Annotated in this window: 56 protein-coding genes (1 of these 56 running past the window's edge); 35 read left to right on the forward strand and 21 right to left on the reverse strand. The window is 67.5% G+C overall.

All coding sequences use genetic code 11. The annotated features are described in order from the left end of the window. Positions 1-113: 113 nt before the first annotated feature. Complete coding sequence (locus ABZ098_RS18615) at positions 114-503, forward strand: nucleic acid-binding protein (protein ID WP_356592358.1); 390 nt, start codon at positions 114-116, stop codon at positions 501-503. Between the two features lie 16 nt (positions 504-519). Here the strand turns inward: ABZ098_RS18615 and ABZ098_RS18620 are convergent, their stop codons facing one another. Both ABZ098_RS18620 and ABZ098_RS18625 read right to left on the reverse strand, forming a co-directional pair. Continuing rightward, positions 520-1119 (reverse strand): DUF6292 family protein, encoded by a 600-nt coding sequence (locus ABZ098_RS18620; protein ID WP_356592360.1) that lies wholly within the window; start codon positions 1117-1119, stop codon positions 520-522. Between the two features lie 36 nt (positions 1120-1155). Then, on the reverse strand, positions 1156-2163 hold the full coding sequence (locus tag ABZ098_RS18625) for a hypothetical protein (RefSeq protein ID WP_356592362.1): 1008 nt from the start codon (positions 2161-2163) through the stop codon (positions 1156-1158). 151 nt (positions 2164-2314) lie between these two features. Between ABZ098_RS18625 and ABZ098_RS18630 the strand changes: the two genes are divergently transcribed. Beyond that, a complete protein-coding gene (locus tag ABZ098_RS18630; RefSeq protein WP_356592364.1) occupies positions 2315-2593 on the forward strand; it encodes a DUF6233 domain-containing protein in 279 nt (92 codons plus the stop codon). 525 nt (positions 2594-3118) lie between these two features. Beyond that, positions 3119-3268, forward strand: a complete 150-nt coding sequence (locus tag ABZ098_RS18635; protein WP_356592366.1) for a hypothetical protein — start codon at positions 3119-3121, stop codon at positions 3266-3268. A gap of 97 nt (positions 3269-3365) precedes the next feature. On the opposite strand, the gene ABZ098_RS18640 is transcribed toward ABZ098_RS18635, so the two are convergent. From ABZ098_RS18640 to ABZ098_RS18650, 3 genes are all read right to left on the reverse strand, one after another. Then, on the reverse strand, positions 3366-3926 hold the full coding sequence (locus ABZ098_RS18640; protein ID WP_356592368.1) for a hypothetical protein: 561 nt from the start codon (positions 3924-3926) through the stop codon (positions 3366-3368). A gap of 2 nt (positions 3927-3928) precedes the next feature. Next, positions 3929-4069 carry a hypothetical protein gene (locus tag ABZ098_RS18645; protein ID WP_356592370.1) on the reverse strand — a complete coding sequence of 47 codons (141 nt, stop codon included), beginning with the start codon at positions 4067-4069 and terminating at the stop codon, positions 3929-3931. A gap of 173 nt (positions 4070-4242) precedes the next feature. Further along, positions 4243-4452: a hypothetical protein gene (locus ABZ098_RS18650; RefSeq protein ID WP_356592372.1), complete on the reverse strand. Its 210-nt coding sequence runs from the start codon at positions 4450-4452 to the stop codon at positions 4243-4245. A 323-nt stretch (positions 4453-4775) separates the two neighbouring features. On the opposite strand from ABZ098_RS18650, the gene ABZ098_RS18655 reads away from it, so the two are divergent. Both ABZ098_RS18655 and ABZ098_RS18660 read left to right on the forward strand, forming a co-directional pair. Then, positions 4776-5099, forward strand: a complete 324-nt coding sequence (locus ABZ098_RS18655) for a hypothetical protein (RefSeq protein ID WP_356592374.1) — start codon at positions 4776-4778, stop codon at positions 5097-5099. Positions 5100-5108: 9 nt separating this feature from the next. Then, a complete protein-coding gene (locus ABZ098_RS18660; protein ID WP_356592376.1) occupies positions 5109-6005 on the forward strand; it encodes a hypothetical protein in 897 nt (298 codons plus the stop codon). Positions 6006-6453: 448 nt separating this feature from the next. Here ABZ098_RS18660 and ABZ098_RS18665 read toward each other — a convergent pair whose 3' ends face one another. Together ABZ098_RS18665 and ABZ098_RS18670 are read right to left on the reverse strand one after the other, a co-directional pair. Next, positions 6454-7236, reverse strand: coding sequence for a hypothetical protein (locus tag ABZ098_RS18665; RefSeq protein ID WP_356592378.1), 783 nt, complete (start codon positions 7234-7236; stop codon positions 6454-6456). A gap of 75 nt (positions 7237-7311) precedes the next feature. Beyond that, on the reverse strand, positions 7312-7695 hold the full coding sequence (locus ABZ098_RS18670) for a hypothetical protein (protein WP_356592380.1): 384 nt from the start codon (positions 7693-7695) through the stop codon (positions 7312-7314). A 269-nt stretch (positions 7696-7964) separates the two neighbouring features. Here ABZ098_RS18670 and ABZ098_RS18675 point away from each other — a divergent pair, with 269 nt between their 5' ends. After that, on the forward strand, positions 7965-9155 hold the full coding sequence (locus ABZ098_RS18675; RefSeq protein ID WP_356592382.1) for an IS110 family transposase: 1191 nt from the start codon (positions 7965-7967) through the stop codon (positions 9153-9155). 251 nt (positions 9156-9406) lie between these two features. On the opposite strand, the gene ABZ098_RS18680 is transcribed toward ABZ098_RS18675, so the two are convergent. The 7 genes from ABZ098_RS18680 to ABZ098_RS18710 all read right to left on the reverse strand — a co-directional run bounded on the left by ABZ098_RS18680 (position 9407) and on the right by ABZ098_RS18710 (position 13911). Beyond that, positions 9407-10069 carry a hypothetical protein gene (locus tag ABZ098_RS18680; RefSeq protein ID WP_356592384.1) on the reverse strand — a complete coding sequence of 221 codons (663 nt, stop codon included), beginning with the start codon at positions 10067-10069 and terminating at the stop codon, positions 9407-9409. Then, positions 10050-10850: a hypothetical protein gene (locus ABZ098_RS18685; RefSeq protein ID WP_356592386.1), complete on the reverse strand. Its 801-nt coding sequence runs from the start codon at positions 10848-10850 to the stop codon at positions 10050-10052. The genes ABZ098_RS18680 and ABZ098_RS18685 overlap by 20 nt, the downstream gene beginning before the upstream one ends. Positions 10851-10962: 112 nt before the next feature. After that, complete coding sequence (locus tag ABZ098_RS18690) at positions 10963-11211, reverse strand: hypothetical protein (RefSeq protein ID WP_356592388.1); 249 nt, start codon at positions 11209-11211, stop codon at positions 10963-10965. Positions 11212-11213: 2 nt separating this feature from the next. Further along, entirely contained in the window at positions 11214-11621 is a 408-nt protein-coding gene (locus ABZ098_RS18695) for a hypothetical protein (protein ID WP_356592390.1), read from the reverse strand. A 64-nt stretch (positions 11622-11685) separates the two neighbouring features. Beyond that, positions 11686-12375, reverse strand: a complete 690-nt coding sequence (locus ABZ098_RS18700) for a hypothetical protein (RefSeq protein WP_356592392.1) — start codon at positions 12373-12375, stop codon at positions 11686-11688. Then, on the reverse strand, positions 12372-12959 hold the full coding sequence (locus ABZ098_RS18705) for a hypothetical protein (protein WP_356592394.1): 588 nt from the start codon (positions 12957-12959) through the stop codon (positions 12372-12374). Before ABZ098_RS18705 ends, ABZ098_RS18700 begins: the two co-directional genes overlap by 4 nt. Positions 12960-13326: 367 nt before the next feature. Next, positions 13327-13911, reverse strand: coding sequence for a hypothetical protein (locus ABZ098_RS18710; protein ID WP_356592396.1), 585 nt, complete (start codon positions 13909-13911; stop codon positions 13327-13329). Between the two features lie 873 nt (positions 13912-14784). Here ABZ098_RS18710 and ABZ098_RS18715 point away from each other — a divergent pair. The 7 genes from ABZ098_RS18715 (at position 14785) to ABZ098_RS18745 (ending at position 27709) form a co-directional block, all read left to right on the forward strand. After that, a complete protein-coding gene (locus ABZ098_RS18715) occupies positions 14785-15630 on the forward strand; it encodes a hypothetical protein (RefSeq protein WP_356593060.1) in 846 nt (281 codons plus the stop codon). 294 nt (positions 15631-15924) lie between these two features. Further along, positions 15925-16329 (forward strand): hypothetical protein, encoded by a 405-nt coding sequence (locus ABZ098_RS18720; RefSeq protein ID WP_356592398.1) that lies wholly within the window; start codon positions 15925-15927, stop codon positions 16327-16329. Then, complete coding sequence (locus ABZ098_RS18725; RefSeq protein WP_356592400.1) at positions 16329-17480, forward strand: hypothetical protein; 1152 nt, start codon at positions 16329-16331, stop codon at positions 17478-17480. Before ABZ098_RS18720 ends, ABZ098_RS18725 begins: the two co-directional genes overlap by 1 nt. A 105-nt stretch (positions 17481-17585) precedes the next feature. Beyond that, positions 17586-20087: a DNA topoisomerase gene (locus ABZ098_RS18730; RefSeq protein ID WP_356592402.1), complete on the forward strand. Its 2502-nt coding sequence runs from the start codon at positions 17586-17588 to the stop codon at positions 20085-20087. 935 nt (positions 20088-21022) lie between these two features. Beyond that, entirely contained in the window at positions 21023-21922 is a 900-nt protein-coding gene (locus ABZ098_RS18735; protein ID WP_356592404.1) for a hypothetical protein, read from the forward strand. 55 nt (positions 21923-21977) lie between these two features. Then, positions 21978-24272: a hypothetical protein gene (locus tag ABZ098_RS18740; RefSeq protein WP_356592406.1), complete on the forward strand. Its 2295-nt coding sequence runs from the start codon at positions 21978-21980 to the stop codon at positions 24270-24272. A 44-nt stretch (positions 24273-24316) separates the two neighbouring features. Next, positions 24317-27709, forward strand: coding sequence for a hypothetical protein (locus tag ABZ098_RS18745; RefSeq protein WP_356592408.1), 3393 nt, complete (start codon positions 24317-24319; stop codon positions 27707-27709). A 654-nt stretch (positions 27710-28363) separates the two neighbouring features. Here the strand turns inward: ABZ098_RS18745 and ABZ098_RS18750 are convergent. The 3 genes from ABZ098_RS18750 to ABZ098_RS18760 form a co-directional block, all read right to left on the reverse strand. Continuing rightward, entirely contained in the window at positions 28364-28933 is a 570-nt protein-coding gene (locus ABZ098_RS18750) for a hypothetical protein (RefSeq protein WP_356592410.1), read from the reverse strand. Positions 28934-28970: 37 nt separating this feature from the next. Then, positions 28971-29177: a hypothetical protein gene (locus ABZ098_RS18755; RefSeq protein WP_356592414.1), complete on the reverse strand. Its 207-nt coding sequence runs from the start codon at positions 29175-29177 to the stop codon at positions 28971-28973. A gap of 111 nt (positions 29178-29288) precedes the next feature. Further along, on the reverse strand, positions 29289-29852 hold the full coding sequence (locus tag ABZ098_RS18760) for a DNA-binding protein (RefSeq protein WP_356592416.1): 564 nt from the start codon (positions 29850-29852) through the stop codon (positions 29289-29291). A gap of 254 nt (positions 29853-30106) precedes the next feature. Between ABZ098_RS18760 and ABZ098_RS18765 the strand changes: the two genes are divergently transcribed. Beyond that, positions 30107-30466, forward strand: coding sequence for a hypothetical protein (locus ABZ098_RS18765; RefSeq protein ID WP_356592418.1), 360 nt, complete (start codon positions 30107-30109; stop codon positions 30464-30466). Between the two features lie 330 nt (positions 30467-30796). On the opposite strand, the gene ABZ098_RS18770 is transcribed toward ABZ098_RS18765, so the two are convergent. Then, positions 30797-32137, reverse strand: a complete 1341-nt coding sequence (locus ABZ098_RS18770; RefSeq protein ID WP_356592420.1) for a helix-turn-helix transcriptional regulator — start codon at positions 32135-32137, stop codon at positions 30797-30799. A 374-nt stretch (positions 32138-32511) separates the two neighbouring features. On the opposite strand from ABZ098_RS18770, the gene ABZ098_RS18775 reads away from it, so the two are divergent. The 13 genes from ABZ098_RS18775 to ABZ098_RS18835 all read left to right on the forward strand — a co-directional run bounded on the left by ABZ098_RS18775 (position 32512) and on the right by ABZ098_RS18835 (position 44806). Beyond that, complete coding sequence (locus ABZ098_RS18775; protein WP_356592422.1) at positions 32512-33765, forward strand: TfuA-like protein; 1254 nt, start codon at positions 32512-32514, stop codon at positions 33763-33765. Beyond that, on the forward strand, positions 33755-34903 hold the full coding sequence (locus tag ABZ098_RS18780) for a YcaO-like family protein (RefSeq protein ID WP_356592424.1): 1149 nt from the start codon (positions 33755-33757) through the stop codon (positions 34901-34903). Before ABZ098_RS18775 ends, ABZ098_RS18780 begins: the two co-directional genes overlap by 11 nt. Next, complete coding sequence (locus ABZ098_RS18785) at positions 34900-35769, forward strand: class I SAM-dependent methyltransferase (RefSeq protein ID WP_356592426.1); 870 nt, start codon at positions 34900-34902, stop codon at positions 35767-35769. The genes ABZ098_RS18780 and ABZ098_RS18785 overlap by 4 nt, the downstream gene beginning before the upstream one ends. Beyond that, positions 35766-36773, forward strand: a complete 1008-nt coding sequence (locus ABZ098_RS18790; RefSeq protein WP_356592428.1) for an NAD(P)H-dependent glycerol-3-phosphate dehydrogenase — start codon at positions 35766-35768, stop codon at positions 36771-36773. Before ABZ098_RS18785 ends, ABZ098_RS18790 begins: the two co-directional genes overlap by 4 nt. Before the next feature lie 48 nt (positions 36774-36821). Next, positions 36822-37175, forward strand: coding sequence for a hypothetical protein (locus tag ABZ098_RS18795; RefSeq protein WP_356592430.1), 354 nt, complete (start codon positions 36822-36824; stop codon positions 37173-37175). Next, on the forward strand, positions 37162-38016 hold the full coding sequence (locus tag ABZ098_RS18800; protein WP_356592432.1) for a hypothetical protein: 855 nt from the start codon (positions 37162-37164) through the stop codon (positions 38014-38016). Before ABZ098_RS18795 ends, ABZ098_RS18800 begins: the two co-directional genes overlap by 14 nt. A gap of 343 nt (positions 38017-38359) precedes the next feature. Beyond that, on the forward strand, positions 38360-39550 hold the full coding sequence (locus ABZ098_RS18805) for an ATP-binding protein (RefSeq protein ID WP_356592434.1): 1191 nt from the start codon (positions 38360-38362) through the stop codon (positions 39548-39550). Beyond that, positions 39547-40392 (forward strand): roadblock/LC7 domain-containing protein, encoded by an 846-nt coding sequence (locus ABZ098_RS18810; RefSeq protein WP_356592436.1) that lies wholly within the window; start codon positions 39547-39549, stop codon positions 40390-40392. The genes ABZ098_RS18805 and ABZ098_RS18810 overlap by 4 nt, the downstream gene beginning before the upstream one ends. Further along, positions 40385-40771, forward strand: coding sequence for a DUF742 domain-containing protein (locus tag ABZ098_RS18815; protein WP_356592438.1), 387 nt, complete (start codon positions 40385-40387; stop codon positions 40769-40771). The genes ABZ098_RS18810 and ABZ098_RS18815 overlap by 8 nt, the downstream gene beginning before the upstream one ends. A 1-nt stretch (position 40772) precedes the next feature. Then, entirely contained in the window at positions 40773-41333 is a 561-nt protein-coding gene (locus tag ABZ098_RS18820) for an ATP/GTP-binding protein (protein WP_356592440.1), read from the forward strand. 10 nt (positions 41334-41343) lie between these two features. Next, a complete protein-coding gene (locus tag ABZ098_RS18825; protein ID WP_356592442.1) occupies positions 41344-42699 on the forward strand; it encodes a cytochrome P450 in 1356 nt (451 codons plus the stop codon). Positions 42700-42791: 92 nt separating this feature from the next. Further along, positions 42792-44042, forward strand: a complete 1251-nt coding sequence (locus ABZ098_RS18830; protein ID WP_356592444.1) for a cytochrome P450 — start codon at positions 42792-42794, stop codon at positions 44040-44042. Beyond that, positions 44039-44806 (forward strand): enoyl-CoA hydratase/isomerase family protein, encoded by a 768-nt coding sequence (locus ABZ098_RS18835; RefSeq protein ID WP_356592446.1) that lies wholly within the window; start codon positions 44039-44041, stop codon positions 44804-44806. The genes ABZ098_RS18830 and ABZ098_RS18835 overlap by 4 nt, the downstream gene beginning before the upstream one ends. A 624-nt stretch (positions 44807-45430) precedes the next feature. On the opposite strand, the gene ABZ098_RS18840 is transcribed toward ABZ098_RS18835, so the two are convergent. Next, a complete protein-coding gene (locus ABZ098_RS18840; RefSeq protein WP_356592448.1) occupies positions 45431-46087 on the reverse strand; it encodes a hypothetical protein in 657 nt (218 codons plus the stop codon). A 37-nt stretch (positions 46088-46124) separates the two neighbouring features. Next, complete coding sequence (locus tag ABZ098_RS18845) at positions 46125-46754, reverse strand: sulfotransferase (RefSeq protein WP_356592450.1); 630 nt, start codon at positions 46752-46754, stop codon at positions 46125-46127. 557 nt (positions 46755-47311) lie between these two features. Here ABZ098_RS18845 and ABZ098_RS18850 point away from each other — a divergent pair. Continuing rightward, positions 47312-48424, forward strand: a complete 1113-nt coding sequence (locus ABZ098_RS18850) for a cytochrome P450 (RefSeq protein ID WP_356592452.1) — start codon at positions 47312-47314, stop codon at positions 48422-48424. 93 nt (positions 48425-48517) lie between these two features. Here ABZ098_RS18850 and ABZ098_RS18855 read toward each other — a convergent pair whose 3' ends face one another. Beyond that, entirely contained in the window at positions 48518-49258 is a 741-nt protein-coding gene (locus ABZ098_RS18855; protein ID WP_356592454.1) for a helix-turn-helix domain-containing protein, read from the reverse strand. 1263 nt (positions 49259-50521) lie between these two features. On the opposite strand from ABZ098_RS18855, the gene ABZ098_RS18860 reads away from it, so the two are divergent. The 7 genes in view from ABZ098_RS18860 to trpA are tightly spaced (at most 58 nt apart) and all read left to right on the forward strand, a layout consistent with a single transcriptional unit that may run on beyond the window. Next, the gene (locus tag ABZ098_RS18860; protein WP_356592456.1) at positions 50522-51682 is read left to right on the forward strand and encodes an MFS transporter; all 1161 of its coding nucleotides are present in this window, start codon (positions 50522-50524) and stop codon (positions 51680-51682) included. A 44-nt stretch (positions 51683-51726) separates the two neighbouring features. Then, entirely contained in the window at positions 51727-52707 is a 981-nt protein-coding gene (gene egtD, locus ABZ098_RS18865; RefSeq protein ID WP_356592458.1) for an L-histidine N(alpha)-methyltransferase, read from the forward strand. A 1-nt stretch (position 52708) separates the two neighbouring features. After that, positions 52709-53875, forward strand: a complete 1167-nt coding sequence (locus ABZ098_RS18870; RefSeq protein WP_356592460.1) for an MFS transporter — start codon at positions 52709-52711, stop codon at positions 53873-53875. Further along, positions 53872-54591: an HAD-IA family hydrolase gene (locus ABZ098_RS18875; RefSeq protein WP_356592462.1), complete on the forward strand. Its 720-nt coding sequence runs from the start codon at positions 53872-53874 to the stop codon at positions 54589-54591. Before ABZ098_RS18870 ends, ABZ098_RS18875 begins: the two co-directional genes overlap by 4 nt. Positions 54592-54602: 11 nt before the next feature. Further along, positions 54603-55901, forward strand: coding sequence for an ATP-grasp domain-containing protein (locus ABZ098_RS18880; protein ID WP_356592464.1), 1299 nt, complete (start codon positions 54603-54605; stop codon positions 55899-55901). Continuing rightward, positions 55898-57136, forward strand: coding sequence for a hypothetical protein (locus ABZ098_RS18885; RefSeq protein ID WP_356592466.1), 1239 nt, complete (start codon positions 55898-55900; stop codon positions 57134-57136). Before ABZ098_RS18880 ends, ABZ098_RS18885 begins: the two co-directional genes overlap by 4 nt. Positions 57137-57194: 58 nt before the next feature. After that, positions 57195-57671, forward strand: the 5' portion of a protein-coding gene (gene trpA / locus ABZ098_RS18890; protein ID WP_356592468.1) for a tryptophan synthase subunit alpha. The gene runs 357 nt beyond the window's last position; 477 of the gene's 834 nt are visible here — the first part of the coding sequence; it begins with the start codon at positions 57195-57197; its stop codon lies off the right edge, out of view.

A 57671-nucleotide genomic window follows, 5' to 3' on the forward strand; every position in this document is an offset into this window, starting at 1 on the left:
GCCTCCCCCGCGATCCGGGCACCGAGATGCTGCTGGTCGACGGCGAACACCTGGCGGGTGTCGACCCCGGTGACCTCACCCACGCCGACCGGGAGTCGAACTAATATCCCGTCGTGGCGAAGACGTATGACTATCCCGACGATCTCCTGACCGCGCAGCGCGAGCTCCTGGCAGTGCGCGCCGACCTGGCCGCCCTGTTCAAGGCGTTGCCGTACAGCGTGGAGCCGATGGAGGCCTGGGCGAGGCCCGAGGGCTACTGGTTTGCTGCCTCCCCCGCGCACCCGGACTCTCCCGGTTGGACAGACTCCGAGCAGCAGCAGGTCGCCGAACTGCGGGCGAGGGAGCGGAAACTGGCCGCAAGGATCGTCGGGCATGACTTCTGGAGTGTGATCGCCGAACCGGAACGCGCGGACGCTCGCTCTCAGCTCAGGCACGTCCTCGCAGGCCGCGAGATGCCGGAGGTGCAGCTGCTGGAGAGTTCCGAGGCGGGAGTCCCCCGTTGACCAGAACCGCGTCTGTCTATGTCCGTGATCCGTGCTGATACGCGGCCTGAAGCGCCGCTATGGCCTGCTCGTAGGTGTCGGTGTGGGTGTCGATCGTCAGCCGCATACCGCTCCCGGCTGTCCCTTCGGAGTCGGCGCCGTCCTGCGGCAGCCGGAACGGGCCCAGACCCATGCGCCTGCGGCGGAAATCGTCCGCGGCATCGCGCATGTCCTGTGTGCCCTCCCACTCCTCCCGGTACTCCGCATCCGGCAGACGACGGAAACGCACCAGCTCCTCCGCTACGTCGGCCACCCGCTCCGGGTCCGCGACCGGCGCGCGCAGGGCCGTGACCACGGTGTACAGCAGCACGTCGAAGGAGTTGAGGCTGGTCAGGGCGTAGTACCAGCCCTGACGTTCCACCCAGTCGAGCCGGATGCCGCCGCGGCCGCCGGTGCGGCTGACGTCCCAGGCGAGCGTCATGTAGGTGGTCAGCCCGCGTTCGAGGCCGTGGTGGCTGGCTCGCACGGTGCCCGGCGGCACGCCACGGGCGGTGAGGGCGTCGTCGACGGCCTGGACGTAGGGCCAGTGCGGCATCCCCTGGGGTGCGCCGCGCAGTCCTGGCGGGTCAAGCAGCACTGATCTACCTCCAGCAGGAGCGGTTCGGGGCGGGGGTCATGAGGCGCGGCGGAAGACGGCGGCGGGGCCGATCACTTGGGGCCCGAACTTGTCGCGCACGCGGTCGATGGCGTCTTCCGCGGCGAGGCGGTCCTCGCGCGTGTCCTCGAGGGACAGCTGCCGGGCGACCCGCTCGGCGTCGACGAGGTCCTCGCCCTTCAGGGCGAGTCCGGTCAGCCGGCCGCGCTGCAGAGCGGCGGCGTCAATCAGCTGGTAGGCCGTCGCACGAAGGTCATCCTCGTGGCCGGAGGGCGCGCCCAGGCGGCGGGTCTTTTCCCAGCTGCTGTTGCCGGCGAACGTGAGGGTCAGGGTGAGGGCGCGGGCGGCCTGGCCGCGGTTGCGCAGCCGGGTCCCGAGCTCCACGACCAGCTGGAGGAGAGCGGCGCGGACGGCGGCGCCGTCCAGGGTGTGCTCATCGAAGCGGTAGCGCACGCTCGCGGTGATGGGCAGGGCGCGGGGGGCGACGGGGCGCGGGTCGATGCCGCGGGCCCGTTCTGCTGCCGTACGGCCGGCGCGGCCGCCCAGCAGGCGCTGCACCGTCGCGGGCGGGACGGCGGCGAGCAGGCCCACGCAGTGGATGCCGTAGTCCCGTAGCATCGCTGCCTGGCGGGGGCCGATGCCGTGCAGGGCGTCGACCGGCAGCGGCCCCAGCCACTGCGCGACCTGATCGGGGGCAATGGCCAGGACGCCGCCGGGCTGCGGAACCTGGGCGGAGGCGGTGGCCGCGACCGCGATCGACGGCCCGATCCCGATCCGGACGTCGACGCCGAGCCGGGACAGGGTGCGGATGCGCAGCACCTCACCCAGCCGGCTCGCGTCCACACCGTAGTACGGCAGCGCGCCCTTCAACTCCACCAGGGCCGCGGTGGGCGGCAGTGCCTGCACCACCGGCGACAGCTCGGACAGCTGCTCCAGGACCTGACGGTAGGACTCTTCCGGCAGCCGGTCCGGGCAGCGCACATGCATCACCGTCGACACACTCGGGCGCCTCTGGTCTGCGCTCATGACACACCCACCTCCTCTCCCTCACGTTATCGAACTACAATTCGAACACGCGAGGGGTGTAGTCCCTCGCGAGACTGGAACGGAACGTGCCGTGTTCGATGATCTGCCTCCTGACCTGGAGCGTCTCCTTACGCTCCGGGTTTGGCATGTCATGTGGCTGCAGCGGATCGACACCAAGATCGACGCCGTGCGTCGGCGGGAAGCCGAGCAGGAACACGGCCGCCGAGGCCGGCCGCCCGTCCCGGAATGGATCGTCGAACTCGGCATTGGCGCCGGCCGCCCGCCCGTCCAGGTCCACACCGGCGACTGCTACGCCGCGGGCAAACGGCGACGCCCCGTCGTCCGTGACGAAGCCCGCCGCCTGCTCGCCTCCGGACTACCCGCCTGCACCCACTGCCGCCCAGATCAGCACCTCGGCATCCTGGAGTAGACGCCGTTCTGCGCCGTCCAGGGCCAGGGTGCCACCGATGGACGCCTTGCGAGCAGTGCCCTGTGGGTCCGCTCGTCCAGATTCCCCATCTCAGACTACGAGTACGTCCAGCGGGTCAGGCGTCACCCGCCCAGTTCCCTGCTGCCCCTGATCGCGCAGGTGAGCTCGCTGCTGCCGAGGAAGGTCGACTGGCAGCAGGACTGGGTGAGGCTGAACCGACACCGCCGCGCCGGGGGGCTGTACCGGCCGCGGGCGTTCGCCGACGCCGCATGGGTGTCACTGCCCGCGGGAATGAGCATCGGCAGCGGCTGGCGGCACCGACGACCTGGAGGAGATCCCGGCCCTGCCTGTAGGTCGCCACGGAGAGGCGCGGGAGCTCTGTCCCTGGGGCACGGAACCCGCCACGCCCCCAGGCAGCGGGGCTTCAGCAGAGTCATGACGGGGCGCCCCGACGGTCCCCGGACATGCTACATAAGCGCGACACCGTCCCACGGTACTGGTGAAAGAACCGGCCGGGGAGAGGCGATGGCGAGGGACAGCTACCGGGACCTGCGGGTCCCCGAGGACACCGAGCGGCCAATGCGGGGGGATCTCGGGCGCCTGTTCTACGGGTTCGACGCGGTCGCGGACACCACCGGACCCGCCGGGACTAGCTCGCCGGCGCCGGCCACCTGACACCGTCGGGATCGGTTCGGCGGTCAGGATGTCTCTGCACTGCGTGCCGCCTGCGCGTTCGGGCCATTGTGGATCAGCGTGTGCAGCTCGATCGGGCTCATCGTCGGATCTCCTTGACGCTCGAGGTGCCGTTGAACTTCGCGACCCACGATCCGGGCGGTCCGTTCAGGCGGGCCGTTGCGGTGCCATCCGGGCTCGGCACCCAGCCAGCTATCGCCGCCCGGTGCGCGTCCTCCTGGTCCAGCGCACGGACGGTCGTGGTGATCGGAGCTGTGATCGTGACCGTGAACGTCTTGAGCGGCGGCGCCGTCCTGCGCCACTTACGGTACTGAGCAACGGCGTGCTGGTAGCGCACCAGCTCCCGCACGTAGTGCTCGATGCGTACGAACCCGCGGGCCGCGTCGTGGCCGGTGGTGTCGATGTCGCTGAACCGCACCCACTCTCGAGTACCGATCCCGCAGGGACCCGAACGCTCGTACAGGGTGTCCAGTGGGGCGCCTGCGGCCTTCGCCTTCGCACACCGGTCCTTGATGTACTCGGCGTGGGACCCGATCTCTACGGCCCAGGCGACCATGTGCAGATAGCCGTGATGCTCGGCGGGATTGGTGACGTGGTTGATGGCGCCGCCGTATGGCGGGCTGAACTTCGGCTCCTGCACAATCAGCTCTCCTTGATCGCGGTGTCGGGGGTGGTGGTCGGAATGTAGTGACGGCGTCCGTCGACCCGGCACTTCAAGAAGCCGGTCAGGTACGCGACGCGGTTCGGGTACAGCGGCTCGCCGTCTTCGTTTTGGCGAGTCATCAGCACAATGGACGCCCAGGTGGTCCATCAGCTGTGCCTCCTCATCAGCGGCTGCAGCCGTGGTGGAAGTAGCGGTCTTCGAGACGGTCACGGATCAGGGTTATGGCGGATCTCTCTCAAGGGCAGCCTCAGCGTGGGAGTTGTGGGCGGCCAGATGAAGGGAGTGTTGGTCTTCAAAGACCGTGCTTCTCGTGGTCGTAGGGCTCGTTCGGCCGGTGGCCCTCGCTGTGCACGACAGGTGTGGACCCGTCAGTCGCCGGGCGCTGCGCGGCCGGCGACCGGCTCTGGGTGCTGATCTCACGGGCGATCCAGAGGATGCAGGCGACGATGGCCAGCACGATGCAGAGGAACGCCAGGCTCTGCAATGGCGTCAGGGGGTCCATGGAGAAGGTCCTTTCGGAGAGTGGAGCGTGGGAGCCGCCGACTCGCAGGACTCGGCGAGGTGTGGCCGCAGGAGAGGTAGGCGATCTCGTACAGCGGACCCTGGCCCCAGTCCGGATCCCAGTTCTCGGGCGGCAGGGCGGGTTCGACGATGCATGTGACGATGTCGCCGGCTCACCCCTGCCCGGCTCGCTGGTCTCGTCGTAGGAGCAGAAAAGGGTCACCGGTCTGTTCCTTAAAGTTCAGCGCTTCCACGGATACGGCAGTTCCGACCCGCGCCCGGAGGATGAGCCGATTCCGGCTGCATGACAGCTAGCTTTCAGGCATGGACAAGAGCGACGAGCAGCTCCTCGACTTCGACAAAACAGAGATTGACTGGCGCCCTGAAAGGGCGGCCGCGGCACTTGCTGGCCCGTACGCGGACATCTATCGCAGCCACCTGGCGGTCGCCCGGTGGGCAGTCGGTTGTGCCCAGCACTACCAGGCGAACAACATGGCCTCCTCGTCCCCCGAGCACAGGGACGGGTTCGTGGAGGGATTTCTGTGGATGGCCGCCTTCTTGCGGCAGGGTGATCTGCTCCCTGACGGTGACCTGCTGCAGCAGGACAAGCCGGGACTTCCAGACCGGGACAGCACGCCCGATTCGTAGAGTTACGGGATGGACTCCCAGACCCAAGCCCCGGACCCGTACGCGATCCTGCACGGCTGGCTCGCCGGGTCGTACGTCCGGCCCGACGGCCAGCAGGTCATCGGGCGCGTCTGGGACGAGGACACCAAGTACCGCTACGGCCTCTACCTCGCCGGGATCGACGCCCCGCCCGGCTGGAAGCAGGCCTGGTTCACCTACATCGGCGACCGCGTCTGGCACTTCGAACCCCTGCACATCCAGGACTGGGCCTCGAGACTCACCGCCTTCGACGGCACCCCGCTCGCCGCCACCTCCCGCGGCCGCGCCGTCTCCGCCATCCGCTCGTACTATGCCCACTGCGAGAACGACCTCGGCGCCGCCCGCTGGAACCTGCCGCCCCGGCGCGCGCTCGCCGGGCCCACCCCGCCGGCACAGCGCGAGACCCTCACCCGCTTCCAGACCGACGCCCTGCGCGCCGCCGCCGACCTCTACCGCGGCCCCCACCCCGAACGCGCCCGCCTCGCCGCGTACATGGCGCTCGCAGGCCTGCGCCCGGGCCAGTGCATCGCGGCCGTCCTGCAGTACCTCCAGCGCGACAACCAGGCCTCTCCCGCCTGGAGACTGCCGGTGAAGAACAACAGCTCCTCCGCCGTGGGCCCGCTCACCCCCATCCCCCGGCCGTTGGTGTGGGCGCTCGACGAGTATCTGCCCGTGCGCACCCATAAAGCGCCGCACTCCAGCGCGGGCGAAGGCCCGCTGCTACTCTCACGCACCGGGCGGGGCCTGGACCACGTCACCTTCACCCGACTGTTGCGCGATGTCGCCGCCACTCACCCCGACCTCGAAGAACTCGCACCCGGTCTGCACCCTGACATCGTCGCCCACTCTCCCTCCCCGTTTGCCGACGAGAGCGACACGGCCGGCTAGGCCCACGGATGACGCTCTACCGGGCCACCCTTCAGTTCGAGGGGAACGGCCAATCCTCCCGAGCCGTCATCCGGCCGATGCTGCCGCTGTCGGGGGACTCTCCCTGCAACGCGCTCGATCCGAGTAGCGTCATAGGCAAACCAGGAGGAGGTCACCGTGACGGCGCAGCCCGAACTCCCCGGCGCCAGCCAGTCCAGTCCTCCCATGTGCAGCTCGCCGAGCTGCGTGAGGCCCTGTTGCTGTGACACGCGGAACGTACACGGAATACGAGTGGGCGAAGGCGCGGCGCTACGCGAATCCGGTGCGTCTGCGCTCGATCCGTACGCGGGCCGGCTCGATGGTGGAGGTCCCTGAGCTGGCCCCGGCGGTCGGGGATGTGAAGACGATGCCGCTGCCAGTGGGCAACTGTTGTTAGTCGGTGCTGCAACACGCCCACAGATGCGGCGATTCAGGCCTCTGTGCGGGCGACGCTAACGATCAGTGCCATGTCGTCGGCGTCTCGCCATTCGCCGATCACTCGCCACCCAGCAGCGCTCAGAAGCCGCTCAGCCTCGCGCCTGCCGTCCTCGGGGTCTCCGCCCTTGGCGGCGATCGTGGTGCGCTCGCTGAACGCAGCAGGCGAGTCATAGTCGGGCGACCATGCTCGCTCGTCCCCCGGGTGCTTGCCAGTCAGCTTGTCCTGCCATACCGACACATCCATGTGTGGTTGAGAGAGGTGACCGGTGCCGTAGGTCATCCAGGCACTGAAGTGTGGGCGGCTTGACCATTCGGCCTCACGCTCGTTCTCCAGGTCCCAACGCTTGAACAGCTCACCGAGCTGAGCGTAGATATGGCGGGCCTGCGCCTCGCCCAGGGTGAGTGTGCCGCCCCGGAGTCCGCCGTCTTCGGCGGGGGCAATCGGTGCGTAATACTCAATGCCTGCGCGGTACCGGGTGATGTCGCCGATGATCAGCTCATGGCGACCGTGCAACGACTGCTCCACTGGCAGCAGATGGTTGAGGTCGGCCTTGTAGTAGGGCAGAAGTTTGCGGACGTCGATGATGTCTCGTTCGGACATGAGATTCCCCTTTCCTTTTGAACCGGCGTCGTCGTAAACGACCGACAGGGCCTGCTCGCGGGTGAGCGGGAAGGTGTAGGAGAACACCCGGTCGCCCCCATGCAGCCAGGTCAGTGTGGTCCTGAAAATGTCGTAGTCGTGCTTGCTGAACCGGCTGGGCCAGTCGATGAACATGGGCTCGCTCGTGCCGGGCAAGCCGGAGCGAATTCCTGGGTCAGCCACGGGCCTTACATGAGTGTTCCGGTGAGGTCAGACGATGAGATCGCGCAGCAGGTGAGCCATTTCCACGACCACCCCGTTGTCGTCCCAGCCGCCGACCTCACCGGTGCCTTCCTGGAGCTGCACCTTCGACACCAGCTCGGACAGGCGGCCGTAGGGGTGCTTACGCAGGGCCTTGCTTGCCTCGTCGAAGAGCGCCGCCGCATGCTGGCGCACCGGGCCGGGTTCCAGCATCTGGCCGGCGGGTCCGTATTCGCCGGCCTGGTTCTCCGCCCCAATCACCTGCTGTACGGCTACGGTCTCCCAGCCACCGGGCACACACACCTGGTGCTGCATCTGGTAGATCGACCCGTTGATAATCGGGCGGCCGTCGGGCATCTCCTCCAGCAAGGTGCGCCGTTCGCCCAGCTTCACGGTCCGAGCCTTCGCGTTACGGGAAGTCGCCATAGGGTGTCCTACCTTTCAAGGGTGGTTGCTCTGGTCATTCGTAAGATCGGAGGGCCCGGGGGCTCTGGGTATGGCTGTCATGGGGAAGCCGTTGGCAAGGCTCAAAGGACTTGGCCGCCCGGAGCCCCGCGACGACTCGACCGCCAATTGGGAGACGCGACTCCGATCGCTGCTGTAGGACAACGTCGGCGAGGTCGTCTGCGGGATCGATGTGACGGCGAGCTGGCGGAGGGAACGTGCCCGAGATCTGGGCCGGGGTGGACATCGGCAAGGAACATCACCATTGCGTGGTGATCAACGCGGACGGTCAGCGGCTGCTGTCCCGCCGGGTCCTGAACGACGAGACCGAACTGCTTGAACTGATCAGCGATGTCCTGGCTATATCCAACGACGTCCTGTGGGCCGTCGACCTCAACCACGGCGGCGCCGCCCTGCTCATCGGTCTCCTCCTCAGCCACGGCCAGCCGATGGCCTACCTCACCGGCCTCGCGGTCCACCGCGCCTCGGCCACCTACAAGGGCGAGGGCAAGACCGACGCCAAGGACGCTTTCGTCATCGCCGACCAGGCCCGCGTCCGCCGCGATCTCGGCCTGCTGCGGCCCGGCGACGAAATCGCCGTCGACCTGCGCACACTGACCACCCGGCGCCTGGACGTGGTCTTCGACCGCACCCGGCAGATCAACCGTCTGCGGGCCCAACTGCTGGAGATCTTCCCGGCGTTGGAACGTTCGCTGGACCTGGCCAACAAGGGGCCGGTCATGCTGCTGACCGGCTACCAGACCCCGGCCGCGATCCGGCGCGCCGGCGCCAAGCGGATCGAGACCTGGCTGAAGAACCGCAAGGTCCGCGGCGCCGCCGCACTGGCGAAAACGGTCGTGGAAGCGGCCCAGGCCCAGCAGACCGCCCTGCCCGGAGAGAAGCTGGCTGCCGCCATGGTGGTCCGCCTCGCGAAGGGGGTGATGGCCCTCGATGAGGAGATCGCCGAACTCGACGCCCTGATTGAGGCCCGGTTTCGCGAGCATCCGCACGCCGAGGTGATCCGCAGCCTGCCCGGGATGGGACCGAAGCTCGGCGCCGAGTTCATCGCCGCGACTGGCGGTGACATGGACGCCTTCGGCAGCGCCGACCGCCTGGCCGGTTTCGCCGGCCTGGCTCCCAGACCCCGCGACTCCGGCCGCGTCAGCGGCAACCTGCGCAGACCCAGGCGCTATCACCGAGGGCTGCTGCGGACGATGTATCTGTCGGCCATGGCCAGCCTCAAGAGCTGTCCGGCCTCGAAGACGTACTACCAGCGGAAGAGAACCGAGGGGAAGGGACACAAGCAGGCCCTGCTCGCGCTCGCCCGCCGCAGGCTCAACGTCCTGTGGGCGATGATCCGTGACGGACAGTGCTACCAAGGTTCACCTCCCGTCACGCTCGCGGCTTGACATCACGATTGGGAAGTCCTTTCGAGTTCAGGCATGAAAAAGCGGCCCACCTCTGTAACCGCGCTCAGCGCGACACGGGGGCGGTATCCGGATGCGTGGAACCTTGCCGTTCTCACCGAAACCGTCGCACATGCACTTGCCTCGGAACATGCGGCCCGCCACCACTGGCCGTCGGGCTCACCGAGGAATACGCTGTCGTATCCCCCGGCCATTCCGTGCGCTTCTGGGTGGTCGATCCGCTACCCTGAGCCTCAGTCCGCATCGAGAATTCCTTTCAGCAACACACCGTTGAGACGCTTGATTCGGTTCGTCATGACGTGGACCGTGCCGCACGGCTCGCAAAAGTGCTCGCACTCCCACTCAGGTTCGTACGGGACAGGGTCCGGGTTCTCGGTTCGCAGCGTGTGCGTGGCCCAGCCTCCGCATTCGACGCACTTGGCCGCTTCCAGCCCCAGCACCCGGCGCGTGGCGTGCAGGAGGGAGATCCGAATGAGCGGACCGCCGCTGGTTGCCTGGCAGATCAGGTAGCCGGTCGCGTAGCCGACATCGCCGTACCCCAGCGAGATGTGTTCGGCGCCCAGTACTTGGAAGACGGCTCCGACGAATCGGAACAGGCTGCCCGGTTCGATACCGCACGCGGACGTCCAGCAGTCGATGACGTAGTAGGCCACCGCAGCGTCCTGAATGGCCCACGGGCCGACGCGGTAGGTGCCCTCGATACCCGGGCCGGCCACCAGGTTGGAGAGGTCACCCACGAGGCGACCAGCATCGTCGAACACCTGCACCGTGTAAGGGAATCGACGGCACTCGCGAACTGCGGCTGCGTCCTCGGTGTCGAATTCCCACCACGGGTACGCGTCGGGCTCGTCCGGGTGCTGAATGCGGACGCGGATTTCAGGCAGCGACCTGTGCACTCTGGTTTTCCTTCCAGTGCGTGTACAGCTCTGCCGCCTTCTCCGGCACGAGGTACGGGAACAGGTCGGCCCACTCGCGGAGTTTGTGTGCGTCCCAGTCGTCGACCGGGCCGACGAGGGCCTCGGGGTTCTGCGCCAGCTCCTCGATCGTGTCCCGGCTACCGCGCGCGTTCCACAGCGGCTGGTGGCCGAGCCGGGCCAACTGCTCGTCGTCGTTGTGCGTGTCGCACAGCTGCGTCTTCTCGCCGGTTGCCTTGTGGACCACCTTCACGGCCGCGGGATTCGGGAACGGGCGGGGGCAGCCCATGCACCACAGCATTCCGCCCGGTCCGAAGGCGCCGCGGTGGACCTCGACGGGGTCCGTGATGAACTCGAAGTCGTCCCGGATCGGGGTGACTTCGACGAGCGGAACCGTACGGCCGTAACTCGGGTGGTGCTCCAGCTCGATATACGCGGAGTGCGGCTTGACCGGCGTGCCCCGGTAGCTGCCCCCGTTGGCCTTGCGGAACTGCGCGATCGGACCGTAGTGGAACTCGGTCTGCCCATCGACCTCCAGGACCACGCGCACCAGGTCACCGACACCGAAGGGCCGGCGGTGCTTCGTGACGGCCGCGCGCCAATGCTCCTCGCTCTCAGCCGAGTAGCCGTTTCCAGGTCCCCGGTCATAGAAGGCGTCGCGCATGATCCCGGCGATGTTGTACGCGTGGGGGTTGCGTCCTTCCTTTTCGAGGGTCGCGATGATCACGTCGTGAACCGCGCGCTTGCTACCGTATCCGCTCATGAATTTCCCTCCTCAATACTTATGGCCTCTGAGCGCCCGGTGCGGGAATCGAACCCGCCGAATACCGCATAGGGGAGGACGGCATCCGCTGCTCGTTGACCAGGCCCGGCTGTTACTCGTCGATCTGAAAGCCCCAGACTTCGTCGATGAGGGAGCCGCCCTCGTCCTTGACGAACGTTTCGTATGCTTCCTGCAACGCACGCTCGTGGCCGTTGACCAGGAATGAGGCGGACCACGACTGGTCATCCTGCCCATCCACCAGGGCGGTGATGGTCTCTTCCGGGACGTCGTCGGGAAATTCGTCCGACGACTCGATGTGGAGATTTCCGCCGTGGTCCCAGCGGCCCATCAACAGAATCAAGGTCAGATCTCCCAACCCTCGAAAAGACCGTCGACTACGCCCAGGACCTGGAGATGCTTGGCGAGGTTCGATGCCTCGTCGGCCACGCGCTCCAGTTCCTCGCGGATACCGCGCGGGTTGTCTCCCTCGCGCTTGAGCTGCTTCCACGCTTCGAGCACGTTGCGCAGCTCGGCCGCCTTGCCCTTCAGGATGGTGCGGTTCTCCTCGGAGATGACACGGTCACCGGAGCAGCCGCGTACGGTCATGTGCGGGTGGTCGGTCTGCATCCCGGGCTTGGCGTGCCAGGCGTCCGGCATCCGGCCGCCTTCGCGGGCCGCCTCGTCGATCGCACCGAAGTGCTTCAGGAACAGGATCTCGGTCGCCGACAGTCTCGGGCCCTTTGCCTTGGCGCCCCGAAGCGTGGTCAGCATGCCACCAGAATGTTGTAGGCGGCGTTGGTGTCGTATCCCTCGGCACTCACGGGCGTGGTCCCTCTCATGAGGTGGGCTTCACTGCACGGAACTTGATCTGCCTCTTGACCCGGGGCTGGTGGGAGTGCGGCATGTCCGCCGGCACGTCGACACCGCAGGTCTTGCACGTGAACATGTGCTTCTCCCACGGCTGTTCGCAGTTGAAGCACGGGTCGTCGTCGTACTGCGGCGTGGGCAGCAGGACGATGCGCTGCGGGTTGCCCACCCCGTGCACGGTGGCGTAGTCGTGCGGGAACATCGCGGCGGCCTGGCGCACGTTGCCCTCGTCGATGAACTCCGGGTGTGTCAGCCCCCACTTGCGCAGCTCCCCGGCGATCTCGCGGGCCAGGGCGTGCGGCAGCTCGTAGCTGTCACGGACGTATCGCGTCAGCCCGGCCTCGCTGGGTGACTTCTCCCCGAGCTTCAGCCACTTCCCGCAGTTGCCGCACTGCTCGTCCTGGATGTAGCCGCGCTCACCGCCCGGCAGCTCGGTCAGCTCAGTGATGGGCTGCTGGCTGGTGATCACCTTCGGGAAGCTGTCCGAGTCGTACGAGCGTTCGTCGGAGAAGTCGACCCCGACCCGTTCGGCCGCCTTGCTGATGGCTGCCTCGTGGTCACTGCTGCGGGCGACCGTGATTCCGTTGGCCCGCATCCTGCCGACCGTGCACGAAGGGCACAGGTTGTCGACGCCGTACTGATATCCGACCACGCTCATGCTCCGACCTCCTGGAAGCGGTGACGGCCGGCGAACAGGTTGAAGTGGGTGGGCAGGTCGATCCACGTGTCCCGATAGGTGCGGGTGACGTGCTCGCGGACCTCGGTGTCGAGCGGTACGACGACGGAGCGGGACCACCAGGTGGGCAGGATGCGGCTGTTCTCCACGAAGCGGACCTCGGCGGTGGGGATGTCCCGCGCGTGCATCTCCTGGGCTGCGTCGCGCATCTCCTCGAACCGGAGCGACTGCACACCGAAGAGCTTCTTGCCTTCCACGTAGAGGTAGAAGCGGCCGGTCGCGTGGGTGACGGTGTGCCCGACGCCGATTTCGTAGACCTCGGTCCCGTACCGGCCGTTGGTGTCCTCGTGGAAGCGGCTGATCCAGCTGAGCGGGGTCGGCATGGAGTAGTCGTGACCGACCTGCGGATCGCGCATCTGCCCGTACCCGCTGTCCAGGATGGTGACCGGCATGAACTTGTCGGTGAGCCCCATGCTCATCATGCACTCGGATGCAACGCACTTGACGACGACGGTTTCTCCGGGTGTCACGTAGTACTTCTCGGGCCGCTTGTAGTGGTGGGTCATCGTTCCTCCTCGGAAAACGGATTTCGGCTGACAGTCGGCAGCCCGGGACGCGGCGTTTCTGCTGCGTCCCGGACTACCGTTAGCCCAGACGTCGATTGCTGTGCGAATGCCGTCGATGTGCACCACGAATGCCAGACGAATTGTGCGCCCCTTGAACTCGCGGACCTTCACGCGGTATTGGGGCGTGCCTTTACACATGCGTGCTCGCATGTGTCGCACGCAGTACTCGGCCACCGGATCGGTTTCACGGGAATTCCGGGGCGGCTTGAGTTCTATGTACCGGGTCGCTGTGTCGACCCATGAGGCCGGTTGGTCACCGGCCGGGGGTACCTATTGCTGGAGCATGAAGAACCACAGCAGGCCGGACTCAGTCATCGGGCACAACGGTGCCGTCCGGGTAGACCGTGTGCGGTCGGCCGGCGAACTCGCTCACCCAGACGCGGACTCGGCCGCGCCACTCGTAGGCCGGCTGCTCCTCCGGCAGCCAGCGTAGGAATGCCAGCGCCTCGGCCTTGAACTCGTGCGGCTGCCCACTCCATCCGGTCGTCCGGATCGAGAACGAGGACTTCCAGTCCTCCCACTCGCTGTCGGACCCGACCGGCCGCCGCTGCTGCTGCATGTGGTAGCTGGCACGGCCGTCGCGGGCGTCGGCCTCACCCAGCGGCCAGCACACCCTCCGCTCGAATCCCGAGCCGAAGGTGCCCTTCGGGTTGACGTAAGCGCAGCCCGTCTGCCAGCGGTTGCCGTGGTCGTCGACCAGGGCCGCCTCGCTGCGTGGCATGGACGGGCGTGTGCCGAGGATCAAGTAGCGCGTCGTGCTGGCGGGCGTGTGCCCGGATGCCGTGCGCTGATAGACCAGTTCCAAACCCTGGATCTTGATCGTGGTGCCTGTGTCGGCGCGGCTGATCGGTGTCTTTCCGTCCCACTCGTACGGAAGTCGGGCACGGGTCATGAACTCCCCCTAGAACTTGAGCAGGTCACGGAGAACCTTCGGACCGTTGCCGCCGTCGGAATCCCTCTTGGCCACTCGTCGGATCGTGTTCGCGTCCGTGGCGGTGCGCCTCGGCCCCGCCAGGTCGAGCCGTCGGGCGTACGCACGGTCACATGCCGCATCCGGTAATGGCCGTTGGGCGTGTACCTGACTCCCTCCTCGGTCACATAGCTGGTGACCTTGCCCAGCACGCCGCTGGACCAGGAGGCGAACCGTGTGCGGGCGGCGCCCGTGTAGCCGATGTAGCCGGTCCATACGTCGGCCGTCTTCATCTCTACTCCCGCTGCCAGGTGTCCGCGCAGGGGTAGCAGCGCCGGTCGTTGGTCTTCGGGTTCGAGGCATATCCGGTGCCCACGCCGTCGCTCGGCCCGGAGGGTGGCCTGATTCCGTCGGGAATTGGGCATTCGGTGCGGACTCCTCCCTTTTCGATGACGGACGGCAGCACCTTTGTGGCGGTCTCGACCAAACCGCCACGCCGCCAGAGCATCGGCGGAAGCGGCGGGGCGCGAGGCTAGAGAGTCATGGTGAGCAGCCCTTCGCGGGGTGGGATGAGAAGCCCACGAACAGCCGCCCGACAGGGGGTCACCCGCAGCCGACACGCGCATGACGTGTCACCGGGCCCTCCGGATCAACTCCGTTGATCCCCAAGCGCCGAACAGACCCGCAGGCACCCTGCGCGCCCGAGCCCTGCTCGGCGCGCCCTCTGCACCCCCTATCTCGTGGCATTCTGACTCATCGACGACCGTCATTCAATAGGGCTCTAGATAGGATGCCTTCGAAGACTAGTCGATCCAATCAGACTGGACGGCGACAGGAGAGGCGAAGCGAGAAGTGATGAAGACCTGGAGAACGAGGAAGGCTGCGCCCGCGGCCGCAGCACTCGCTGTGGCCGCGGGCGTTCTGCTCGCCGGATGCTCCGGCGGCGACGGCAGCACAACCCAGGCGACGCAGTCGTCGTCTGCGCCGAGCCCAGCCACGAGCACTGCCAAGGTCACCGACAAGGCCCTCGGCGAGGCGCTGGACAAGCTCGCCTTCCAGGGCGCCGGGAGTCCCAGCAAGGCCGGCGGGCCCTGCCTGGCCAGCGCAGTGCGGAAGGCAGGAATCCCGGAGGAGGCGCTGGCCTACATCGTCAAGACCGACGGCGACGACGCGGGCGCAGTCATCAACGGACTGAACAAGGTGAGCAAGGACGACGCTGCGCTCCTGGCTTCGCGGTCGCTGCGCGAGGATTTCGACGCGTGCGTCGACAAGGCCGTGCCGCCGAGCGGCAACAGCAGCCCTAAGGCTCAGAGTTACAAGGAGCCAACGGTGGTGTCGAAGCCCGTGGCGGGCAAGCTGAATCTGAAGCCGGTCTATCCGGTCCGCGAGGATCAGCCGGTCAACTCGTCCATCGAGCTCACCAAGGGTCTGGTCTCGATGTTCTCCTCCTATGCCCGGGACGAGGGCCAGAAGGAGGCCTACGCGGCGGCCGGCCCGTGCATGTCGACTCTGGTTTACGGCGCGGGCTTCAGTCAGGAGGCGCTGCACTTCTTCGCCGGCGGCGCACGCCTTGGCGCTGGGTCCATCGTCGAGCATCTACCCAGCGACAAGGACAAGGCGATCTGGCAGTCGCCGAGGTTCACCCAGGGGCTCGTCGACTGCGCGGCGACTGCGACGCCGACTCTCACGCCCCGCTCCTAGTGGTGGCCCCATCAGACAGAAGAAGGTCCCGGCGCGACACATCGCGCCGGGACCTTTTCGCTTCCCACCAACTCGTGATGGTGGGTGTGGTCCGCAGCAGGTGACCCCGCCCAAGAGGAAAGGATCGAGCTGGGCCACCTGCTGCGGGGATGCGCCGCCAGGGGGGAACTGGCTGGGCACGGCTGCGACTCTACTGGTATTCGATAAGAAAGACAAAGAGGGAAGATGGCTTATGCAGTAACGTTGATATGGTCTCCTCATAGATCAGTCGAATAGGTCAAGGAGAAGCCGCGCATGACCGTCACGCAGGAATCGGACAAGACGACGCAGCCCGTGCGCGGCACGAAGAAGATGCCGCCTGGTGCGACGCAGAGCAGCAGTAGTGGTCGCCGGGGCATGTTCGTCCGGCTGGATCCGGACGACAAGCAGCGCGCGGAGTACTGGGCTGACAAGCGCGGGTTCTCCTCGGTGAACGAGTACGTGGCCGAGGCGGTGGCCGAGAAGATCCGGCGTGAGAACCTCGACTACGACCTGCCGACCTTGGAGATCGCGCGGCTCAACGAACTTGTCGACCAGGTCGCGGCACTGGCGAAGAACTCGGCGAACCTCGAACGCGTCGTCACCACAGGCTTCGACTCCCTCATCGGACTCACCCGCGGCGACAACTACCTCCTGGATGACGAGGACGGTGAGCTCTGATGAGCCGGGACTTCACAGAGATGCTGGAAGCGGCCACACCCACCGACGAGGTGATGGACGTGGACACGTCCTTCCTCGACGCTTACCGGCGCGGCGGGAGCGAGGAATTGAAGCGCGTCCAGGCCCAGGCTGCGCAGCCCGAGCCGAGGGTGCAGTTCGATGGGGCCGGCGACGTCGACTCTCAACTCGAGATTGAAGATCCGCTGTCTGATTCCGGCCTGGACGCCGAAGCAGATCGCCCGAACCAGGAGCCGGACCACGAGCTCGACGCCGGAGACTCCGAGCGGGCCGGCGGATCCAGTCAGCGTGGTGGTGACGGCAGTGGACAGGGAGGAACTGCCGAGGTACTCCCGAGCGGTGCCCCGGCGGGCCCTGCGGCTGATGCTGTTCCGGCTCCCGGGGCACCGCCGGATGTCGAGGACGCTGTCGCGGCGGAAGTCACTTCTCACGACGTCGTCGCCAAACCGGATGAACCCGGGCACGTAACGCCCGGCTCGCTCCAGCTCACCGACCATCAGGACGCAGTGCAGAGTCCGGTCTCGAAGGCGGGCACGGGCAGCACCACCGACACAGCCGCCACGCTCCCCCAGTCGGGCTTCCGGCTCGCCGGCGTGCAGAGCCAGCCGCATATCAAGGCGCTGCCCGGGAGCATCGTGAACGCGCTGCGGGAGCAGATGCGAGCAGCCGCAGTCCGTGAGCTGGGCGTGAGCGACAGCGCTGCTCGGGAGTTCAGCCAGCGCCTGAGCCAGGGCACGCTGGTGACGGCGTTCCTGCTGGCGCAGCTCGACCTGCACCTTGATGCCGATCCTGCCACCCAGCGCGCCGTCGAGCTGTTCCGCTCCCGCGACCCGCTGCTGGGCAGCGTGGTGGCACGCCTGACGAACATCGAGGCCGCTGAACGCGAGCGGGACGGGCTGCTGCGCAAGCTGCGCGACGAGTTGGGCGAGGTGCGCCAGACCAGCGCGGTGGTCGAGCAGGCGCTGGCGTACTCCATCGCCGACCGGACGGAGAACTTCCTGCGGGGCTCGCACAACCTCCATGACGCGCCGATCACACACAAGGAGGCGATCTACTTTCGGGACAAGGCCCGGGAGGCGACCAGGAAGCAGCTGAAGCTTGAACGCGAGCGAGACGGACGGCCGATGCGGTGACCACGGCGAGCAAGGAACAGCTCTTCTCCGCTCGGCAGCACTGTAAGACGTGCGGCAGGGGTCTGGGCCTCCGCGCCCAGGACCCGGTGCACCTCGGCCTGTTACATGTCTATCCACCACCCAAATCCCTTTAAGGCTCCTTTCCGTCCTAATTCGACTCTGTTTTCGAGTAGGCTCAAACTCGGTTCCGAGTCAACGCGAGAAGGAGTCGACATGGTTGCGATCGTGGTCGCAGAGAAGCCGAGCGCAGCGAGGAACATGGCCAGCGCCCTCGGCGGGGCGAAGGGCAACTACAAGGGCACGGCCTACGAGGTGGCGAGCCTGAGGGGTCATCTCTACGAGTTCGCCCAGCCGCACGCGATGGTGGACTCCTCGCTCGCGGATGCCTATCAGAAGTGGGACCTGGGCAACCTACCGTGGGATCCGGAGCACCTGACGTGGAAGCGCGAACCACAGAAGAACGTCGCAGACGTCATCAAGGCTCTGCGTGCGGCACTCGGCCGCGGTGCCGAGATCGTCATCGCCACGGACCTGGATCCGTCCGGCGAGGGTGACCTGCTCTTCTGGGAGGCGATCGACGAACTCGGCTTCCACGGCAAGAAGTTCAGCCGCATGGAGTTCACCGATGAGTCGAAGGCGTCGATCCAGAAGGCCTTCGAGCAGCGCAGGCCGGTGAAGTCCATGCAGGACGAGGGCGATTACCGCAAGGCGATGTACCGCTCGCAGTGGGACTTCCTCTCGATGCAGTTCACTCGTATCGCCACGGCAATGGGCCGCCAGTCCGGTCAGGACCTCGTGCTGCGCCAGGGCCGGCTGAAGTCGGCGATGGTCTCCCTCGTCGGCGACCAGCAGAAGGCTCATGACGCGTACGTCAAGAAGCCGTTCTTCCAGAACCGCTTCCGCGACGAGAACGACGTCATGTACACCAACCCGGACGAGCCGCGGTTCGACCAGAAGGGCCAGGTGCCTCGGCAGTACGGCCCCTCCGCTGTCGTCCTGGACGGCAAGTCGGGCAAGAAGACCGCGCCGCCGAAGCTGCTCGACCTCGCCTCCTTGTCCTCGATGCTCGTGGACAAGGGTGTGAAGGCGAACCTGACGCTCTCGACCTACCAGAAGATGTACGAGGACCAGGTCGTCTCGTACCCGCGCACCGAAGACAAGACGATCACGCCTGAGCAGTTCAAGGACCTTGCCCCTCTGGTCGACAAGATCGCCGCCGTGGTCGGCGTCGACGCTGGCCTTCTGACGCATCGCCAACCCCGGTCCACACACGTGAAGCCCCAGGGCGCGCATGGTGCGAACCGTCCGGGCCTGAAGGTGCCCTCCTCGTTGGACGAGGTCGAGCACAGGTACGGCAAGGCCGGGCGGCTCATCTACGAGATGCTCGCGAAGAACTACCTGGCCATGCTCGCCGAGGACTACCTCTACGAGCAGCAGAAGGGCCACGTGGAGAAGTACCCAGGCTTCGTCGGCATCGCCAATGTGCCCAAGCACCCCGGCTGGCGGGCCGTGTTCGATCCGGACGCCGGCGACGACACGGCCGAGGGTGACGAGAACGAGTCCGGCAAGGGCCTGGGCCGGACTGCGGAGCCGTTCATCTTCGAGGGCGCGAACAAGCGCCCCGAGCACCCGACGATGAAGTGGCTGATGAAGCAGCTGGAGAAGCGCGACGTGGGCACGGGCGCGACCCGCACCTCGACGTATTCGGAGGTCACCAATGGCAAGGCGAAGTACCCGCTGCTGACGGAGAAGGGCCGAAAGCTCAGGCTCGCGCAGGCCGGCGAGATGAGCTGGCGGCTCCTGCCAGGCACGCGTATCGGCGACCTCGGGCTCACCGAGAAGGTCTACGCCGACATGCGCGATATCGCCGCCGGGACGGCGACGGCCGAGGAGCGCCTGGCCGTCGTCGCTGACTGGGTGCGCGAGGACATCGTCACGATGAAGAAGAACGCTGCGTCCATGCGCGCCCAGCTGGGCCTGAAGGAGCAGGTGGTCGCTGCGCGTGCCGAGGGTGTGTGGCAGGCCGCTCCGGGCGGGCCGAAGAAAGTCGCGTTCAAGAAGGTCTGGTCGGGCCACGAGTTCAACGATGACGAGGTGGCGAAGCTGCTCGCGGGCGAGACGATCTCGTTCGAGGCGAGGTCGAAGAGGGACAAGCCGTTCACGGCCACCGGTGCGCTCGGCGTTGGCGACTTCAGGGGCCGCAAGTTCGTCGGGTTCCAGCTGGAGGTGGCCGACAAGCCGACGGAGTGGTCCGGTCGGACGTTCACGCCGGCGGAGGTCACGGCGCTTCTGGCGGGCCAGGCGCTGGAGATCGATGGCTTTGTCAGCGCGAGGTCCGGCAAGACCTTCGGCTGCAAGGTCAGCTGGGACGCGAAGGCGAAGAAGATCGTCCCCGATTTCGGCTCTGGCGACGAGCCACCGCAGTCCTGGTGCCAGGTGACTTTCACCGATGCGCAAAGGCGTGACTTGGCGGCCGGCAAGACGATCCAGGGTAAGGGCTTCATCTCGGCTCAAGGTAAGACGTTCGATGCCGCCGTCTCCTGGAAGAAAGAGCGCGGCAAGAAGAAGATCGTGCCGTCGTTCAGCTCGCGCCCGAACGAGCACTGACGAGCTGCAGCGGGTCCCGGACCTCGGGGCCCACTGCAGCTTGTTCACGCTGGCGTCGAGAGGCTGCAACTCGTTGGTGCAGCTGGGCGACTTCGGGGCGATCTGGCGCGGAATGCGCAGCGAGATCCAATCCGGGCTCTGGAGGCATTGAACGAGCAGCTCGCCGTGCTGGGCGTGCGCTTGCACTTCATGTTGGGCAACCACGAGGACTACGACGTAATCGGCACGCTGTCGCACAACGGGTCCGGGTCTGCTGGTTGGGACTGTTTCTGGCGCTCCTCCCCCCGCTCCAGTCTCGTGAGCGCCGACCAGCACTCCGTCGGCCGGCTGGCAGGGGCCACGAGTGTCGACCTGTGCGTACGGATGCCGGGCCTGACGTGTTGGGGGAGGCTGAGCTGCTCACGGACGAGCAAGCGGCGGGTCTTCCAGACGCCGGGGCAAGCCCTGATGTGGTGCTCGCCCACGAGGCGCTGGCGGTCCCGAGGTTGATGGCTCGGCAACAGCCACGGCTGGCACCCCGACGATCTGGCGTACGCGCGCGAGGCGCAGCAGGTACACACCGCACGGGTGCTCTCGGTGCTCGATCCGACCAAGGAACCGCTGTGCCGCGGCGGGCACTACCACTTCCGGCACTCGGAGCAGTCAGTGCCCGGTGGGATGCCGGTCCGTCAGGAGATCCTCGACCGGGACGGCTCAGCTGATGCGCTGGCCGTGCTCGACCTGGGCGACGACGTTCCGCCCTTCGAGGCAGTAGCGATGGGCCGAGCGCCTCTACTTCCGCGGCGCGACTGCCCTGTCAGACGTCATTCAAGACCCTTTCCCCTCGATTCAGATACCCTATCTGAGATAGGATGTCATTCGCAGACCTCATACATGAAAGCCTTTCAATAGGTCGAGCAATGACCATTGTGACAGCGGGGGGAGATGAGAGATTCATGGCGAAACTGTCCTATAAGGTGCCGAGTTCGCTGAACAGGAGCTTCCTCGACCACGAGATCACGCTGAGCAAGGGAGGTTGGGCGGCCAAGCCCTCCCCGATCAAGCAGCTGCTCTTCTTCGGCGGCGGCATCCTCGTCCTGCTGTGGTTCAGCACGTCGACGTTCGTCGCGAGCTCGGGCCCAGTCTCCATCACGTTCTTCGTCCTCTGGGGACTATCGGCGATCGCCTACTTCGGCGGGCTGATGAAGACGAAGGAGCTGCGCATCATGCGGGTGCCGGCCCTTCTTGCGTATCTGCCCCGGAAGGCCCGTCACGTTTTTACACGCCGCAGCTCGAACCCCACGGACTTTTACTCAATCGTCGGCATCGACGGTATCGACGAGGACGGGCTGATCCGCTTCTCCGACGGCGGTGAAGGCCAGGTCTACCTAGTCGTCGGCTCGGCTAGTTACCTGCTCTTCGACGAGGACCGGGTCGGGATCCTCGACCGGGTCGACTCCTTCTGGCGCAAGGTCGAGACGACCTGCGAGCACAGCTTCATCACGACGAAGGAGCCGCAGCGGATCTACCACCAGGTGGCGAACCTGGAACGGCGCAACCGGGCCCTGCAGGTCCGCGATCCCGATCTGATCGAGCTGCAGAACGAGCAGTACGACATTCTCACGCAGCACGTGGGCGGGAAGTTCACCTCTATCCACCAGTACCTGCTGCTCAAGGGCAAGAACGCCGACGCACTGCGCAAGGGGCACCAGGTCCTCCAGGCCGAGGTCGGCGGCTCGACTCTGATGATCAAGGAAGCCACGATGCTCGACCGCGAGGAGGCCCTGCCGATGCTCCGGGTCTTCTACCAGGGCATCGACGACGAACTGCTCGATTTCAAGGCGTCGCTGAACTGACCAGCGCCAGGCCGATCACTACGACGAGGAACGAACGAAGGACACCATGGCGCTGATGACGAAAGTCCGGGCACAGCTGGGCATTCCGGGAAAGAAGCCTGCCGAGACGAATGAGACCGCGGAGCTTGTGGTCGATGATCTGCGCGCGGACGCTGCTGCTCAGGCCGAGGACGTGCAGGACGCTGCGCTGGCGGACGGTGCAGCCGATGAGGCCGCCGAGCCGGAGAAGAACTGGTGGCAGCGCCGTCGGGAGGTGAAGCACCTTCAGGGCACATTCGACGCCTATCCTCATCTGCTCGCGCTGAAGCCGAAGGAGAAGTACCTCTTCCGCTCCGACTACTTCGAGGTCGACGGCTCGGTTGCCTGCATCCTGGCGTACTTCCACGACGACGCCGCGCACGACAACTTCGCCGCCTTCTGGGGCATCGACCGGATCCCGGACGGCCTGGACGAGCGGGTCACCGCCGTCGTGCTTGAGCAGATCAAGCGGATGGATGAGAAGTGGATCGACTCGTACACCAAGCAGTCGGAGAAGCTGGACCGGCTGGATGCGAACGAGCAGGAGGAGACAGGCACGACCTCCTCCAAGCGCAAGGCCGCGAAGATCTCCGGTGATCTCGGGATCACGATCGGCGAGATCCAGGACGGTGCGAGCTACCTCTCGGTGCACAACCGGCTCTTCCTCAAGGCCCCCGATCTGGCGACCCTGGACGACACAATCGACCGGATCACCCGTCTGTACATCGACCGATTCGGCACGCTGAAAGCTGCGCCCTACGCCGGCGAGCAGCGTCAGGAGCTCGCGGGCCTGTGGAAGAACAACGAGAAAAAGAAGGGCAAGGGCTTCCACTTCACCTCGACCGAGCTGGCCGGCTCGTACTCGCTGGTGACCAATGGCCTCAACGACCGAGGCGGCGAGTACGTCGGCTACATGGTCGGCGACGTCAACAACAGCGCCGTGCTCATGGACGTCAACGCCTACGACCACCACGCGGTCGTCGCCGACGCCACACTCAGCGAGTACTTGGACCGCCAGCGGGTGGCCAACATGTGGTGCTCGAAGATCTCGCAGGCGGCGCTGCTGAACAACGGCCGGGTCGTCCACCTCATCCTCGACGGAGCGAACCTCGACAAACTCGGCCCGAAGTTCGAGCGCCTCACCTCGCGCGTGGACCTGAATCAGGGTGACGTGAACATGTTCGAGATGTTCGGCGAGGAGGAGGACGAGCTGACGGTCTTCTCCGCCCAGATGGAAAAGCTCAAGCTGATGTTCGAGCAGCTCTACGAGACCAGCGACGGAGCGATCGGCTCGATCATCCGCAGTGCCCTCGAAGACACCGCGACCGACTTCTACATCGAGCAGGGCATGTGGCGGCACAACGCCAAGGAGCAGCGTCACCGCCTGCGCGTGGTGAACATCCCGCACACCCAGGTGCCGCGTCTTCAGATGTTTGTTTCCTACGTGGCAACTGCGCACAAGGCACTGCTGAACTCCAGCAAGACCGACCCGGACCAGCTGCGCGCTTATAACGTGCTCAGGGGCATCGCCAACGCGATGCTGAGCACCAACGGCGACCTGTTCAACAACCACACGGCCTCGGCCGTGGACGGGGTCCGGGACTCCCGGCGCGTGGTCTACGACTTCTCGCGACTCATGCGCCGCGGCAAGGGCGTGGCGATGGCGCAGTTGGTGAACGTCATTGGCTTCGCCGTCGGCAAGCTGGGCCTCGGCGACACGGTCATCATCCACGGGACTGAGCACATCAACGACCGAGTGAAGAAGTACATCAAGGACCAGCTCGACCATATGCACGAGCGCGGCGGCCGGGTGGTCTACAGCTACAACGACCTCGACAGGATGCTTGCCGACAGCGACTTCAACAAGTTCGACGCCGCGGACTACACGCTCTTCGGCCCGATGCGCGACGGCACGGTGGCTGAGTACCAGAAGCAGCTGCACCAGCGGATTCCTCCGGATCTTGCCCAGCTCATCACGACCAAGGGCGAGAACCTCACGTACCTGCGCCGGGGCGTCTCCAACGTGGTCTTCCACCTGGATTTGGCACTGGGGATCAACCCCTACCGCGAGGCCCAGCGCAGGCAGGTCCACCTGGAGGCGGCCAGAGCCGAAGAGGCGGCGCGAATGAACGCGATCATGCACGACAAGCCGGCACCGGGCGCGAGCCTCACCAGCATCCGGAAGCACAGCGAGGGCGGCAACGGCGAGGCTGACGCGGGCCCGAGCGACGGGGGCAAGCGCCCCGACGGCAAGAAGGGCCTGCAGCAGCCCGAGGACGGCGCAGGACAGCCAGCGAGGAAGCCCAAGTCGAACAAGCTGGTCAAGGCATGAGCGAGTTCAGCACTGATACGGAGGCAAGGAGTAGGGGAGAGACGATGAACGGGACGATCACGGCGGTGGCGCGGCTGCGTGCCTGGGCCGGCCACGGGGGCGTGCGAGCCCGCCAGGGCAGGCTCGCACGCGGGCTCGCCCTCGTGCTCCTCGCCGTGCTGTTCGTGCCGGTCCTCATGATGGCGACCTCTTCGCCGGCGTCTGCGGACGACCAGAAGGAGCGCGACAACTACAGCCTCTACCAGCTGGCTTCGAATGCGAGCTCGTACTTCAGCGAGAAGAACTCGCCGTCGAACGACGAGGGCATGCACGAGAACTGGAAGCCGGTCACGAGCAGTCCTGCTTCGGGCGGTTCCATGCTCGGCTATGCCGACTCGGATTTCAGTCTGGGCAACATCGTGGGCTGGTTCTTCGCCGAGGTCTCGGGGTCCTCGCAGACCGTCACGTACGAGACCCTGGCAGCGAAAGACGACAAGGGCAACGCGAAATACTCGGGCATGCTCGACTACGCGCACTTCGGGGCGGCCAACAACGACCTTGGCCTGGACACGATGTCCTCGGGCATCGGCGGCCAGATCGTGAGCGTGATCGGAGGCTCCATCATCTGGAACCTCTACGCCCTGGCGCTGGCGGTCGGCACGCTGTTCTACGTCATCCTCCAGTTCCTGAAGCTCATCAACCCCTTCATGTGGTTTTACAGCGCGGTCGCGGCGGTCAATCCGGCCTTCGCCGACGGGATGACGGGAGGTGACACCGGAGGTGGCGCGCTCTCGGGTCTGCAGCACTGGATCAGTGGCTGGTACGGCCTGCTTGTCGATATCTCATGGCAGGCGCTCGTGCCGATCTTCGTCGGCTTCTTGCTCATCGGCCTGGTCATGTTCAAGAAGATGGACCGGGGTTCCGCGATCAAGAAACTCATCGTGCGCGTCGTCTTCATCGGCGTCGGCCTGCCGCTCATTGGTTCGATGTACACCAGCGTGCTCGACAAGTTCGACGACTCGGTTCTCGGCCAGCATGCCGGTCCGACGCGCGTCGTGCTGAGCACCTACGTCGACTTCGAGGCGTGGATGATGAACGACCGCCTCGGAATCCCGGACCAGGCCATGGTTTCTTGGAACGGCGACCAGGCGAGCTCTGACGCGATGATGTCGGTGCGCACGAGCGCGCTGGCGATCAACAAGCAGTCCCACGGAGCGACTTACAACGGCATCAGCATCGGCACGAAGACAAACGACGCCGAGTCGGCCTGGAAGGACGGCACAGTCTCCGTCGGCACCGGAGCGTCGGATGACTTCAAGGCGGTGTTCTCGACCTTCGGGATCATCGGCAAGTACATCGCCGGCAACGAGATCGCGGCCTCCGACTTCGAGTCGGGGATCAAGAGCTCGATCACGCAGCTGGACGAGAGCGCGGATGTCAAGAAGAGCTGGTTCGTCGACAAGGACAGCTACGGTGACGTGGAGGATTTCGGTGAGGAGGAGGGACCGAAACCGGTGGATCACCCGGTGATCTCGACCGACGGCACGGGCCTGACCTCCTCTCGTCCCGGCAAGGACTCGACGGTCTTCACGACGACCGGGACGAAGAGCAACTGCGGCTTCACGGTGGGCAAGACGCCCTCCTCGTGCAACCTGTCTCCCCTGGCGGCGTACAACTACCTCAACACCGGGTTCAGCCCCAGTTCGCTGAACATGTACAGCTCGAACAACGCCACGTCCGGCTTCACCCGCGAGAATCACATGGCCGTCAGCCAGGTAGGCACGGGGCCGGCGAAGTTCATGTACTGGTCCAACGCAGCCACGGTCCTGGGTTCTATCGTCCTGCTCGGCTTCTGGTACGCCATCGGCATGCTGGCCGGCGCAATCAAGAGGACCTTCGGCCTCGTGGCAGCCGTGCCGTTCGCAACGCTGGGCGCGATGGCCGCGATCTCCAAGGTAATCGTCTACTCCATGGCGATGATCCTGGAGGTCCTCATCACGCTGTTCTTGTACCAGTTCGTCGGAGAGTTCCTGATCTCGGTCCCCGACATCATTGCCGGACCCGTGTCGAGCTTCATGAGCCCGGGCGGCCTGTGGGGCAGCGCCGCCCTCGGCGGAATCATCGTGGTGATCCTGACGCTCATCTCGTCGCTGATGATCATGGGCATCACCTTCGCCCTGCTACGGGTCCGCAAGACGGTGCTGCAGGCGATGGACGAGGTGGTCACCAAGCTCGTGGACAAGTTCCTGGAGACCAACACCGCGCCAAAGCCGGACAAGGGTGGGCTGATGCCCGCTCTGGCTGCAGGTGCAGGGGCCGGCGCGGGTATGGCCATGGGCAACAAGCTCGCCAACGGGTTCAACAGCAAGACCAGCAGCCCGGCGGCTCCGAGCACGAGCAAGCCCGAGGGCAAGACAGCATCGACGAACGCCGGCGGCACGAACGGCAACGCCCCGACGCTCACCGCGGGCAAGCAGGCGCTTGCTCTGGAGGGCGGCGGAGAGGGCGGTCCAGGCGATCCGAACAGCCCGGCGCTCGACGGTGGTCCTGGTAGCGGAGGCTCCGGTGGCGGTGACAACGCCAGGGCCCTGCCGGGCAGCAGCGGTCCTGCTGGTGCTCTGGGCGCGGCTGGCCAGGGCGACGGTCCCGACGACAAGGGTGGTCCGCTCCAGCTGACCAGTGGCGGAGCAGGCAGCTCGCACTCGGACAAGCAGACGGCACAGAATCTCAATAACCAGGGCGGCCTGTCGAATCTCGGGTACGCCTTGGGCGGCGACAAGGTTATCCCCGGTGAGGTCCTGGCCTCGACCACGGAGCCGCCGAGCTCTCGCGGTGGTGCTCATGGGCAGAGCAGCGCCGGCGGCACTGGTTATGTTACGACCAGCGGAGGCCGTAACCCCGTCGCCGGTCAGACGGGCCCGACGCAGTTCGGCACGGGTACCCAGGGTGCGCAGAGCGAGCAGGGCAGCAACCAGCAGGCTGCATCGCAACACTTCAGCGGAGGAGCTACTTCTGGTCCTGGTCCTGTGCCTGTCCCTGCTTCGGGGCAGCCGGCCGCGCCGAGCACCCGTCCGACGCGCTCCGCACTGGACACCCCGGCTCCGAGGCAACTGGGAGCCGGAACATCGGCGCCCCGTCCCGCGGCCGCTCCGGTCTCGAGTCAGACCCCGGCTGCCCTTGGTACGCGGACTCCGGCTCGGACGCAGGCAGCGCGTCAGCCGGATTCGATCCAGGCGTCGACGCCGATGGCTCACCAGACGCCTGCCCCGCAGGCTCAGACTCCACAGACGTCGACCCCTGCACCGACTCCTTCGCCGCGGCAGGCTCCGGTTCTGCGCCCTCGTCCCCGTCCGCGCCGGGTTGCCGATCCAGCCCCTCAGAGCGTGGAGACTCCGGAGCCGCAGCAGCGGCCGGCCGGTGGTCTTCGCCGGGGTCGGCGCGAGGAACCGCAGGACTGACCGGGCGAGCGTGGAGGGTTGACGCACTCAGTGAGGACGACCACTGCGGTTGTCCTCACTGAGTGCGTCGTCTTTTGCGTGACAGGAGGAGAAGGGGAAGAGTATGAGGCTCGGATCGAGGCTTCGCGGCGAGTTCCCGCGCGGCTGGTGGCGCTCGGTGCGATGGTGGATCATCGGGATTCGTGACCTCGCATTGAACACTGCGGCGGCCGTGGCCACTGTGGTCTTCGTCGGCGAGATGGTGCGCGCTGTGCGGCATAGCGAGGAGCCGCGGACTCTGGCGCGCCTGTCCGGCACGTTCGAAGGGTACGTGGCCAGCCTCTTGGTCAACAGCGCTGGTTTGGCCGCTCTGGTCACCACGGCGATCGAGGACGGTCTGCCTATGGTGCTGATGGCGTTCCTGGCCGCGTGGTATCTGATCACCATCGCCATCAGTGCACGGTGTTTGGGGTGGCGGCGCGGTCGAGGGTCCGGCAGTCGGCGGGGTGGGCTGAGTTGCATTTCGTCGAGCAGCACGCGCCAAAGTACGGCCGGCCACCGGAGACGATTGAGGAGTGCCGGGCGCAGCAGCTCCAGGATTAGGTCTTAGAGATAAGACAGAACCCCGTGGACGTGATGTCCACAGGGTTCTGTGCGGCCCGGGTGGTGCGGCAATCAGCCCTGCTGGTTGCAGTCCTTGGCCATCAAGGCCTTCGCCTGATCGCTGTCGGCGGGAATGAGCTGGACCTGGTTGATCGAGTAGGCGAAGGTGTACCCGACCGTGATCATACTGTTCGACATCGAGATCAAGCCGGATCCCGGGTCAGTACCTGTCTGGTCGGAGCCGTTGACGTCGTCCCAGAGCACGCTGGTCCGGCTGTCGTTGATCGTGCCGGTCGAGAGGACCTGGTACTGACCCTTGTCGGTCTTGCCGTCCTTGACGATCGAGCCGTGCTTGATGTCGCCGAGGGCCTTCGTGGTCAACTGGCACTGCTGGTCGCCAGCGGTAACGTTGATGTACGTGATCTTGTGGTCGTTGATCGCGGCGATGCCGCCGCGTGCCCCGTCGGTGATGGAGATGTAGGCACCGTCGAAGCTGGAGGCCTGACTGCTTCTGGGGCCCTGCGAGGAGGCAGCATCACTGCTGCCGCTGCAGGCGGTCAGCATGAGAGCACCCGCGGCCAGGACCGCGGCGGACACGGCGATCCTGGTCCGCGTCGCATGTGCGGCCCTGGTGGAGTTCATGGCGTCTCCTTCGATCGTTCTGGAAAGTCGGTTTGGGTCAGCTCTGGGCTGGTGGCATTGGCTGAATCGTAGGCGTCTGACGCGGCGACAGCAGGATGAGGATTGCAGCAGCCAGCATCACGGCCGACAGCAGTGCCAGGAGCACCACGCCCACCCCCGGCAGTCGAAGCTGGCCCCCTTTTAGGGTCACCAGACCGACTTCCGAGCTTTCTTCTCGTACATCAGCACTTGCGAAGACATTCATAAGTGCACCATTAGTATTGCAGTTTGATGTACCAGATGTACCACCTAGCAATAGACAGGTAGTCAAAGTCACCTGTGGATAGGCGACTTTGACTGGCCAGAACTCAAAGGGTCAGGCGTCTTCTCGCAGGTTGTCGAGTCGATGTTCAGTCAGCGCCAGTGCGACTTCGGACTGGTTGAGTGCGTGCTCGCCGTCCTGGATGCGCCACTGAAGACGCTGCACGAGCGGGGCGTCTGCTTCCTGGAGCGCCAGATCACCGAGCTCGCCCAGCTCCGCGTACGCGCCCTGCAGCTGTTCCTCGTGGTGCGCCGACCGGACCCTGAGGCGGGCGACCCGCTCTTTCCACCAGCCCACCCGCGACTCGCGGTCGAGCTTGGTCTTCCCCTCAAGCCAGGCACGGAGCTCGGCCTGGTCGACGTCCCTAGGGAGCCCGGTGGCCAGGGGCCCCTCGGGTTCCGGCATTTCGATGGGAATGTGCGACAGCAGCACCGCGGGGGTCGTGTCGAGCGCGTGGGCAATCGCGACGAGGTCGTCGACGGTCACAGGACGAGCGCATCGCTCCATCTCAGCGAGTGCCCCGACAGAGATCGGGTGATCAAGCATCCGGAGCACATAGGCCAGCTCGTCGACGGTCAACTCGCGCAGCTGGCGGTAGTGGGTGATGGCGTCGGACACAGCAAGGGACGTGGGAAGGGGCGACGGCATGCATCGATGATAGGCGCGCCGGCGCGGTCTCCAGGTGGGTTGTCACATAGCTCTCGAGGCCCGTCACACAGACCCGTGTCGGGCCCCAAGAGAGGTACCATCCACGCTCTTTCGGGCTGACGGTGGGCGCCAGAAGAGGCGTAGCTCGGCACAGCGGAGGTTTTGCGCCAAGCGCAGTTTCACCCGACTGGGACACTGTCAGTGGCGACATCTACCGTTAGAGCATGACCAGTTGGGCGAACTCCCCTGACCAGGGTTGGGTGTTGAAGGCCACCATATGGGCAGCGCCGGCCGCCGCTCCTCAATGGAAGGAGCAGCTGAACCGGCTCCGCCCGATCGCATCGTACGACGACACCACGAAGACGTGGCAGGCTCATCTTGGCGCCCTCGATCTAGAAGGGCTAAACGTGCTGCAGGCCCTCTTCGACGCCGCCAGCGCCCATGGCACTCAGGTGCGTCTGGAACCTGCGCCCGTTCCAGAACGCTGGGACGGCCCCGTCTTCACGAGGGGACCGGACGTAGCCGTTCTGTTAGAGGCACGGGCCGACCAGGGGCGCCCGCTCGGTCAGTTACCTCTTGGCTGAGGAGGGAACCAGCCCCGCGGCAAAGCCTCATCCGAGACTCTGACTAGGAACTCCGGTCCCCTCTCGCACGGCGAGGGTGGTCCTGCCGGGCCGACAGCAGCGGATCCTGCTGATGCGACGGGACGGAAGCCCTGCTGCGCCGTGCGCTCGAGGAGTGTGGGTTTGTCCGCGTTGCGGCTGCCTGCCGGTCGTGTGTGCCCGGCGGGTCTGCCCCGCAGCGGCGGCTGGCGAACTCGGTGTCCGGCAAGGCGCCTCGGCATACGACCTTGGCGCCGCCTCTCCGACTGCTGGATAAGGACCCTAGTGTTCCGTGCCGCGCCGTATCTGGCTTCAGGCGGCGAGTACGTCGCGGAGTTCACTAACGGCGGCCTCCCGGTGGTGCTGGGAAGGGATGGCGCGGTACAGGTCGAGGGCGCGGCGGTGGACGAGGCCGGTGCGGTATGCGTCGGGGAGGCTGGCCACTACGGCGGTCGTCCGCCTGCACGCTTCTTCGGTGTCGCCGTCGTGGTGGGTGCAGGCGGCCGCGTCGACGAGGAGCAGGGAGCGGGTCATGGTGCTGGTGGGCGCGGACAGTTCCAGCGCGCGGGCCTGACTTTCGCGGGCCCGGGCGGTGTCGCCGAGCGCGGTGAGCGCGTGGGAGAGGTGCACGTGGTGTTTCTGCTCTCCGTGGGTGAACCAGGTGTCGGCCCGGGCGCTGGCGTCGAGCCGCTTCATGTAGGAGTCAGCGGCTTTGAGGGCGTCGCGGGCCTGTTCGTCCTGATGGCTGAGGGCGTAGGCGCGGGCGGCGACGGCGGCTGCGAGGGTCGCCGCGGCGGTGGGCCAGTCGCCGGCGGCCCGCCGTGCTCGCTCGGCCAGGAGGGATGCGGCCTGGGGAGCACCGTAGTTGAGCGGGACCATGGCCTCGCGTCCCCAGATCCAGGCGAGCAGTTGCATGTCGCCGGACTCCTGAGCCGCCTTGGCGGCGGTGGTGAACCACTCCCGGGATGCTTTCCGGGCGCCGAGGTCGTGCAGGACGATCGCCGTCATCCCGGCCATCTGCCCGGCCGTGCGGCATGCCCGGATGCGGGTGGCGACAGGCTGAGGGGTGCTCAGCAGGGGCTTGAGTTCGGCGAAGTCGGTGACGAGGTCGGCCAGGACCTGGCGGGGCGGCTGTCCGTGGTAGCCGTAGCCGTAGGTTTCGGCGGCCGCCTCCAGGTCGGTGAGGTCAGCGGGTTCGGTGTCGGCGGCGAGTGCCAGGTCAAGGGACTGGCGGGTGTCGGCCAGGGCGGTGAGGGCGGTCCCGGTGAGACCGGCTGCGAGCGCGCCGCGCAGCATCTGGCGGCGGTTCATGGGGTCGTCTCCGTCATTGTCGGACTCCAGGCAGGGCGGGGGGGTGCTGTTCTCCCAGGGTCGCGCAGCGAGCCCGAGTTGGGCACCCGGAATCCGAAGTGCGTCCGCAACCCGGATGATTGTGTCCAGTGCCGTCACGGTCCCTTGGCCGTGCGCGATCCGGGAGATGCGGTCGGGCTTGATGCCGCTGGCTTCGCTGATCCGGTAGTAGCTGACGCCGTGGTCGTGGGCCATCGCGAAGAGGGTGGTGAAGTCCCGCTCGCGGGCGGCTGCGAGGAAGGCCTGGTCGTTCAGCAGGCGGGGCGGTACCTGGGCCGGCGACGGCGGTAAGTCATGCACCACGAGTTCCCCTCAGCGCGTGCAGGATGACGGGCGTCAGCGCCGACGATACCCCCACGACGGGGTCCCCATGGTGGGTCTTACGGGTCTTGGCCGGGGCCGGTTTGCTGGTGGGTGTCCGCAGCCGTGCCGGGGTTCCCGGCCGCTGAACTCCGGTCCCTAGGAGGGGTCATGTCCAAGTCCGCAGCCGCAGCCGCGGCCGCCACCACGACGTCGTCGGAAGAGTGCCCGGTCGAGGTCGTGGTCGTCGCCGAGGACGTCGAGAACGACGACCCGTACGTGCCCTGACCTGATCCGCAGCTGTTCTCCCGGGGTGTTCCTCCTCGTGCCCGTTCGGGCCGGGGAGGGACACCCTCCCTGTGATGGAGGAGGATTTCGTGCGCCACGTGTATGTCGGGCCGACGCTCGCGCGGACCGAGCCGTTGCTGTCGGAGCCCGGTGTACGGGTGCTGCCGCCGATCAGGCACGGTGACCTGTTCGACGCCGCGGTCCGCGAGGGCGACACTGTCGTGATCATCGACGGGGTGTATCACCAGGCGCCGGCGCTGCGGCACAAGGAGATCCTGGCCGCGATGGGCCGGGGCGTGCGAGTGATCGGGGCGGCCAGCATCGGCGCCCTGCGGGCCGCCGAACTCGACACTTTCGGGATGCTCGGCGTCGGCGCCGTCTACACCGCCTACGCCCAGCGGGAGATCAGCGGCGACGACGAGGTCGCGGTCGGCCAGGCCCCGGACGGCGAGGGGCAGGCGCTGACCTGGCCCCTGGTGAACCTGCGGCACGTCCTGGCCCTGGCCCGGGCGGACGGGATCCTCGACGAGGCACGCTCGCAGCGGCTGCTGGCCGCACTGCGCGCCGTCTACTACCCGCAACGCACCACGGCCGCCGTTCGGGCTGTCTGCCAGCGCCAGGGGGAGGGGGAGCTCGCGGGGTGGCTGGACGAACGACGCGAGGGTGACCGGTACTTCGGCGACCTCAAGCGCCTCGATGCCCTCGCCGCCGTCCGCACCGCCCTGGGAGGCCGGATCCCGGCCGGACCGGTGCTGGACCCCGGGACGTGGGACAACGTGTATTTCCGGGGCTGGTCCAATCACTTCGCCCGCCACACCGTGGACGGCACCGAGTTGTCGGCCCGGGACCGGGTGGTCTACCAGCAGGTGTTCGACGAGGACTTCCGGGAGCGGTGGGCTGACTTCCTCGCCCACCGTTCCCGGCATCCAGCCTGTGGCCAGGGCCTCCCGCTGTCCGAACGGCTCCGGCAGGCGACCGGTGGTGTGCTGCCCGCGCACCGGGTCTTCCACCCGGCGCTCGACCTGCGCGATGAGGCGACCCTCGCGCTGCTGTTGGCTGGCGAGACCCGCGAGGATCGCGACGCGATCGCCCGCTACGCCGATGTCCGCGCCGCCTGGCGGCGCGAGCGGGCCGGGGCGACGGACGTGTCGGATGACCTTGCCCGCCGGGTCCTGCTCCTGGTGTGGCGCTGCCGTCCGAAGGCGCTCGATGCGGAGGCGTCGGCCCGCGGCCTGGTCAGCGGCGCCCACGCCGTCGAGGCGGTCAAGCGGCTAGTGCCCGGCTTCCTCGCCGATCAGAAAGTAGGGACTGAGACGACAGAGGGGGCCTGTGGTGGGCAGTGAGGGCCTGGTGGAACTGGCGGGGACGGTGCGTGCCCGGAGCCCGCAGGACACGTGGGAGCTGCTGGAGGGGCGGCTTGGGGAGTACGGAATCACGCGGGTCGCCGATCTGACCCGCCTCGACTGCATCGGGCTGCCGGTGTGGACGGCGATCAGACCCGCCTCCCGCACCTTGAGCACCTCGCAGGGCAAGGGCTCCACCGACTTGCTGGCGAAGCTGTCGGCGGTGTGCGAGGCGATCGAGCTGTGGCACGTCGAGCAGCCGCTGCCCGTGTCTGCCCACGGCCCCGCGAACGAGGTCGGTGGGCATTGCCCGTTGACCGCGCTGCCACTGACCGTCCCCTACACCGCAAGCGTGTTGGGCCGGATGGTGTGGGACTGGACGACGGGCAGCGCTCTGGTCAGCGGGGACAAGGTATTGGTGCCCGTGGACGTGGTGCGTCGGCGAGTTCAGCGGCCGGAGTGGAGTCCGGACCTGGTGAGGGCCACCAGCACCGGTCTGGCCTGCGGGAACAGTCGTGACGAGGCGCTCGTGCACGCCTTGTGCGAGGTCGTCGAGAGGGATGTCCTCTACCGCGACGGCCAGTCCGGAGGACGGCGCCGCACGCTCATCGACCCCGTCACGGTGGACGATCCATACGCCCGCGAGGTCATCGGCCGTCTGACGACGGCGCAGATGGCGCTGGAGATCTCGCTGGTCGACGGCCCCTACGGGCTGCCCGTCGCCCTGGCCTACGTGTGGTCGGAGGACCTGCCGATGGTGTTCGCCGGCGGCGGCTGCCATCCCAGCGCTGCCATCGCGCTCACCCGGGCGCTGACCGAGGCTGCGCAGTCCCGGCTCACCGTGATCTCGGGGACCCGGGACGACCTGCCCAGCGAACCGGCCGGTGCCGACCACATCCCCGCCTTCCACCCCGCTCAGCGCACCGGCCTGGCCGACTGGCAGCACGCCATCGCGCAGTACGCCCCGGTGTGCGGCGGCTTCGCCGACCAGGTCGCCGAGCTCGCCCGCCGCATCCAGCGCGTCACCCGTCACGAACCGCTCGCCCTGGACCTGTCCGACCCGGTCGCCCCGGTTCACGTGGTGCAGGTCGTGGTTCCGGGCACCCGCTCACGCATCATGAGGACGATGCCGCGATGACCCACCACCCCCTCCCACAAAAAGCCCCCGCCGCAACGCCGGCGTCGGCGGCCGCGTTCGACGCCTGGCACTCCGTCCGGGCGCGCGGTGGATCGCTGGTCGCCCGCCTGTACGCCGAGGCGATGGGCGAGCGCTACCCGCACGAGGTCGCCGCGAACAGCTCGCTGGACTGGCCGCTGCTGGGGATGCTGGTCGCCCGCCTGCAGATGACGCCCGGCCAGCTCCTGGTCGACGCAGGGTGCGGAACCGGCGGGGTTGGCCTGTGGCTGGCCCGAGCCCTGTCGGTCCGCGTGACCGGCATCGACCAGGCGCAGGCCGCCATCACCCAGGCAACCGCCCGCGCCAACCGCTTCGTCGCCGCCGACCGCGCGCTCTTCCGCGTCGCCCGTCTCGAGGACAGCGGCCTGGCCGACGGCTACGCGGCCGCCGTGGTGTGCGTGGACGCCCTCTCCTTCGCCGCCGACCGGACGGCCGCGCTGCGGGAATTCGGCCGCGTTCTTGCCCCCGGCGGCCGCCTCGCCCTCACCCGTGCGGTACGGCGCGACGCCGAACCGGACTTCGAGGCGCACGCCGGGACGGCCGGGCTGATCCTGGAGCACGTCGACGAGCGCCCCGAGGAACCCGCCACCTGGGAAAGGCTGTTCCGGCTGTGGATCCGTCACGCGGACACCCTCACCCGCGAGCTCGGTGAGGCGGAGGCGCAGAACATGCTGGCCACCGCGAACCGACGGCTCCCGACCCTGCCCGGGCGGCGCGCGGTCCTGCTGACCCTGCGCCGCCCGGTGACAGGCCCCGCGGCCGATACGATGACCGGGCCCGGCCACCCTCACGGCGGGCGCGTACCGGACGAGAGGACCCAGCAGTGAGCCAGCACCCCGCCCGTGCGGCGGTGTTCTCCGCCGGCTCCTGGGGCACCGCCGCGGCGACGATTCTCGCGGACGCCGGCACCAGCGTCGTCCTGCACGCCCGGCGCGCCACGATCGCCGATGCGATCAACACCGGCCACCGCAACCCGGACTACTTCCCGGACGTCGAGCTGCCTGCCTCGCTGACCGCCACGACCGATCCGGCGGCCGCGCTGGAGGGCGCCGACTACCTCGTCCTGTCCGTGCCCGCGCAGTCCCTGCGCCAGTGCCTGACCGCGTGGACGCCCCACATCGGGACCCAGACGCTGATCGTCTCCCTGATGAAGGGCATCGAGACCCACAGTCATCTGCGGGCCAGCGAGATCATCCGCGAGGTGACCGGCGTCGGTGCAGAGCGGGTCGCGGTGCTGTCCGGGCCGAATCTGGCGCGGGAGATCATGGCCCGCCAGCCCGCGGCCGCCACCATCGCCTGCGCCGACGAAGACGCCGCCCGCCGTTTCCAGGCCGCGTGCCACACCCCGTACTTCCGGCCCTACACCTCCACCGACGTGATCGGCTGCGAGATGGGCGGCGCGCTCAAGAACGTCATCGCCCTGGCCGTCGGCATCGCCTCCGGCCTGGGCCTCGGCGACAACGCCACGGCGCTGATCATGACGAGGGGGTTGGCGGAGAGCATCCGGCTGGCCACCGCGATGGGCGCCCAGCCCGCGACCCTCGCCGGACTGTCCGGCATGGGCGACCTGGTCGCCACCTGCTCTTCCCCGCTCTCGCGCAACCGCACCTTCGGCACCTACCTCGGCGCGGGCCTGAGCGTCGACGAGGCCGCCGCCGCGACGAAGCAGACCACCGAAGGCGTCAAGAGCGCGCAGGCGATCCTCGACCTCGCCCGCACCCACGGCGTCGACATGCCGATCACGACCGTGGTCACCGCAGTCCTCACCGGCAAGGTCGCCCTCGACGAAGCCGTCGCCGCCCTCATGCAGCGGCCCCCCAAGCCCGAATAAGCATCTCCACCACCGCCTTCGCCCCTCCTCACTCGGAGGTTTCCTGTCATGCCCGCAGCCTTACTGACCGCTGCTCAAATCGCCGCGACGGCCGTCCTGGTGGCATGGATGATTGCCGGCTTCACCCGCAGGCCCGGCCGCTGGATGCGGTACCTCCTCTTCTCTCGGGCCACCTTCGTGATCATCGACCTCACCGGCACCAAGGACGGGCACAGCGAGCCCGTCAATCCGTACGCGTTCCTGAGCCCGGGCACGTTCCTGCTGCCCCCGCCCCAGCTCCAGGCGGTCGTCGATCACCTGATCCGCGCCGGCCGGTACGACCGGATCGACGGGCGCGGCAGGTGCCTGTCCGTCAAGGGTGAGCAGCCGATCGAGGTGAGGGACAGCCGTGTGGCTCTATGACGCCGTGACCTCCGGTTTCGGCAGCCCGACCGACCCGGGACGGCTCCAGATGTTCCGCATCGTCTACGGCACCGTGCTCGCCGTACGGTTCGTGCTCTCCTTCGGCCAGGGCGGCTGGAGGCGGTTCGCACCCGGATCGCTCAGCCTCAACCTTGCCCTCCAGCGGTTCGGCCCCAGCCGCGGACGCCTCCTCGCCGGCGCCTACCGGCCCTTGCTCATCCTGCGCACGGCGGCCGCCCTCGTCCTGGCCGCCGGCCTCGCGCCGCGGTTGTCTCTGCTGCTGGTGTTGGCCGGGGCCGCCATGGAGCTGCTCTACCTCAAGAGCCCCAGCGCCGTACGGTTCACCCTCTTGACCGGAGCGTGCCTGCTGGCCGCCGGAGACCTGGGCCATGGCCTGACCATCGACCACCATCCCAGCACGGCTAACACCTGGGCCCAAGCGCTCCTGGTGCTCGTCACCACCGATCTCTACTGGAACAGCGCCGTGCAGAAGTGGCGCTCCCGCCAGTTCCGCAGCGGTCTCTTCCTGGCCCAGTGGATGCATGCCTACAACCAGCTCAAGGACCGCGTCCCCTACCGCCGCCAGCACGCCATCCCTGGCTTCGTCCACCGCCGCACCGGCAACCTCACTACCCGCGACATCCGCTTGTGGCGGCTCGTCGCGGTCACCGTCATCACCGCCGAGATCGCCCTGCCCTGCCTGCTGCTGGTCCCGGCCACCATCCCGTACGCCATCGCCATGGGCATCGGGATGCACGCTGCTTTCACCTGCCTCAAACCCCGCCAACTACTGACGTTCTCGGGACTCACCGTCGGGTCGTACATCGCATTCATCTGCTGAAAGGCGTCATGGAAGCACGCTGCCGAAGCTCGCGGGCAACGTCCGCATGGCCGCCCGCTGACGGACCCGCCACCTTTGCGGTCTGAGGATCACCATTTCGTCCAGCCCGGGAGGGGACCAACAGCGTTATGTGACAGTCGTGTTGATGTCGATGGCTGCCCGCTGAGGGCAACGGCTGCGGTGATAGCATTCCCGCGTCCGCGACCTTGATCCACTCAGGTCGGGTGCCATATGGGGGTTGGCTTCCTTGCCGTGACAGCAGCCGTTTGTTGCTGGTGAATGCGCTGTGGATCATCGCGCGATAGATCCGTCGATGTCTGCAACCGTGCCGGGAAAGGCTCCCATGAATCAAGTGGCACTCATATGGTGCCTGGCTTCGGTGGCGGCGATAGCCGTTGCTGCGGTCGTGGCGCTCACTCTACGTAGCCGAGCCCTGAGGGCGAAACTGCGGCGGGCCGAGGCTGACGTGGCGCAGGCGCAAGAAGCCGCTCGGCGTCAGGTAGAGGCTGCCAACAGCCAGTTGGTGCAGTTCCAGCAGGAGCAGGCCGACGTCATCCGAGAAGCTGAGCAGGTCGCCGAGGACAGGACCAAGGGCGTCCTGAAGGGATCGGCCCGGTTCTTGCAGAGTCTCGCCGCGGAGATGACGATGCTCCTGGACGGGATTCAGCGCGAGTACGGAAACCACCCCGTCCTGAAGGACCTGCTCGAAGTGCGCCACGCGAACGCGCAGATGGCACGCAAGGCCGAGGGCATCGCGGTCCTGTGCGGCGGACCGCTCGGCCGCCGCACAAAGCCGGCGAGCATCTACGACGTGGTGCGCAGCGCCCAGGGCCAGATCCGCAACTTCCAGCGTGTGGGCATCATGCAGGGCAGCAATGTCGCGCTGAAGGCGACGGCAGTCACGCCGGTGGCTCTGACGGTCGCGGAGCTGCTGGACAACGCCGCGACGTTCTCGCAGCATGATGCGCCGATCGACGTAACGTTCCAGCGAGTGCAGGACAACGTCTGCATCGTGATCGACGACGCGGGCGTCAGCATGAGCGACGAGGACCGACAGGCCGCGATGGAGCTGCTGTCGGGTGAAACACCGCCCAGGCTGTCCCAATTGGGGAACCAGCCCAAGTTCGGCTTCCCCGTAATCGGTCTGCTTGCCCGTCAGCACGGCTTCGGCGTCGATGTCACTGGCGTTTCCCGGTACGGCGGCGTCAGGGCCGTGGTTCGTCTGCCCAAGGAGCTGTGGACCATGGAGGAGACGCCGCCGCCTGCCCAGGACGCACCTGTGAGCATCCGGCGCAACGAGGGCCAGCCCAGGCAGCCGCAGGCGGTTGATCCTGTCGGACGTACCGCCCACGGACTCCCAAAGCGCGGCCAGCGTCAGACGCCCATCGCAAGTGTCACCGACGCCGGTCGTCGGGAAGAGTCGTCGTCGGTGCGCGAGGTCGCCCCTAGCCGTTCCAGGCTCGCCGGCTTCCAGCGCGGCACTCTCCTGGGCCGCGAAGATGAGGCATCGCTCGAAGGGTCTGAGGACCGATGACCACCGCAGATCTGTCGTGGATGGTCGAGGACATCGTGGCCAACGTCCCTGGTGCGCTGCATGCCGTCGTGTTGTCCGCGGACGGCATATCCAAGGGCTCGACGGATGGCTTGACCGACGCCGATGTCCGGACGATCTCCGCTGCTATGGCCGGCATGCAGTCGCTCAGCCGGGCCACGGCTCGGTTCGCGGGCCCGGTGCAGAACTGGCGGTGGAATCAGACCCTCGTCGAGTTCGAGGACGGATGGGTCTTCGTGACCGAGGCGGGCAAGGGCGCCTACCTGGCTGCTGCCGCCGCTCCTGATGTTGATTTGGGGGCGATCTCGTTCCGCATGCAACGGCTGGTCGCCCGGCTCGGAGACCAGCTCACCTCCGCACCCCGCGTGAGCGGCGCGAGGGCCGTGACGGTCGATGCCCAGCTGGCCGAGGACGAGACGTCGGGCGGACAGGGCTTCGTGCTCGCTGAGCTGGACAAGGCGGTTGCCGGGGTCAGGGGAGCGCGCCACGCCGTCCTGCTCGGCACTGATGGCCTGCCCCGGGGGACGACATCGGGCATCGGCAAGGACATGGCAGACGTCATCTCCGCCGCCATGTCGGGGTTGGTGGCCTACAGCCGGGCCACCGCGCAGTTCGCCGGCGGGCTCCAGGACACGTGGCGCCAGACGCTCGTGGAGTTCGAGCACGGCTGGGTCTTCCTGATCGCGGCCGGTGACGGGGCCTATCTGGTGGCGTCGGCTGAACACGACTGCGATATCGAGACGTTCGTTTCGCGCCTGGTAGACGTGGTGCCCGCGCTGAACGCGGCCTCAGCACCGCAGACAGGGACGGTGGGCCATGCATGACGATCAAGAACCGCCACTGGAACTGACGCACGAATTAGTTCCACTCCATGTGATTGCCGAAGGCCGAGCCCTGCCCGCGGACCACGAGTACTCGCGCACGGCGCTCGTGACCGCCCTGGAATACTCGTCTGCTGCCGCGCGCACGCTCACCCCTGAGGCCCGCAAGGTCCTGCACCTGGTCTCCAATGGGCTTCTGTCCGTGGCGGAGGTGGCCGGGCGCACAGAACTGCCGCTGGGCATCACGCGCATGCTGATTCAGCACCTGGTCGAGCTCGGGCTTGTCTTCGTGCGGCCCCCGACTCCGCGGGCGGTGTCCCACGACCGCGCACTGCTCCAAGCCGTCATCGACGGCTTGGAGAAGAAGACTCTCGGAGCGTGACATGTACCTGGAACCAACCGTCACCACGGCCGTAAAGGTCCTCGTCGTGGGCCCCTTCGGGGTCGGCAAGACCACGTATATCGGCAGCCTCTCCGAGATCGTCCCCCTCCAGACCGAAGAGGAAATCACCGAGGCCAGCGAGGGATACGACGACCTCGCGAACATGCCGGACAAGACCACCACCACCGTGGCCATGGACTTCGGGCGGCTCACTCTCAACGAGCAGCTGGTCCTCTATCTCTTCGGAACGCCGGGACAAGAGCGTTTCAAGGAGATGTGGGAGGAACTGTCGAGAGGCGCTCTGGGCGCCCTGGTGCTCGTCGATCCCGATCGGCTTGACGAGGCGTTCCCGGTGCTGGACCTGGTCGAAAAATTCGACCTACCCCTGACCATCGGCGTCAACACCAAGGACGGGAGGCCGAAATACGATCTCGATGAGATACGCGAGGCCCTACTCCTCCCTGAGGAGATCCCCGTCGTGAACGTCGATGCGCGCAATCAGCAGTCGTCGGCCGAGGCACTCATCACCCTCGTGCAACACCTCATGTCCACCCTTGTCTAGGAGCCACGGCATGCAGCACCACCCCGACACCACCCCGGAGATCCCGCCCGGCTGCCCCGCACACGGCAACGTTGCGCTGTACGGCCCGCAGTTCGGCTCCGACATCGAGGGCACCTACGAGTACCTGCGCTCGCTCGGCCCGATCGCCCCGGTGAACATTGCGCCCGAGGTCGAGGTCGAGCTGGTCACCAGCTACGACACGGCGCTGAAGATCCTGCACGATCCCACGACGTTCGTCCGGGACTCCCGCCGCTGGAACGCCCTCAACGAGGGGCGGATCCCCCCGGACAGCCCGGCCCTGCCCATGATGGGCTATCGACCCAACGCGCTCTTCGCGGACGGCGCGCGCCATGCTCGGTTGCGCCAGGCCGTCACCGAGAGTCTGGCCACGATCAACGAGCTCCAGCTGGTTCGGCAGGTGCAGCAGTCAGCCGGTTATCTGATCAGCAGCTTCGGCGCCCGCGGGCAGGCAGACCTGATGGCGGACTACGCGGGGCCGTTGCCGCTGCTGGTTTTCAGCGAGCTGTTCGGCTGCCCAGCGGAGATCGGTGACCGTGTCATCGCAGGGATCACCGGGATTTTCGAGGGCACCCCCGGTGCGGACGAGATACTCGGCGGGGCTCTGATGGAGCTGATCGCTCTCAAGCGCCGAAGCCCCGGAGCGGACCTGACGACGCGTCTGATGGTGCACCCCGCCCAGCTCACTGACGAGGAAGTACTCCACCAGCTCGTCACCCTGCTCTCCGGCGGGACCGCGCCGCTGACGGCCGCCATCGGCACCGCAACCGCTCTGTACCTCAGCGAGGACTGGGCCGAAGGGCTTTCGGTCGAGGACGCGGTAGCCCAGACGCTGTGGAAGTACCCGCCGATCGCCAACTACGCGGCCCACTACCCCACCCACGACGTCGAGATCGACGGCAAGACGCTGCACGCCGGCGACCCGGTCCTCATCAGCTTCGCGGCGGCCAACAACGACCCCAAACTGGCCGCGCACCGCGAGCAGCTCAGCTCCAAGGCGCATCTCGCGTTCGGAGCCGGGCCGCACGCCTGCCCGGCCAAGGATCCGGCCGTGATGATCGTCATCAGTGCCGTGGAGGCGCTGCTCAACCGGCTGCCCGACGTCGAAACCCGCATCGCGTTCAAGTCGCTCGCCTGGAGCGAAGGACCGTGGAGCCGTTCGCTGGTGACGGTCCCCATCCGGTTCACTGCGCCCCTGGCACGGGCAGCCGCTCCCGTAACCCCCAAGGCCACGGAGACCGTCCGCTCGACGGCGGCACCCGCCACACCCACCGCCTCCCGACCGGCTCACGCTGCACCGGCTAAGGGCTTGTTCAGCCGCTTCTTGGCATGGACGAGGGGCGAGTGACGTAAGTAACCCTATAAGAACACTGTGTTATTGGATGCTTCAATCACCCGGCGGGTACGTATGGCGGCTGTGCTCAGAAAGGGGCCGTCATCGTGGGAAGCGTCACGACTCCGTCGTTCGACCGCCGGACCGCAATATCCCTCATCTCCCGTCTGCGGACGGCACGAGGCCAGGACAATCCCTTCCCGATCTACAAGGAGCTCCGCTCCCAGGGCCCGATCGTTCCCGCGCCCTGGGGCGGATACCTCGTGACCAGCTACGACCTGTGCGACCAAATACTGCGCAACGGCGCCTGGCTGGAGCCGGACAGACCCTGGCGAGAACGACAGGGACCCCGCACCCGATGGAGCGCCCCTTCGGCCCGGGAGATAGGGAGCACGCTGCCCTCCCTCAACCCACCGGACCACACCCGTGCCCGCCGGGCGGCCAGCACCTTCGACCGCGGGACCATCGAGCGACTGGGCCAGACCGTCACCCAGACCACCGACCAACTCCTCGACACCCTCACCGACCGGCTACGTGACGGAGAAGCAGACTTTGCCGCCCTGGTGAGCGAAGAACTACCGATCGCCACCATCGGCAACTGGATCGATCTGCCCACCGCCGACTGGCCCAGACTGCGGGAACTGACCCACGAACAGGTCTACACCCAAGAACTACTCCCCTCCGCAAGCCAGCTGGCCCGTTCCGACGTCGCCATGGCCGAATTGCGCGCATACTTCCTGGACCTGGTACGCGACCGGCGCACTCGCCTGCGCGAGGATCCCGTGTCACGGTGGATCACAACATGGGACGCCCTCGAACCCGACCAGGACAAGGCCGACCAAGAGGTCTACTACCTGGCCCTGTTCGTCCTGCTGGCGGCCCTGGAGACCACCTCCACCCTGCTGTCGACGATGACGCTCCTGCTGGTAGAGAACCCGCGCCACTGGGACCTGGTCGCCTCCGATCCCGACGAACTCGTGCCCGCTTTCGTCGAGGAGACGCTGCGCTACGACCCTCCTACCCACGTCATCAGCCGCGTCTCCGCCACCGACTGTCTCCTGGAGGGCGTCCAGATCCGCAAGGACGACATGGTCCACCTCATGGTGGGCGCCGCCCACCGGGACCCGGCCAAGCACTCCCGTCCCGGACGTTTCGACCCCCACCGCAGACCCGCTCATCTCGCCTTCAGCGGAGGCATCCACTACTGCCTCGGCGCCCCGCTGGCCCGGCTGGAGGCTCAGACCCTGCTCCGTCAACTGATCAGTCGCCTCCCCCGCCTCACTCTCGTGCGACCACCGGCGAGAGCCCCCAGAGTGGCGTTCAGGCGATTGCTGAACTTGGATGTTGCCCTCGCATGAACGAAATGCCCGCTCCCCTCAACGCGCCCTCCGGCGATGCAATACACGTCGAGCAAGACGGACCCGTGCTCCACGTACAGCTGAATCCCTCCGGCCACGACGACACGCTGAGCATCGCCGTGGTGGACGCGCTCACCGAACTCCTCGACGACCTACAGCCTGACATCCGGGTGTTGATCCTCTCCTCGCTGGGCGAGGACTTCTGCACGGGAGCCGATCGCAGCGAGTACGCTGCCGCCCTCACCATGGACCCGACGGGCGCCTACCTTCGACGAATCGGCGACAGAGCCCACCGTCTCTGTCAGGCCCTGGAGAGCACGCAGGCCGTCACCATCGGAAAGCTCCACGGCGGCGTCCTGGGCGCCGGCCTCGCACTCGCCGCCTACTGCGACCTTCGGGCAGGCGCGGACACCTGCCGGTTCCGCATGCCGGAGGTCGGGGTGGGGCTCCCGCCTGCCTGGGGAGGTGCCATGGGACGCCTGATCTCCGAGGCTGGCGGAGCCAGGATCCGCGAGCTCATGCTCACCTGCGACCAGTTCGACGCGTCCGTTGCCTATCGCCTCGGTCTCCTCCACAAGGTGGCTCCCCTCGACCAGCTGGACCAGATCATCGAGGCCTGGACGCGACCGCTGCTGCGGCGCTCGCACGAGGCCCTCGTGCTGACCAAACGCATGCTGGCCAGTTACGCCCGCGCCGACCGTACGGCCGACGTCGCCCTTCTCGACTCCCACCTCCTGACGTCCCAACTCGCCCGGATGGGATAGGTACCTCATTCCGCGGCGGTTGCTACGAGGTGCCGGCCCAATCGCCGGTCACCAACGGCCCAGCTTCGTCCGTCCAACCCGGGCTCGGGACTGACGAGCGCGCAGTTTGTGGTGTCGCTGCGCCTATGGGAAGGCCTCGCGGCCGCCCTGCCTGAGATCCGACGGGCGCTTTCTGGCTGATCACACACGGGATCGAGGAAGGCGTTACTGCACACTGCTCGCCGCTAGTGACGGTCACGCGGATGAAAGATGAGGTTCGCCGTGAACTGCCTGAGAGCCTTCCTTACAACCTTGCTTCGGTGAGGGACATGAAGATCGTCGTGCACTGAGCGAATGGACAGACGGCCCTCACCTACGGCGCCTCCGTTCCCTGCGCGGAACCAGGCTGCGTCGCTTTCGAGTGCGAGAGCCAGTGGGCACTCGCCCTGCGTCGGCGTCTCGAGGAACTGGCCCGGCTCGTGGTCGCGACCTGCCCACGTCCCCTCTGACAGAAGCGACGAACCGCGGCCGGTAGCCGGTGCGGCAGTGCTGAGCCCAGAGATCAGGGCGCTGTCCATGAAACAGGACTCGCCCGCCTGTACTGGGACGCGCTGCCCTGCAACTGCGCCTCTGTCCCCTAGCGTTTCAGGAGGTGTAGAGCGCTCGGTGCATGGTGTACGCCTCGTGATCTCCGGAGCTGAGGGCATTCACGATCTCGTCGGCCAACTGCCGGTACTCCGCGGCCTGTTCGCCGTTGAGGGTAATACCTACGGTCTTCCCGACGGGCGCGGCCAGTTTCAGAGACGCCTTGAGCAGGGGCGGGACCGGCAACTGCATCACGTCCAGCGCGCGGCGGAAGGCGCCTACCCACCCGGTAGCCCTCAGCCGGTCGTTGCGCAGAAGGCTTTGTTCGACATCATCGAGGACCTCGGCGAGCGCGGTGTCGCGGGCCTGCCCCGCCTCGGCCTGGTCCAGCATGCTGTAGCAGGCCTTGAGGTGCCGGAGATGGCCCTCCCAGTCCTCCTGAAGGTACAGACTGGTCAGTTGCCGACCACCAGGCTCGTGTAGAACGTAGCCCTGGCGCGGGTCTTCTTCCGTGCTGGAGTGCGGCTTGTCCAGCTGAAGCGTGGACGGAAGACGGTCCACAATCGAATACCAGCTGTTCAGGGCATTGTTGACCACGTCCACGGTCTGGTTGTCGAGTTCCTTCGAGTAGACCTGGTTCAACTGAAGCAGAGGCCGCTCCAGCAGCCAGAACGCGGACAGAAAGAACAGATCATCAGGCACGAGAACGTTCGGCATCAGAGTTCCTCCCCCAGTCGGTGTCGAGTGCGCGCGGTCAGGCCGCCTCGAAAAGCACGGTCATGATGGTCTCCGCACCCGTGCGCGCAGCCATGATGCGGGCCGTTCCAGGCCCCCTCTTTGGGTGCCGCATCGGACGGGCCAAGTCATTCAGTCCCGAGCGGGCTTCCGCAACCCGGAGCAGATGGCGGTCCGCGCGAGCCCGTGCGTACAGGTCGCGCAGTGCCGATTCGTCCGGATGACGAAGGTGCAGCAGCCTCAGCTCCTCCATCAGGGGTGGAACCCACTGCGTGTCCCACTCCAGCAGTATCTCGCCGGCCTGGTGACCGGACAGCGCCCAGCTCCACCAGTTCGCCGGCACACCAGCGTTGGCGAACAGTTCGGCGAAGGGCTCGTTCCAGGCGCGCAGACGGCCGTCGGGCGTGACGACACAGGCCATCTCTCGCTGCCCGGCAATCACGGTTTCCCAGTGCGCAGACGGAGGCTCGGCGGGCAGGATCGGTTCTGCGCGGAAAAGTTCGAGGTAGCAGACCCGCGCGTGGTGCGGAGTAAAGCCCAGCACCCGCATCAGGTCCATCAAACGTTCAGGGCTCGGGCGCTTTCGTCCCGACCGGACCTTCTCGTAGTACCCGAAGCCCGCCTCCATGGCTTGGTCGACCTCGTGCATCGTCAGCCCGGGGTCGTCGAGCGCCCGACCTCTGTGTGCCGGCAGAGGGGGCAGTCCCGCCTCCGCTCGCGTCCGCTTAGCCCGGTACTCGTCCAACAGCCGCCTGTAGAGCGGCAGTCCTGTCTCCGTAAACACCGAAATTTTCCTGTCTCCCGTTAGTCGCGCAGATCACACGAGTGCGTGGACACTCCGGACACTGCCGGTGCGCACACCACGCTCCTGTTGCGGCCTGATACTGCGAGCCTGCATGATGACGATCAAACCATGCACGGTGTTTGCTTGTAACCCTAGTTCCCGAACGCTCATTACCGCGTGTAACGGACCTGACCCACCCAAAACGGACCTGCTTACCCCAGGTTTCCGTGTGGGATCCCACTTACTCTCGCTAGGAGTCCATGCCTGTGAGCCTCACCGACGCTCCGCGCCCTATTTCCCCTCCGTCCGGCGGCGGATGCCCCGTCCTACACGGCGCAGGGCCGGGCCGTACCAATGCCGATGAGGTCGCCCGCCTGCGCGAGCACGGCCCGGCTCCCGAGGTCGAGCTGCAACCAGGAGGTGTGACCGCCCGGCTCGTCCTCAACCGTGACCTGGTCAAGCTGCTGTCCAGCAGCCCCCACGTCAGCCGAGACTGGGGTCGGCACGGCCCCGCCCACGAAGACAAGCAGGACGTGCCCTGGTACTGGGCTTGGAGTGTGGAAACAGCCGGGCAGAACGCGCTCAACAGCTACGGAGACGCACACAATCGGCTGCGCACACCGATCGTCCTGGCCCTCGCCCGGCGCCGGGTGGACGCGATGGAACCCGTGATCGAGGAAATCGTCAGCGCAGCCCTGGGCGCCCTCGCCGACGGGCCGTCCACCGTCGACCTGGTCCCCTTGTATGCACTGACCGTCGCCCACCAGGTCGTCATCCGCCTGCTCGGCATGCCCGCTGAGCTGCTGCCCGCCTTCCACGCAGCAGCCGCAGGGCTTTTCGCGACGGACGCGTCCGCCGAGGAGATGGCCAGTTCCATGCAGGGCATCCGGGACGTCCTGGCGGAGCTGGTGGCGCTGCGGCGCGCGCAGCCCGGCGGGGACGACCTGGTCAGCGATCTGATCCGGGAAGCGGACAAGGATGTGAGGCCGCTGACCGACGAGGAGCTGCGCGATCAGCTGCTGCTGGTGATCACCGCGGGTGTCGAGACAACGGTGCACGCCATCGGCACCCTGCTGGTCGACCTGATGACCCACGATGAGGCCCGCAGCCAGGCGACGGGCAGCAAGGAGGCCATGGCGGACGCACTGGAGGAGAGCCTTCGCCGCCAGTCGCCTGCCGCCGCCGTTCCCACCCGTTTCATGATCGAGGACGTCACCGACCCCGTCAGCGGGGTGACCCTGCACGCGGGAGAGCGGGTCATCCTCCACCTGGGGGCCGCGGGCACCGACCCGGACGTGCACGAGGCCCCCGACACATTCGACATCACCCGCGACACCTCCCGCCAGCACCTGGCTTTCGGGCACGGCCCCCACTTCTGCCCCGGTGCTGCTCTGGCCCGGCTGGAGATCACCACGGCCGTGTCACGCTTCTTCGAGCGTTTCCCCACCACCCGCCTGACCAGCACATCACTGGAGCCGGTGGAGGGATTCATTCTCACCGGCCACAAGTCCATCCCAGTACAACTAGCTCGCTAGGGCAGGAAACCCAGGTGGGCCGCAGCGCGGATGCGCTGCGGCCCACCTGGGTTTTGCGTAACCACCGGAAGCGAAGCCCGGCGGCTGACTTCGTCACTTCGCTGGCTCAGGCCGGTTTGTGTCGTTCCGGGCTGGCGCCAACTCTTCCCAGCCCGCCCATGGCGAGGCCTCGAAGAGAGTGATCCCGCGTTCCACGGACAGGTCCAGATGTCGCGCCACGTGCGGCTCGGCGATCAACCGAACCATCGTCTCGTTGAGCCTGGCAATCGCCGCCGGCAGGTCGCGGTACGAGAGCCGGTACCGGGCGTCCCGCCCTGTGTAGCCGTCCACCCAGTCTTCGGCTGCCCGCATCGGCTCTACACCCGGCAGAAGCTCCCTCAGGTCGCGCGACTCCGCGAGGAAGCCAGCGATCCACGGAATGTACGCCTTCCACAGGAAGCCGAAGAGCGGGTGCCCCTGCTCCAGGGCGATCCGCAAGGCAGCCCGAACCTCTGTTACACGAGGAGTCGCGACTGCGAGGAGAATCGAGGCGTCGACCACCGTCTGAAGGCGCGGCAGGACGGCCTGTGGCAGGAGGTCCTGAATCATGGATTCCTGGACCACCGCGTAGGCCACCTTTTCCACTGGGCCACCCTCCGAACTGCCGGTTTCGGGCCTGAAGTGGTGGTAGAACGCCCCCCGACCCACGTCGGCCGCCCGGTAGATGTCCTGAGCCTCGGTGGCGACGTAGCCCTGATCGGCGAAGACGCGGCTCGCCGCAGCCAGGATCTTGCGCCTGGTCTCCCGACCGCTCCTCGTCGAACCACCACGGTCCCCGACCGGTTCCCTGACCACCCGCGTGCCTCCTGTTGTCCTCCGGGCTTGGTGCCCTGGGCTGTGATCTGGGTCCACCGCGCTTGCAGAACACGACGGTTTCGCCCGTGTGGATGATCACCGACGTTAGCCGGACCGGCGGTCCGCGCACCACTCCGCCGTTGACCGCCTCGGGCATGCATGGTTGAGTCCAGTCACCAGAACATGCGCGGTGTTCGCTTACATAGCCAACATCGATCAGGTTCAAGCCGGAACAGCGTATCCGAGTCTCAATGCTCGACTGCTGCATGCACAGTGTTTGCTACGAACGGGCTGCCTGGACCGGGTGCGGTTCGAACTAGAGGTTCCAGGCTGCTGTACGGGATTGGTGCGGACCGTGCGGCAGTTGCCCCGGCCCCCGCGCCAGACATCCCCGGCTGGCCCGGGCCACGACCCTCCTTGTTCGCGCACGAGGACAGTTCGTGGGCCAGTCGCGCGCCACAAGAGCAGATCTGAACCAGGACACAACGATGGCCGCTCCCCTGTTGGCGCAGGGAAACGGCCACCGGCGACTCGCCCGAGTCAACGCACCACCAGAGATCGGAACCCAACCAACCCACTGGGGTGCTCTAGCAGGCGTGTGGAACCACGCCCGCAGTCAGGATAGTCATGCCCACGTTCCGACGGATCATTTTCACCGTCCTTCGGCTATGACTTTCCTGCGATGGCTAGAGCTCCCCGCTCCACGAGGGGAGACCCGTGCTTTCTCCGACACCCCGTCGTCTTGATCAATACCTCCCGGTCGGAGGCGGCTCATACGGGGCACGTCGACGCCGTCGTCTGCGGCAGTTGCTTTGCCGGTCGCGGGCAGTAGCGCGTCGAGTCGTTGCCCTCCCGTCAGGATGCTCGGCAGCCCTGCTGTAGCCGGCCAGCCTTGGCAGCTACGGCCGTTCCCGCGTCTCGGCAGGCGCCACAGCACTCGGCCGGAAGCCAGAGCGCTGCCTCGCCCAGCCATCCCCAGCTTCCAGGATCCCACCCAGTCCTATTCCAGCTCGTGCCGGAGCTGGCCATGACCTGGCGGCAACTCCTGGGCCTGTCATGCGCACCTCGCGCGCGGGGGCTGTGCGTCTGCTGTTCAGCCTGCGTCGTTACCGCGTCCCTGCCCACAGCGCGCAGCCCCTCCACCTCATGAATGCCACCTCGCTTTGGAGTGCCACCGTGCACCGTTCTCTCGCCACTCCTCCTTCACCCTCAGCAGTCCGACAGGCACCAGAAGTGACTGTCCGGTACCGAGATGTTCTAGGTGTGCCGCATGCAGCCCGGCTGCTGGGCGGGACACTGATCGGGCGTATGCCGACCGGAATGGCGCCTCTGGCCATCGTCCTGGTAGGCGTCGAGGCGGGGAGCTTCGGTGTGGCGGGCGGGTTGGCCGCCCTGTATCTGCTGGCCAACGCGGCGGGGGGCCCGTTGTCCGGCCGCCTGATTGATCGCCACGGACAAACGTGGCCACTCGTAGCGGGCGCGATCGTGGCCGGGGCCGGTTTCCTGTCCTTGGCCGCAGCGGGTGATCGGCCGACGGTTGCCGTCGTTTCCGTGGCGGCAGCCGGCCTTGCACGGCCACCACACGACGCGAGCCTTCGGGCTCTCTGGAACAGGCTTCTGCCCTCCCGTGAGCACGAGCGCGTAGCGCTCTCTCTGGACGCGGCCAGCCAAGAAATCATCTACATCGTCGGGCCGCTGACCGTCGCCGCGGTCGCGGTGACGGGATCGCCGCGTGCGGCCTTGGTGGTGACAGCCGTGGTGGGCTTGGCTGGGACGCTTCTAGTGGTCAGCACCCCACCGTCTCGTTCGTGGCGCGGCCGGAGCCGGCGTCCTGACTGGCTGGGGCCGCTGCGGTCGCGGGGCCTGCGCCCTGTGTACCTGGCGATGCTGTGCGCCGGGATCCCGATGGGGGCGCTCACCCCTCTCGCGGTCCAGGTGGCCGATCGTCTGCACGACGCCGACTTGGCCGGGACGCTTCCGGCGTCCGTGTCGGTCGGCGCCTTGTTCGGCGGGCTCGTCTATGGGGTGAGGTCCTGGCCCGGCAGCACCCCTCGGCATCTGGTGGTTCTGACCGGCGCGTTCGGCGCCAGCTGGCTCCTGCTGCTCATGGCGGAGAGCCCCGCCATGACGCTGGCGGTTGGCCTCCTACCGGGCCTGTTCATGGCGCCGCTGCTCGCCGCTGCCTACCTGCGCACCTCCGCCCTCGCACCAACCGGATCTGTCACAGAAGCGGCCGCTCTGCTGGTGGCCGCGCAGGACATCGGCTGCGCCGTCGGCGCCGCCCTGGCAGGCCTTTTTCCCACGCCAGCGCTCCTTCCCGTCGGCAGCACCGCGGCCTGCCTGGTCCTCCTCATCGCCCACGGACTCAGTCGCCGTCCGGTCACCGCCCTCGACGGCACCAAGCCCCTTAAGACCAGCGCATAAGCACCCCCTCCCTTCATCCAACGCCTTTCAGGAGGTACGACCCCATGCCCGTCTCCCCCGACATCACCTCACCGTTGCTGCGCGCCGAACTGCGTAGGGACGTCCTGCGGGGCCTGGGATCCCCACAGAAGTGGCTCCCGCCGAAATGGCTATACGACGCAACCGGCAGCAAGCTGTTCGAGCAGATCACCGCCCTTCCGGACTACTACCCTTTTCCCGCCGAACGGGCGCTGCTGGAGTCCTGCGCTGATGCCATAGCCGAAGCCAGCGGGGCCCGGACGTTGATCGAGCTGGGTTCCGGGGCCTCCGAGAAGTCCCGCCTCCTCCTCGATGCACTGCGTGCGCGCCAGTTGGGGACCGCGTACGTGCCGGTCGACGTCAGTGCTAGCGCCCTATCCCAGGCCACCGATTCCCTGCGCGCCGAGTACCCCGGCTTGACGGTGGCGCCGGTCGTAGCCGACTTCACGGCGGATCTGGAACTGCCTCCCGTGGAGGGCCCGAGGCTGGTGGCTTTCCTGGGCGGCACGTTCGGCAACCTGCTTTCGGCCGAGCGCTCGGTGTTCCTGCGCACCTTGCGCTCCCAACTCGCACCGGGCGACCGGATGTTGCTGGGCTGCGACCTGGTCAAGGACCCCGCGGTGATCCGGGCCGCCTACGACGACCCGACAGGTGTAACCAGCGCCTTCTCGAAAAACGCCCTTACCGTCCTCAACCGGGAGTTCGACGGCGACTTCGACCTCGCGGCCTTCGACCACACCGTGCTGTGGGACAGCCATAACCAGTGGATCGAGATGCGGCTGCGCTCTCGCCACCGCCAGACCGTGACCCTGCGCGGCCTCGGGCTCGCCGTGACATTCGCCGCCGGCGAGGACCTGCGTACCGAGATCTCGGCGAAGTTCGAGCCGGACCGTCTGGCGGACGAGGTCCGTGCGGCCGGGCTGGAGATCAGCCGCCTCTGGACCGAGCCGACGCACCACTACGGCCTCGCCCTGATCTCCCCCGCCCCCGCCTCGAGGAGGACGTGAGATGACTGCGATCGCCTCCGTCGAGCAGAGGACCGCGCCCCCCGCACGTGACCGACGGCTGCTGACCGGTGCCTTCACCGCCCTCGGCGTCGGGATGGCCATCTGGGGAGCGCGCATTCCAGCCGTCAAAGCCGCCGCGCACATCAGCAACGGTCAGCTCTCCATCGTTCTCCTCGGGGCCGCCCTCGGCATCGTCATCGGGCTCCAGATCGGCGGACGAGTGGCCCACCGCTCCGGCCCCTCCCGTCTCCTCGTCGGCCCCACGGTCGGATTCGGCCTGGCTCTGGCCGCCCTCGGACAGTGCCGCACCCTGCCGACCCTGGTACTGGCCGCCGGACTCTTCGGCCTCACACACGGGTTGCTGGACGTGGGCAGCAACGCCTGCGCGGTCAACGTGGAGCGGGCCTACCGGCGACGCATCATGTCCTCCGTTCACTGCGCGTACAGCGCCGGCGCCCTGCTCGGGGCCGCGCTCGTGGCGGTCACCGCCTGGGTTCCGCACGACGTGGCCTTCGCGATCGGCGGCGGAGCCATCGCCCTCGCTGCGCTCGCCGCGGTCCCCGTCGTCCAGACCTGCACCTGCCTGGATGCCACTGAACAGGCGAGCGAACCAGCCGACACACCGAAGACGACGCTTCCCCGCACGGGGGTGTGGCTCCTGGGAGCTCTCGCGGCTGCGGTTCTGCTGGGCGAGGGGGCGGCCGCCGACTGGTCGGCCGTGCACCTGCGCTCTCTCGGGACGTCCGAGGCGACCGCGGCCTTGGCGTACGCGCTGTACAGCGCGGCGATGATGACCGGCCGACTGGTCGGGGACCGACTGACCAGCCGCTTCGGTCCGATGGCCGTGGTCCGGGCCGGAGCGGCCATCGCCGCCGCCGGCCTCGGCACCGGCCTTGTCCTTGGTACCCCGGTGGCCGCCCTGGGGGGCTGGATGGCCCTCGGGCTGGGCCTCTCCACGGCCGTCCCCTGTCTCATCAGCGCCGCCGGACGCGGCGGGCCCCGCGCGGTCGCTGCCGTGGCCGCGACCGGCTACGTCGGCCTGCTCACTGGTCCGGCGGCCATCGGGGCGCTCGCCTCCATCACCACCGTGTCCGCATCCCTCGCACTGCCGGTCGTCCTGGCGGCGGCCGTCGCCCTGATCGCACACCGAGCCCTGGAGTCACGATGACCGCTTTCACCCGAACGGCCCACGAAATCAGTGGACTTGAGGCCGTGATCTACGACTACAACGGGGTGATCGGACGCCAGCCGACCGCGTCCCAGTGGATCGGCCTCGGCGAACTCGCCGGATGGTCCGCCCAGGAGATCCCGGCCTTCCAGACCGCCTTCTGGCAGCGGCGCGAGGAGTACGACGAGGGCACGCTCACCTCCGAAGAGTTCTGGAGCGGGCTGCTGCGCGGAGACCGCACGGCCAGACCGGGCGACAGCCTGCTGGCTGCGCTCGTCCAGGCCGACACGCAGATGTGGATAAACGCGGACCCCGCTGTCCTGGAGATCCTGCGTTCAGCGCACGCCGCTGGAATCCCCGGAACGCTGCTGTCCAACGCACCCCGCCCGCTGGCCGACGCGCTCGACGCGACCGACTGGTGCGCCACTTTGATCACCAGGGCGGTCTACTCCGCTCGCATCGGCATCAACAAGCCCGCGCCGCGTGCCTACGAGGCTGCGCTGGCCGCCGCCGGCCACCCGCGACCGGAGCGGACTCTGTTCGTCGATGACCGCCTGGACAACGTCAAGGCTGCCCAGCGGCTCGGCCTGCGCACACACCACTACACCGGCAACGCAGCCGCACTCGCGCGCCTTCTGCCGGCCGTACCTGCGGCCCCCGCCGTACCCACCCGCTTCGTCCCGTCCGTGCCCGACGGCTCCGCCGCCGTCGCCTAAGGGGATCTCCAGTGGCCACCACCGTTCTCGTCCTCGGCGACGGTCCCCGTCCCTACCACGAACACCTTCTCCAGCAGATCGCCTCCGCCCATCCCGTGGTCCTCGCTGGCGGTGAACCGCGCTCCTGGGGCAACGCCTATGCACGTCACCACCTGGACGTCGACCTCGCCGACCGTGAACGTGCGGCGGCGGCCGTCCGCAGGTTCGCCGCGACCACCCGGCTCGGCGGCATCTGCACCTACCTGGAGCACCACATCGAGCTCGCCGCCCGTCTGGCGGCCATGCTCGGCCTGCCTCATTCGTCCCAGGCATCGATGGCCGCCTGCCGGGACAAGGCGGATGCGCGACAGCTTTTCGACCTGTACGACGTCCCCTCGGCCCGCTCCCGGCTCGTCGCCGACGCGGAGGACGCCGTCGATTTCGCCCGCCTGCTGCGCTACCCGGTCGTCATCAAGCCGCGCGGGCTGGCCGGCAGCACGGCAGTCGTCCGGGCGGACAGCGACGACCAGGTCCGTACGGCGTTCCAGCACGCGCGCCGGGACACGTTCCTCGACCTGGACGCCTCCGCGGTCCCCGGGGTTCTGGTCGAGGAGTATCTGACCGGGCCCGAGATCAGCGCAGAGACCGTCGTGCTCGGCACCGGCGAAGTGCGCGTTGTGGCCATCACCCGCAAGCAGCTGGGCCCCGAGCCCCGTTTCCAGGAGACCGGGCACTCGGTCGACGCGCTCGACCCCCTTCTCCACGATCAGGGCATCACCCGAACGGTCGCGGCCGCCGTGACTGCTCTGGGCGTGACCCGCGGCGTGCTGCACGTCGACCTGCGGCTGACGAAGCGCGGGCCGGTCCTCATCGAGGTCAACGGCAGGCCGGGCGGCGACCTCATCACGCTGCTGGTGACTCTGGCCACGGGCATCGATCTGGCGCGCGCCACGGCCGCACTCGCCACCGGGACGACGCCCGACCTCACCCCCACGCGGCAGCGGGCGGCAGCCATCCAGTTCCTGTATCCGGCGCTCGGCGGAGAGGTCACAGGCCTCGAAGCCGATGAGGCGCTGCGCAGCGAGCGGTGGCTGGAGCGGCTGGTGTGGACCCGCGAAACCGGCGCCGAGGTCGCCGCCTTCCCCGCGGCCGGCATCGATGACCGCCTCGGCCACTGGGTGGTCACCGGGAGGGATGCGGCCACCTGCCGGGCCCGTCTGGCCGCCGTGCCGGACCGAATTCTCGCCCATCAACGCACACGTGCCCAGGACCAGCTGCACCCGCTGACGCCCCCGTCCACAGCCACCGGCCACTGGAGCCCACACCGATGATCACCACTGCCCTGCACCCCGCCCTTGCACACCCTGCGGCCGGTACAGCAACGGTGGCTGTGGTCGCCCCCCGCGAAGCGCTGCCCTACGCACAGGCCTTCGCCCGCCGGGGATGGCGCATGGTGTCCATCGGTCTCGCCCCGCACCTGCGGCCCCTCGCCCTGCCGGCCACCGGCCGAAGCGCAGGCTGCACCGACATGGTCGAGCACACCGGCTCGCTGCGTCGGACCGTCAAGAAGCTTCGACCTCTCGGCGTCTCGGCGGTGATCGCGGCGAGCCCGGAAGGCATCGAGCTCGCGGACCGTCTCGCCTGGCAGCTCGGACTGCCCGGCCCCGATCCCGCCACCTCTGTGCTGCGCCGCGACCGGGGCGCACAGGCCACAGCGCTCACCAAGGCGGGCATCGCGGCCCCGCGCGGGGTGTACACCACCAGCCTGGCGTACGCGCTGGAATGGGCCCGCTTCTGCGCTCCGCCGCGTTTCCTCCTGGCCCCAGCCGCCGCGGGCATCGACGTCGCCCCGGTGTCATGCGAGGACGATCTCCAGATCAGCTCGGCATGGCCAGAGATGCGCCGCGCGGCCGCCCGGCACACCCGTGACGCGCACCTGGTGCTCACCGAGGAGCTCACCGGGCCCCGCTACCGGGTCAACAGCTCCACGCATCTTGGGCCGGACGGCACCGCGCACCACGACGTCACCGACATCTGGTCCGAAGTCCACACCCCAGACGGACTGCTGGACCGCAGCGACCTGCTGGACCGTCAGCCGCTGCTGGCCCGGGTCCTGACCATGTACATACGGCGGGTGCTCGATGCGCTCGGCGTGGTGAGCGGCCCGGTCTCCAGCCACATCGTCTACACCGTGGACTGCGGCCCCGTCCTCCTGTCCGCGCTGGCCGTGCCCGGCATCTCCCCCGCCGACGACGCACTGCGTTCCTGCACCGGGCATGACCGCCTCGGCACCGCACTCGACGCGGTGACCGCGGCCCAGCCCGCCTGGCCCACACCGGCCCCGGCCGGACGCCACATCGTGCGGGTCCGCCTGCATACCCACGGCTCGGACGGCATCGAGCCCCGCCTGCTGCGCAGCGTGCGTCAGCTGCCGACGGCCGTTGCCGTTTCGCCTTCCAGCCACGAGGTCGTCCTCAGTCACGCCCGGAGCCAGGCCGTAGAGGCCGACTACCAGGCCATCAGAGCACTGGAACGCGACCACCTCCACGAGGCGGGCTGCCCGTGACCGTGCCCACCCCCGCATGCCACGTCCGTCCCCTCTGCCTGCCACCTGAGAGGCCGTCATGATCACGTCCATGGTCCCGAGCGGGCCCGCCGCCCGCCTCGACCACGTCCTTGCGACAAGCCGCGCGCAACAGCGTGCCGCCCTCGGCCTCTACCTGCCCGTCAACTACCCCACCCGCTCAGCGAGCCGTGAAGCACTGCACGCGATGGCCGCCCATGCGGACCTGGTCGAGCTGGGCGTGCCGCACCACCTGCCCCACATGGACGGCCCGGTCATCCAGCAAGCCGTCGCGCAGGCCCTGACCGGCTTCCAGATGCGCGATCTCTTCGCGAGTACAGCCGAGTTGGCCGCCCACACCAGCGCCGCGCTGCTGGTCATGTCGTACTGGGAACCGATCCGCGCCTTCGGCGCCACCGCGTTCGCCCACATGTTGGCCGATGCCGGCGGGGCGGGGGCGCTGATTCCCGACCTGCCCCCGGCCGCAGTACCGCAGTGGCGGGCGGCCGCAGAGGCAGCAGGCCTGCACACCGTGAAC

This window comes from Streptomyces sp. NPDC006335, from assembly GCF_040612795.1.
Lineage (GTDB): Bacteria > Actinomycetota > Actinomycetes > Streptomycetales > Streptomycetaceae > Streptomyces.

Coding starts and splice junctions, on each gene's coding strand:
- ABZ098_RS18625 (WP_356592362.1), bottom strand. CDS start 2,163: ATGAGCGCAGACCAGAGGCGCCCGAGTGTGTCGACGGTGATGCATGTG.
- ABZ098_RS18630 (WP_356592364.1), top strand. CDS start 2,315: ATGTGGCTGCAGCGGATCGACACCAAGATCGACGCCGTGCGTCGGCGG.
- ABZ098_RS18635 (WP_356592366.1), top strand. CDS start 3,119: ATGGCGAGGGACAGCTACCGGGACCTGCGGGTCCCCGAGGACACCGAG.
- ABZ098_RS18645 (WP_356592370.1), bottom strand. CDS start 4,069: ATGACTCGCCAAAACGAAGACGGCGAGCCGCTGTACCCGAACCGCGTC.
- ABZ098_RS18650 (WP_356592372.1), bottom strand. CDS start 4,452: ATGGACCCCCTGACGCCATTGCAGAGCCTGGCGTTCCTCTGCATCGTG.
- ABZ098_RS18655 (WP_356592374.1), top strand. CDS start 4,776: ATGGACAAGAGCGACGAGCAGCTCCTCGACTTCGACAAAACAGAGATT.
- ABZ098_RS18660 (WP_356592376.1), top strand. CDS start 5,109: ATGGACTCCCAGACCCAAGCCCCGGACCCGTACGCGATCCTGCACGGC.
- ABZ098_RS18665 (WP_356592378.1), bottom strand. CDS start 7,236: ATGTTCATCGACTGGCCCAGCCGGTTCAGCAAGCACGACTACGACATT.
- ABZ098_RS18685 (WP_356592386.1), bottom strand. CDS start 10,850: ATGAGCGGATACGGTAGCAAGCGCGCGGTTCACGACGTGATCATCGCG.
- ABZ098_RS18695 (WP_356592390.1), bottom strand. CDS start 11,621: ATGCTGACCACGCTTCGGGGCGCCAAGGCAAAGGGCCCGAGACTGTCG.
- ABZ098_RS18700 (WP_356592392.1), bottom strand. CDS start 12,375: ATGAGCGTGGTCGGATATCAGTACGGCGTCGACAACCTGTGCCCTTCG.
- ABZ098_RS18705 (WP_356592394.1), bottom strand. CDS start 12,959: ATGACCCACCACTACAAGCGGCCCGAGAAGTACTACGTGACACCCGGA.
- ABZ098_RS18710 (WP_356592396.1), bottom strand. CDS start 13,911: ATGACCCGTGCCCGACTTCCGTACGAGTGGGACGGAAAGACACCGATC.
- ABZ098_RS18715 (WP_356593060.1), top strand. CDS start 14,785: ATGAAGACCTGGAGAACGAGGAAGGCTGCGCCCGCGGCCGCAGCACTC.
- ABZ098_RS18720 (WP_356592398.1), top strand. CDS start 15,925: ATGACCGTCACGCAGGAATCGGACAAGACGACGCAGCCCGTGCGCGGC.
- ABZ098_RS18725 (WP_356592400.1), top strand. CDS start 16,329: ATGAGCCGGGACTTCACAGAGATGCTGGAAGCGGCCACACCCACCGAC.
- ABZ098_RS18730 (WP_356592402.1), top strand. CDS start 17,586: ATGTCTATCCACCACCCAAATCCCTTTAAGGCTCCTTTCCGTCCTAAT.
- ABZ098_RS18735 (WP_356592404.1), top strand. CDS start 21,023: ATGGCGAAACTGTCCTATAAGGTGCCGAGTTCGCTGAACAGGAGCTTC.
- ABZ098_RS18740 (WP_356592406.1), top strand. CDS start 21,978: ATGACGAAAGTCCGGGCACAGCTGGGCATTCCGGGAAAGAAGCCTGCC.
- ABZ098_RS18745 (WP_356592408.1), top strand. CDS start 24,317: ATGAACGGGACGATCACGGCGGTGGCGCGGCTGCGTGCCTGGGCCGGC.
- ABZ098_RS18750 (WP_356592410.1), bottom strand. CDS start 28,933: ATGAACTCCACCAGGGCCGCACATGCGACGCGGACCAGGATCGCCGTG.
- ABZ098_RS18755 (WP_356592414.1), bottom strand. CDS start 29,177: ATGAATGTCTTCGCAAGTGCTGATGTACGAGAAGAAAGCTCGGAAGTC.
- ABZ098_RS18765 (WP_356592418.1), top strand. CDS start 30,107: ATGACCAGTTGGGCGAACTCCCCTGACCAGGGTTGGGTGTTGAAGGCC.
- ABZ098_RS18785 (WP_356592426.1), top strand. CDS start 34,900: ATGACCCACCACCCCCTCCCACAAAAAGCCCCCGCCGCAACGCCGGCG.
- ABZ098_RS18795 (WP_356592430.1), top strand. CDS start 36,822: ATGCCCGCAGCCTTACTGACCGCTGCTCAAATCGCCGCGACGGCCGTC.
- ABZ098_RS18805 (WP_356592434.1), top strand. CDS start 38,360: ATGAATCAAGTGGCACTCATATGGTGCCTGGCTTCGGTGGCGGCGATA.
- ABZ098_RS18810 (WP_356592436.1), top strand. CDS start 39,547: ATGACCACCGCAGATCTGTCGTGGATGGTCGAGGACATCGTGGCCAAC.
- ABZ098_RS18815 (WP_356592438.1), top strand. CDS start 40,385: ATGCATGACGATCAAGAACCGCCACTGGAACTGACGCACGAATTAGTT.
- ABZ098_RS18820 (WP_356592440.1), top strand. CDS start 40,773: ATGTACCTGGAACCAACCGTCACCACGGCCGTAAAGGTCCTCGTCGTG.
- ABZ098_RS18825 (WP_356592442.1), top strand. CDS start 41,344: ATGCAGCACCACCCCGACACCACCCCGGAGATCCCGCCCGGCTGCCCC.
- ABZ098_RS18835 (WP_356592446.1), top strand. CDS start 44,039: ATGAACGAAATGCCCGCTCCCCTCAACGCGCCCTCCGGCGATGCAATA.
- ABZ098_RS18840 (WP_356592448.1), bottom strand. CDS start 46,087: ATGCCGAACGTTCTCGTGCCTGATGATCTGTTCTTTCTGTCCGCGTTC.
- ABZ098_RS18845 (WP_356592450.1), bottom strand. CDS start 46,754: ATGCACGAGGTCGACCAAGCCATGGAGGCGGGCTTCGGGTACTACGAG.
- egtD (WP_356592458.1), top strand. CDS start 51,727: ATGCCCGTCTCCCCCGACATCACCTCACCGTTGCTGCGCGCCGAACTG.
- ABZ098_RS18870 (WP_356592460.1), top strand. CDS start 52,709: ATGACTGCGATCGCCTCCGTCGAGCAGAGGACCGCGCCCCCCGCACGT.
- ABZ098_RS18875 (WP_356592462.1), top strand. CDS start 53,872: ATGACCGCTTTCACCCGAACGGCCCACGAAATCAGTGGACTTGAGGCC.
- ABZ098_RS18885 (WP_356592466.1), top strand. CDS start 55,898: ATGATCACCACTGCCCTGCACCCCGCCCTTGCACACCCTGCGGCCGGT.